Origin of the sequence: Micromonospora sp. U56 (assembly GCF_018070095.1) — a bacterium.
Classification (GTDB): Bacteria; Actinomycetota; Actinomycetes; order Mycobacteriales; family Micromonosporaceae; genus Micromonospora; species Micromonospora purpureochromogenes.
Genome location: NZ_JAGPYL010000004.1, coordinates 56439 through 111893, shown reverse-complemented (window position 1 = coordinate 111893; position 55455 = coordinate 56439). Strand labels below are relative to the sequence as shown.

Sequence of the window (55455 nt, the reverse complement as noted above, 5' to 3'; positions counted from 1 at the left end):
AGCCCACCCCGCGCAGGGTGTGGATCAGCCGGGGCTGGGTGTTGTCCACCTTGCGGCGCAGGTACGAGATGTAGGACTCGACGATGTTGTCGTCGCCCCGGAAGTCGTAGTTCCAGACGTGGTCGAGGATCTGCGCCTTGCTGAGCACCCGGTTGGCATTGAGCATCAGGTAGCGCAGCAGCTTGAACTCGGTCGGCGAGAGCTGCACCCGCTGGCCGGCCCGGTGCACCTCGTGGGTCTCCTCGTCCAGCTCCAGGTCGGCGAAGGTGAGCCGGGAGGGGGCGTGGTCGCCGGTGGCCGTACGCCGCAGCACTGCGCGGATCCGGGCGGTCAGCTCCTCCAGGCTGAACGGCTTGGTGACGTAGTCGTCGCCGCCCAGGGTGAGCCCACGGATCTTGTCGTCGGTGGCGTCCCGCGCCGTCAGGAACACCACCGGGGTACGGGTGCCGCCCTCGCGGAGCATCCGGATGACCTCGAAGCCGTCCAGGTCGGGCAGCATCACGTCGAGGACCACGAGGTCGGGACGGTGGTCCTTCGCGGTGCTCAACGCCGCGCTGCCGCTGGTGGCGGTGGCCACGTCGAAGCCGGCGAAGCGCAGGCTGGCGGAGAGCAGTTCGAGGATGTTGGGATCGTCCTCGACGACGAGCAGTCGCGCCTCGGTCTGGGTAGCGGCCATGCCCGCCATCATCCGCGACGCGGCTGCGCCGGCGCTGGACGCTTCCTGAAAAGACCCTGTGAGCCGCGTCAGCGCAGCAGCCGGCGGAGCCCGTCGAGCGCCCCGTCGAGGACCCGGATCGCCGTACGCAACTGGTTGTCGGAAAGTCGGTGCGCCCGGACCAGCCCGCCGACCTCCATGGTGAAGGCGGCCAGCCGCTGGTCGAACTCCGTCAGCAGCGGTGAGGCGGCGGGGGCGGGAGCCGCCGGCGGCACCGGCCGGTCCCAGCGGGCCTGCCGGGTCTGCCGGGCCGCCTCGCGCAGCTCGCGCTTGAGGTCCCGGACCGAGCCGCGAACCTCGGTCTGAATCTCCCCGGCGAGGGTGGAGAGGTCCTGCACCGAGGCGGTGATGTCGGCCTCCAGGGTGGCCAGTTCGCCGGCGCGCTGCCGCAGCTCCGCCCGGCCGGCCTCGGTGATCTCGTAGACCTTTCGGCCGCCGGCCGCGGTGTGGGTGACCAGCCCCTCCACCTCCAGCCGTTGCAGACGGGGATAGATCGTGCCGGCGCTCGGGGCGTACAGGCCGAGGAAGCGGTCCTCCAGCAGCCGAATCAGCTCGTAGCCGTGCTTCGGGCCGTCGTCGAGCAGCTTGAGCAGGTAGAGCCGGAGCCGCCCGTGACTGAACACGGCGGTCACGGCAGCTCCTCCTGGTCGTCGTCCACCGGACGGGCGAGCAGCTCGATGCTGCCCGACGTCGCGGAGGCCCAGAGCTTACCCTCGCCCGCCCCGAGGACTCCCTCGCTGTCGCGCACCGCGGCCAGCCCCCGGCTGGCCAGCACCTGGGGGAAGCCGCTGGTGATACGGCCGGAGGCGGTGTGCAGCCGGACGGCGAGGTCGCTGTCCTCCCGGACCCGGACGGTGATCCTGCCGGAGATGGTGCTGAGCCGGATCTCGCTGCGCCGGGGATTGTCGAAGTCGCAGGTGATCGCACCGGAGACGGTGTGCGCGCGGACCTGGCCCGGCGCGCTGTCGGCCACGATGACCTCGCCGGAGACGGTCTCCAGGGTGACCTCGCCGGCCACCCCGAGCGCCTCCACCGGACCGGAGACGATCTTCGCGGCGGTGGCGCCGCGCAGCCCCATCAGGGTGATCTGGCCGGAGGTCACGTCGGCCCGGGTCCGCCCGCGCAGCCCGGAGGCGACCAGCGAGCCGTCGATCAGGTTGAGGGTGGCCGCCACGTGGGCGGGGACCGCGACGGAGACGTCGACCCGGGGCCAGCGGGCCAGTGGGCCGACCCACCGGAACACCTGCGACCAGCGGAACTTCCGCTCCTGGACGACGCTGAGCCGGCCGTCGCGGTGCTCGACGTGGATCGGCCGACCCTCGCCGCTGGCCTGGGTGATGTCGACCCGGGCCGGGCCGTCGGTGGCGACCACGTTGAGCCGACCGCTGATCAGCCGCACGTCGAGTTCGGTGACCGGGTCGTCCAGGGTGAAGCGTCGCGGCTGCTCGACCGTCCAGCTGGTCATGGCGTCCTCCCCTCGATGCGCACGGCCGGCGGCCCACGCCTGGGAGGAGCGTAACGCGATACATCGCGATAGGACAAGACACGTCGCGAGTCGGGTACGCGTCAGGCCGCCAGGCCCAGCTCCCTTCCGGCCCTCAATGCACCGAGGCGACTTCAGGCTGGCCCGCCAAACGCGGCTCTGCGGTGGGCCGCCCACTCGCCGGTCCCGGCCGCGAGGACGTGCACCCATCCCTCAGTGCTCTGCTGGGACTTGGTTGACCACTTCGAGGCGTTCCTCGACGCGAACTCGTCCAAGGACTCGCGGCCAGTCGCAGTCCATGCGGGGAACTGCGCTAGCCACTCCTCTGCCTGCTCAGGGGTGTGACCGCTGCCGATGAGCCACTGGACGAGCAACGCGAGTTCGACCCACGGGGCTGCCTTGGTCGCGTACGCCCAGTCAGCGATTCGCAGGCCACGTGTGGTGGCGATCAGGTTGGCCGGATTGAAATCGGAGTGGATGAGCGTGCCGCCGTCCATCGCCGGATGCGCGAATCCGAGCCGGGCGTCAGGGGTGAACCACAGTCCGGCCGGCGCGGTTGTCTCCTGGAGTTCCTTGAGCGCCACGGCGAGCAGATCGAGGTCCGGGCTGCCGGGCGACAGTTCGGGGTGGGGGCCGTCAAGATGCTCGGCCCCCACCACCAACCAGCCGTCGCACTCGAAGTGCCACAGGATTGCCGGCGGGTACCAGTCGATGGCCTGGGTCGCCGTCAGCTCGTAGCGCAGTGACCGAACGCTCAGCCCTCCAGAGGCCGCCTTGATGAAGACCCTTCCGGCTGGCCCGGTGATGGTCGAGGCGATCTCCGCATGGTTGCCACTCGGAGCCGCGACGGCGTCGAAGGCTCCGCCGACCCGTTGGGCGATCTTCGCCGTGACGGTCTCGGGCAGCGCGGTCCAGTCACTTCGCATCGGGTCTCTTCTCTGCTACCTGCCTGGCTGAGGCGGGTTCGGCGGGCAGCAGGACTCGGCCTCGCCACCCCAGAATTCCATGTCGACCCGGTGCCCGGTCTCGTGCAACGCGGCGAGCGTGTAGGTGATGGCGGTACCATCCTGCATGGCCTCGGTCAGGACCGGACGATGGTGCACGTAGTGACCCGCGATCTTCTCGCAGACGGCGGTGTAGGGCTCGCTGATCTGGAGAGCGGCGTGCCAGACGGCGTCGACCGGCCGGGTCGGAACGACCCGGTAGGACCCGCCGGACGGCAGACGCATCCCGAAGTCGGGCTCGTCCTGCGAGTCGGCGTACGCCTTCAGGAAGACGAGGAACTGCCCGACCGCACGCTCGGCGTAGGTCTGGGTCACCTCCTGCTGCGCGGCGAAGTAGCGGGCGATCTTGTCGAACAGTTCGGTGGAGACGAGGGTTCGGGGGTCGGCGGCGATCGTGGCCGGCTTGTCGGCAGTGATAGTCAAGGCTCCTCCTTGGTCCTTGTGCGTTGCGTCCGTGCCTGTCCTGGCTTGAAGCGATCTTGGTGTGCGGAAGGCTCTCGGCACGGTCGGCACGGAGGCCCCCTCGCCCTTGACCGGCGGCGACTCATTTCGCCCCGCTGACCACAGCTCGGCGGAACGGCCCCCAAGCGACGAAGCGGTCGAACAGCTCGCGCGGGCTCGGCCCGTCGTGCGGGTTCAGGTGGTAGAGGTCTTGCATCGCCTCGTACATCAGGCCGGCGAGATAGATCGACAGGGTCGGGAGCTTGCGCTCGTACTCCGCCTTCAGCAGGAGTCGGGACTGGGCGCACGGCCAGGGCTGACCGCACGACCGGCAGAACCAGTGGGGTCGCATCGGGGTGTGCGGCGGCGTGGTCTGCGTGCGGTAGCTGGGCCGGTCCGGGTGCGGGCCGAGGCGGGGTGTCGGGAGCTGAGCAGAGATCACCATCTCCCCCCGTTCGCGCGCCACGCCTGCGCCGGAGTCAGCCGGCCGACGCGGCCGACGTCCAAAGTCGAGTACGCCCTCGTCGGCTCGCACATCCAGGCGAGCGGGTTGTCGCCGGGTCTGTGCGCTGGCTGCTCGGTCCTGCGGTTGAACCACGGCGACACCTCAACCTCCTCGGGTAGCTGGGAAGGGCCGCTCCACCACGGGGAAGCAGAGCGGCCCGGGCACGGAGTCCGCCCGAGCCCCGTCCGGCGACGAGCAGGTCCGCATTGGTGACAGTCTGGTTAGGACGCCACTACTGTCGATACCTGCTCGCAGCATCTGTGCAGGCCAGCGGGCCAGTTGAGCAGCCGCGAGCAACGCGCCGACGAGACTGAGTAGAGGTTGGGGAATCGATGGGGATCGCTACGGACTATGTGCTGGAGGAGCTGCGCCTGTTCCGAGCCGGGCTCGGGCTCAGCCAGGACGACTTCGGCAAGGCCATCGGGTACTCAGGCTCACACGTCAGCTCTGTCGACACCGGCGGTCGCCCGCCCACGAAGGAGTACATGCGGGCAATCGACGAGAGGTACAGGACCGGCGGCCGGTTCGTGCGGATGCTGGAGAGGCTGGCCCAGCTGGACGCGGAGCCGACCTGGCTGCGGGAGTGGATCGAGTTCGAGCGCGCGGCGACCACGCTGCGGTGGTTCGAGCTGGCCTATGTCCCTGGCCTGCTCCAGACCGAGCGGTACGCCCGATCCACGCTGGCCGGCGGCCGATTCGCGGCCGAGGACGTCGACCGGATCGTGGCCTCCCGGCTGGAGCGGCAGTCCATCCTTCAGCGCCCGCGACCGCCCCAGCTCGTCGCTGTCCTGGACGAGGCGGTGCTTCGCCGGCCGGTGCTCGGTCAGCCGGGACTCATGGCCGAGCAGTGCGAGTACCTGGCCCACGTCGCGGCCGACGAGCATATTCAGGTGCACGTCGTGCCAATGGATGCTGGCATGTATCTGGGGCTGGCCGGTCAGTTCATCATCGCCGAACTGCCGGACGGCGCACGGGTAGCGCACGCGGACAACCAGCTCAGTGCACAGATCGTCGATGCGCCTGCGGATGTCGCTACGCTGGCAAAGACGTGGGAGGTTGTGCGGAACGAAGCCCTCCCCCGCCGGCAGTCAATCGAGCTGATCAAGGAAGTGGCGAAGTCATGGACGTGATGACCCCGCAGTGGCGGAAGTCGACGAAGTCCGGCGGCAACGGCGGGTCCTGCGTCGAAATTGCCGACAACATGCCGGGGGCCGTGCTGGTGCGCGACACCAAGGACCGGGAGGGCGGCACCCTCAACTTCGACCCGCAGTCGTGGCAGTCCTTTGTTGACCTGGCGAAGCAGATCGGCCCCGTCGGCTGATCTGCCTTGAACGTAGAGAAGGCCCCCAGCGCGAAGCTGGGGGTCTTCTTTGTTACCTGACGAGGCACGCTCCGGTGCAGTACTGCTCGTCGATGCCGTCGCTCACCAGCGACGCCTTGGCCGTACGGTGATCGCCTGACCGTGATCCGCTCGTACGGTGCCTGCGGCCGGCTGCCCAGCGGACACGAGGCAGTGCCTCCTCAGCTGCGGCTGCCACCTCCGACCAGCGGAACCTCCGCTCCTGGACGGCGGTGAGCCGCCCGTCGCGGTGCTCCACGTGGATCGGCCGACCCTCGCCGCCGGGAGTCGGTCGCGAGTCGGGTGAGCTTCAGGCCGCCAGGTCCAGCTCCGTTGCGCCTGTCGAGGCACCGAGCTCGGCCGGCGGGGAGACAGCCGTCCACCCGGCAGCCGCCGCCCGGGTCGAATCTGCCGCCTGGAGGAGGCCCGGGCCGGTCGGCGCGGTCACCGGACGAGGCGCGGCAGGCGGGGCCGGCACCAGGTGGACCGCCGACTCGGCGGCCCGGGCCAGCGCCCGCCGGTCCGCGTCCCGGGCCGGATGCAGGGCCGCGGCGACCCGGACGGTGACCACCAGGTCGCGGGCGGCGAGCACCCGGCGTACCGACCGCCAGAGGGTGTCGTCGCCGAGGAAGGCGGCCGCCGTGGTGGCCTCGCCGGTCGCGGCGCAGCCGTAGCCGACGCGCAGCGGCACCACCGGCGCCCCGGCGTCGATCGCCGCCTGGAAAACGGCCGGCCGGAACCCCCGCCCCGGCCGGCAGTCGCCGGCGGTCAGGGTGCCGCACCAGGTCGTACCCTCCGGGAAGACCGCGACCGGGTCACCGGCCCGCAGCGTCCCGGCGATCCGGGCGACGGTCGCCGGCAGTTCGCGGGGCCGGGCCCGGTCGACGAAGAGCGCGCCGCCCGCGCGGGCCAGCACCCCGACCAGCGGCCAGGCCCGCACCTCCCGCTTGGCCAGCATCCGGGCCGGCGCGACGGCCAGCACCGCCAGCACGTCGAGCCAGGAGACGTGGTTGGCGACCAGCAGCGCGCGCCGCCGCGGCGGCCGGCCCCGCACCTCCAGCCGCACCCCGAGGGCGCGCGCCGTCGCCCGCGCCCAGCCGCGCAGCGCGGTCGCACGCGACGCCGCCGGCAACACCGGCAGCAGCCCGGCCAGGCCCGCCCCCACCAGCAGCATCCCGAGTACGCCCAGCAGCCGGGCCACCCGCCGGGCGGCGGGCACGGCGGGCACCTGCCCCGGCACCGGCAGGCAGTCCGGACCGCAGCCGGAGGTGGGCCGCCACAGCTCGGCGCTCACTCCTGCGCCCCGCCCAGGAAGTGCCGCAGGTAGCGCGGGTTCATCCGGTCCAGGGAGAAGAGCACGTAGAAGTCGGCCACCCCGAAGTCCGGGTCGTACGCCGGCTCCCCGGCGACCCAGGCGCCCAGCCGGAGGTAGCCGCGCAGCAGCGGTGGGATCAGCGCCTGCCCGGCGGCGCCGCCCTCGGCGGTGTCCAGCGCGACCGCCCCCGGCTCGGCGAACCAGGGCCGCAGCGGACGGACCCGCAGCAGCGGCGGGGCCAGGTGCCGGGCGCGGGCCCGGGCCCACACCTCGGCGGCGGCCCGGCCCCCGTCGCCCACCGGCACCGAGGCGCAGCCACCCAGCCAATGGGAGCCGCGCAGGTGCAGGTAGCGGGTGATGCCCGCCCACATCAGGTTGATCACGGCACCCGAGCGGTGGTCGGGGTGGACGCAGGAACGGCCGGCCTCCACCAGGACGTCGCGCAGCGGGTCCAGGGAGGTCAGGTCGAACTCGCTCGCGGCGTACCGGCGGTCGGTGCGTCCCGGCGGCAGCAGCCGGTACGTGCCGACCACCGCGTCGGTGCGCTCCTCGCGCACGATCAGGTGGTCGCAGTGGGTGTCGAGGTCGTCGACGTCCAGCCCGGCCCCGCCCGGGCGCAGCGTCGCGCCCAGCTCGGTGGCGAAGACCTCGTGGCGCAGGCGTTGCGCGGCCGCGACCTGGGTGGGGTCGTCGGCGATCAGCAGGGTGTATCCGCTGGTCGTCAGGGGTGCGCCAGCGGCGTGCAGAACGGCCATGGGACCTGTGTAGGTGTCCGGGGTTGCCGGCCGCCCCGGCGAAGGATGTCGATCCGGTGAACGGCCGTCGGCGGTCCGCCCCGAACCGCCGACGCCGGGCTCCCGGACCTTCCGCCGGGCCGGCGTGGCAGGCTGCCCGGGCGGACCCGGCGGCGGCGCCGGGCACGACGGAGGTGCGTCGATGATCATCGAGTCCCGGTTCAACGGGCCGCCCGGATCGGGCAACGGCGGGTGGAGCGCCGGGGTCTTCGCCGAGGCGTACGGGGGCGACCGGCCGGTCGAGGTGACGCTGCGCCGCCCGCCCCCGCTGGAGACCCCGCTTACGCTGGCCGACGGCGACGTCCTCGACCCGGACGGGCAGCTCGTCGCCCAGGTCCGCCCGACCGACGACCCGCCCGCGGCGGTCGCCCCGGTCGACCCGGCGACGGCGGCGGCCGCCTCGGCCGCGTACCCCGGCCTGCGGGACCACCCCTTCCCCGGCTGCTACGTCTGCGGCCCGGACCGCCCGGACGGGCTGCGGATCTTCCCGGGACGGCTGCCGGACGGCCGGACCGCCGCGCCGTTCCACGCGCCCGACCGGGTGGTGCCCGCCACGGTCTGGGCGGCGCTGGACTGCCCGGGCGGCTGGGCCGTCATCGCCCCGGGCCGGCCGTACGTCCTCGGCCGGGTCGCCGCGGTCGTCGACGCGCTGCCCGGGCCCGGCGACGAGTGCGTGGTGACCGGCGAGCTGGTCGGCGGCGAGGGGCGCAAGGCGGTCGTGCGCACCAGCCTGTACGCCCCGACCGGCGCGCTGCTCGGCCGGGCCCGGGCCACCTGGATCGCGCTGCCCCCGGAACCCGCCTCTCGTCCCTGAGGACGACCGCCTCCTGCGTGAGGTGGAGCCCGGACTACGGACCGCGCCCGATTGACCGGGTTGCGCGCCCTTGCCAGGCTGTGCCCCGGCGCTCTCCGCAACGGCGCCGCACACCGCGGCGCGTGACGCGCCGCCGCACGGGAGGAGCACGATGTCCGACGGGCAGTGGAGCCCCAGCACCGGGACCGGCCAGATCGTGGTGTCCGGACTGACGAAGCACTACAAGAACGTCCGGGCGGTGGACAACCTGTCCTTCACCGTCGAACCGGGGCGGGTGACCGGCTTCCTCGGCCCGAACGGCGCCGGCAAGACCACCACGCTGCGCATGCTGCTGAACCTGGTCACGCCGACCAGCGGCGACGCCACCGTGGACGGGGTCCGCTACGCCGACCTGACCGACCCGCTGCGGCACGTGGGCGCGGTGCTGGAGGCGTCCAGCGCGCACAAGGGCCGGACCGGCCTGAACCACCTCCGGGTGATCTGCGCCGCGGCCGGGCTGCCCCGGCAGCGCGCCGACGAGGCGCTGGCCCTGGTCGGGCTGACCCCGGCCGCCCGGCGCAAGTTCAAGGGCTACTCGCTGGGTATGAAGCAGCGGCTCGGCATCGCCGCCGCGATGCTCGGTGACCCGCGGGTACTGATCCTGGACGAGCCGGCCAACGGGTTGGACCCGGAGGGCATCCGGTGGATGCGCGGGTTCCTCAAGAGCCTGGCCCAGGAGGGCCGCACGGTGCTGGTCTCCAGCCACCTGCTCTCCGAGATGCAGCTGCTCGCCGACGACGTGGTGATCATCGCCGCCGGCCAGCTGGTCCGGCAGGGGCCGGTCGAGCAGGTGATCGGCTCGATGGCCCAGGGCGTGCGGGTGCGGGTGCGCACCCCGCAGGCCGACGAGCTCGTCGCCGCGCTGAAGGCGCAGTCGGCCACCGTCACCCCGGACGAGCACGGCGTCCTGCTGGTGGACGGGGCGGACGCCCCGACCGTCGGCCGGGTCGCTCTGGCCGCCGGGGTGGAACTGCACGAACTCACCACGGAACGACCCGATCTGGAACGGGTCTTCCTGGAGCTGACGGCCGGGAAGGCGGGCATCCGATGAACCTGGTCCGAGCCGAGCTGCTCAAGATCCGTACGACCAACACGTGGTGGCTGTTCGGCCTCGGCGCGCTGGTCACCCTGGCCCTGGCGTTCCTGGTCAACGCGCTCAACGCGAACCTCACCCTGAGCGGCCCGCAGGACGTGGAGGGCCTGCCGGAGGAGCAGGCCGCACAGGTCCTGGCCTCGGCCGACGAGGTCTACCAGGCGGCGAACCTGTTCACTTCGGGGCAGTACTTCGGGCTGCTCTTCGTGCTGCTGCTCGGCATCATCGTGGTGACGAACGAGTTCTACCACCAGACCGCGACGACCACCTTCCTCACCACCCCGCACCGGACGGTGGTGGTCACCGCCAAGCTGGTCGCGGCGGCGCTGATCGGCGCGCTCTTCTGGCTGGTCACCACCGTGCTGACCGTGCCGGCGACGCTGATCTTCTTCGCGGCCAAGGGGTGGGACGCGCACCTGGGCGACTGGGACATCACCCGCGCGATCCTGCTCAACCTGCTGGCGTACGTGCTCTGGGGCGTCTTCGGCGTCGGCTTCGGCGTGCTGATCCGCAGCCAGATCGGGGCGACCATCACCGCCGTGGTGCTCTACCTGGTCGGCACGACGGCGGCGAACCTGGTCTTCTTCCTGCTCCAGCAGTGGCTGGAGCAGGACTGGATCAGCAAGCTGGCGGTGATCGTGCCGTCCACCGCGTCCTCGCTGATGATCAGCGGCACCGAACTGCCGGGCAACCCGCCGCAGTGGGTGGGCGCGGTGGTCCTGATCGCGTACGCCGTGGTGACCTCGGCGGCCGGCAGCCTCATCATGCGGCGCCGCGACATCGCCTGAGTCGGACCCGGGCGACGGCCCCGGTCGGTGGCGGTGACGTCACCGACCGGGGCCGTCGCGTCTATCAGGAGTCGGCGCGACACGCAGGGTTTGGCGAACTTCTGGCATCTTCTGTGAAACGGGCCACCCGTCGGAGGCGGAAATGCCTGTGGCATTCGTACGGCGTAGCCTGGGAGCCGTCTCCCGTGCGCCGGTAACCGGGCACGGGTGCCGACCGCGTGACATACAAACCCGCGTGAAAGAGGCGATTACCGGCCGTGTCGACCCAGCAGACTTCGCAGGAGAACCCACTGGCGGGTTTCGGCCCGAACGAGTGGATCGTCGAGGAGATGTACCAGCGCTACCTCGCCGACCCGTCGAGCGTCGACTCGGCCTGGCACGACTTCTTCGCCGACTACCGGCCGGCCCCGGGCGCCGCCACGCCGCGCCCGGCCGAGGAGAAGGCCCCGGTCAAGGCCGCCCCCGCCGAGCCGGCCGGCCAGCCGGAGGCCGCCGCGACCGTGGCGCAGCCGGCCGCCCCTGCCAAGCCGGCCCCCGCCGCCAAGGCCCCCGCCAAGCCGGCGCCGGCCAAGGCCGCCCCGGCCAAGCCGGCCGCCAAGGCGCCGGCCGTGAGCGGTGCGGGCACCACCCCGCTGCGCGGCGTGGCCGCCAAGATCGTGCAGAACATGGACGCCTCGCTGGCGGTGCCGACCGCGACCAGCGTGCGCGCCGTCCCGGCCAAGCTGCTGGTCGACAACCGCATCGTGATCAACAACCACCTCGCCCGCGGGCGCGGTGGCAAGGTCAGCTTCACCCACCTGATCGGGTACGCGCTGGTCCGGGCGCTGGTCGAGCACCCCGAGATGAACAACTCCTTCGCCGAGGTCGACGGCAAGCCGGCGATGGTCCGCCCGGAGCACGTCAACCTGGGCATCGCCATCGACCTGGCCAAGCCGGACGGCTCCCGCAACCTGGTGGTGCCGTCCATCAAGGCCTGCGAGCAGATGGACTTCCGGCAGTTCTGGCAGGCGTACGAGGACGTGGTCCGGCGCGCCCGCCGCAACGAGCTGACCATGGAGGACTACGCCGGCACCACCATCTCGCTGACCAACCCGGGCGGCATCGGCACGGTGCACTCGATCCCCCGCCTGATGCAGGGGCAGAGCGCCATCATCGGCGTCGGCGCGATGGAGTACCCGGCGCCGTACCAGGGCATGAGCGAGACCACCCTGGCCGAGCTGGCGGTCAGCAAGATCATCACGCTGACCAGCACCTACGACCACCGGATCATCCAGGGCGCGCAGTCCGGCGAGTTCCTCAAGGTGATGCACGAGCTGCTGCTCGGCGAGCGCGGCTTCTACGACCAGATCTTCACCTCGCTGCGCATCCCGTACGAGCCGGTGCGCTGGATGCGGGACGTCGCGGTCGACTCCGAGGGCCAGATCAACAAGACCGCGCGGGTGCACGAGCTGATCCACGCGTACCGGGTGCGCGGCCACCTGATGGCCGACACCGACCCGCTGGAGTTCAAGATCCGGAGGCACCCGGACCTCGACGTCCTCCAGCACGGGCTGACCCTGTGGGACCTCGACCGGGTCTTCCCGGTCAACGGCTTCGCCGGCCGGCAGCGGATGAAGCTGCGGGAGATCCTCGGCGTGCTGCGGGACTCGTACTGCCGCCGGGTCGGCATCGAGTACATGCACATCCAGGACCCGGAGGAGCGCCGCTGGATCCAGGAGCGGATCGAGCGTAAGTACGAGAAGCCGCCGGCCGACGAGCAGAAGCACGTGCTCAACCGGCTCAACGCCGCCGAGGCCTTCGAGACCTTCCTGCAGACCAAGTACGTCGGGCAGAAGCGCTTCTCGCTGGAGGGCGGCGAGTCGCTGATCCCGCTGCTGGGCGAGATCCTGGAGTCGTCGGCCGAGGGCGGGCTGGACGAGGTCGTCATCGGCATGGCCCACCGCGGCCGGCTGAACGTGCTGGCCAACATCGTCGGCAAGCCGTACGAGAAGATCTTCTCCGAGTTCGAGGGCCACCTGGACCCGCGCTCGACCCAGGGCTCCGGCGACGTGAAGTACCACCTGGGCCAGAACGGCAAGTTCACCACCCCGGACGGCGACCACGCGGTCAAGGTCTCGGTGGTGGCGAACCCGTCGCACCTGGAGGCCGTGGACCCGGTGCTGGAGGGCATCGTCCGGGCCAAGCAGGACCGGATCGACCTCAAGCTGGAGGGCTACACCGTGCTGCCGCTGGCGGTGCACGGTGACGCCGCCTTCGCCGGCCAGGGCGTGGTCGCCGAGACGCTCAACCTCTCCCAGCTGCGCGGCTACCGCACCGGCGGCACCGTGCACGTGGTGGTCAACAACCAGGTCGGCTTCACCACCGCCCCGGAGTACAGCCGCTCCAGCCTCTACAGCACCGACGTGGCCCGGATGATCCAGGCGCCGATCTTCCACGTCAACGGCGACGACCCCGAGGCCGTGGTCCGGGTCGCCCGGCTGGCCTTCGAGTACCGGCAGGCGTTCAACAAGGACGTCGTGATCGACATGGTCTGCTACCGCCGGCGCGGGCACAACGAGGGCGACGACCCCTCGATGTCCAACCCGGAGATGTACAAGATCATCGACTCGAAGCGCTCGGTCCGCAAGCTCTACACCGAGGAGCTGATCGGGCGGGGTGACATCACCGTGGAGGACGCGGAGGAGCTGCTGCGCGACTACCAGGGGCAGCTGGAGCGGGTCTTCAAGGCCACCCGCGACGCCGCGACCACCCCGCGCAAGCTCAGCCGACCGCGCCGCGAGGAGGAGCCGGAGCCGCAGGTGGAGACCGCCACCGACGCCGCCGTGGTCAAGGCGATCGGCGAGGCGCACGTCAACCTCCCCGAGGGCTTCACCCCGCACAAGCGGATCCAGCAGCTGCTCGACCGGCGGGCCAAGATGTCCGTCGAGGGCAACATCGACTGGGGCTACGGCGAGATCATCGCGCTCGGCGCGCTGCTGCACGACGGGGTCACCGTCCGGCTCGCCGGGCAGGACTCCCGCCGCGGCACCTTCGTCCAGCGGCACGCCTCGGTGGTGGACGCCAAGACCGGCGACGACTACCTGCCGCTGAAGTCGCTCACCGGCGACGGCGAGCGGTCCCGGTTCTTCGTGCACGACTCGCTGCTGTCCGAGTACGCCGCGATGGGCTTCGAGTACGGCTACTCGGTGGAGAACGTCAACGCGCTGGTCTGCTGGGAGGCCCAGTTCGGTGACTTCGTCAACGGCGCCCAGTCGGTGATCGACGAGTTCATCTCCTCCGGCGAGGTGAAGTGGGGCCAGCGCTCCGCGGTCACCCTGCTGCTGCCGCACGGCCACGAGGGCCAGGGCCCGGACCACACGTCGGGTCGCCCGGAGCGGTTCCTCCAGCTCTGCGCGGAGGACAACATGCGGGTGTCCATCCCGACCACCCCGGCGAACTACTTCCACCTGCTGCGTCGCCAGGCCCTGTCGCCGAAGCGCAAGCCGCTGGTGGTGTTCACGCCGAAGTCGCTGCTGCGGCACAAGCTCTGCGTCTCCTCGGTGGAGGACTTCACCACCGGCACCTTCCAGCCGGTGCTGGCCGACACCGCCGCCCCGGCGCCGGAGCAGGTGAAGCGGGTGCTGCTCTGCTCGGGCAAGGTCTACTACGACCTGTTCCAGGCCCGGGCCGAGCGCGGCGTCACCGACACCGTGATCCTCCGGATGGAGCAGCTCTACCCGCTGCCGATCGAGGAGATCCGGGCCGCGCTGGCGCAGTACCCGAACGCCGAGGACTTCGCCTGGGTGCAGGAGGAGCCGGCCAACCAGGGTGCCTGGTCGTTCGTCGCGCTCAACCTGCTGGAGCACCTGGCCGACGTCCGGCTGCGGCGGATCTCCCGCCCGGCCGCGGCGGCCCCGTCGGTCGGCTCGGCCAAGATGCACGAGGTCGAGCAGACCGCGCTGATCGAGGCGGCCCTCCCCCGCCCGTGACCTGACCGCACCGCCGAGACCCGGGGCAGCGCCGTCCGTCGACGGCCCTGCCCCGGTTCCGTCGGCACCCTCCCGACAAGGACGTACGGATGTACTTCACCGATCGTGGCATCGAGGAACTCGTCGAGCGCCGGGCCGACGAGCAGGTCAGCATCGAGTGGCTCGCCGAGCGCCTGCGCGACTTCGTCGACCTGAACCCCGAGTTCGAGACCCCCATCGAACGCTTCGCCACCTACCTGGCCCGTCTCGACGACGAGGACGACGAGTAAACCCGGGACCACCGGTCCAACCCGGGACCCCGTCCGGCCCGGGTGGGTGGGACGGAGGTCCCGGGCGCGGGAGCGCGTGATCTCCTAGGGTGGGGGGCGTGGCCCGCAGCGTCTACCTGACCAGCGTGGGGTCCGGCGGGGGGAAGTCGACCATCGCCCTCGGCCTCGCGGAACTCCTCTCCCGACAGGTCGAGCGGATCGGCGCGTTCCGGCCGCTGGTCGCCGACACCGGCGCCGACCCGATCCTCGCCCTGCTGATCGACCGCTACCGGGTGGACCTGCCGCAGCATGAGCTGACCGGCGCCACCTACGCCGAGGCGAGCACGCTGGTCGCCGACGGCCGCCGGGAGGAACTGATCTCCCGGATCGTCGAGCGCTACCGCAGCGTCGAGCAACGCTGCCCGGCGGTGGTCGTGGTGGGCAGCGACTTCGCCGACGGTGGCGACGGCGCGGGCCCCCGCGAGCTGGCCTTCAACGCCCGGCTGGCCACCGAGTTCGGCAGCGTGGTGGTGCCGGTGATCGACGGCTTCGGGCAGGAGCCGGAGGCGATCGCGGCCGCGGCGCGTGGGGCGTACCACGATCTGGAGGACCTGGGCGCGACGGTGCTGGCGGTGATCGCCAACCGGGTGCCCGGGCCGATGACCCTGCCGGAGCTGCCCGTCCCCGCGTACGCCATCCCGGAGGTGCCGACCGTGTCGGCGCCGACGGTGGCCGAGGTGGCGGCGGCGCTCGGCGCCACGCTGCTGGCCGGGGACGACGCCGCGCTCGACCGTGACGTGCTCGACTACGTGGTCGGCGCCGCGCACGTGCCCACCCTGCTCGACCACCTCACCGAGGGGGCGCTGGTGATCACCCCGGGCGACCGGGCGGACCTGCTGGTCGCGGCCAGCGCCGCGCACGTCGCCGGGCAGGTCTCGGTGGCCGGGCTGGTGCTCACCCTTGGCGAGCAGCCCGATCCCCGGGCGATGCGGCTGGTCGAGGGGCTCAACACCGGGCTGGCGGTGCTCTCGGTACGCAGCGACAGCTACGACACGGTGGCCGCGTCCAGCCGGATCGAGGGGCGCCCGAGCCCGGCCAACCCGCGCAAGGTGGAGGCGGCGCTCGGCGCGTTCGAGGGCAACGTGGACACCGTCGACCTGGCCCGCCGGCTGCGGGTCAGCCGGTCCGAGCGGGTCACCCCGCTGATGTTCGAGTACGACCTGATCGACCGGGCCCGGGCCACCCGCCGCCGGCTGGTGCTGCCCGAGGGGGCCGAGGAGCGGATCCTGCGGGCGGCGGAGGTGCTGCTCCGGCGGGGCGTGGCCGACCTGACCCTGCTCGGCCGCCCGGACGACATCACCCGCCGTACCCGGGAGCTGGGCATCGACGTCACCGGCGCCGACGTCGTCGACCCGGTCACCAGCGCGTGGCGCGACGAGTTCGCCGTCGAGTACGCGCGGCTGCGCGCCCACCGCGGCGTCACGGTCGAGCTGGCGCACGACATCGTGGCCCGGCCCAACTACTTCGGCACGATGATGGTGGTCACCGGGCACGCCGACGGCATGGTCTCCGGGGCCACTCACACCACGGCGGCGACCATCCGCCCGGCGTTCGAGATCATCCGGACGGTGCCCGGGGTCTCGGTGGCCTCCAGCGTCTTCTTCATGCTGCTCGCCGACCGGGTGCTGGTCTACGGCGACTGCGCGGTCAACCCCGACCCGGACGCCGCCCAGCTCGCCGACATCGCCATGTCGTCGGCCGACACCGCCGCCCGGTTCGGCATCGAGCCCCGGGTGGCGATGCTGTCGTACTCCACCGGCGACTCGGGGGCCGGGGCGGACGTGGAGAAGGTCGCGGCGGCCACCAAGCTGGTCCGCGAGCGCCGCCCGGACCTGCTGGTGGAGGGCCCGATCCAGTACGACGCGGCGATCGATCCGCAGGTCGCGGCGACGAAGCTGCCGCAGAGCACGGTGGCCGGCCGGGCGACGGTCTTCATCTTCCCGGACCTGAACACCGGCAACAACACGTACAAGGCGGTGCAGCGCTCGGCGGGCGCGGTCGCGGTCGGCCCGGTGATGCAGGGCCTGCGCCGGCCGGTCAACGACCTGTCCCGGGGCGCGACGGTCGCCGACATCGTCAACACCGTGGCGATCACCGCCATCCAGGCCGCCGCGGAGGCGTCATGATCGACCGGGTGCTCGTCCTCAACTGCGGTTCCTCGTCGGTGAAGTACCGGCTCTACGACGGTGAGACGGTCCGCGACTCCGGCACCGTGGAGCGGGTCGGCGAGCCGGGGGGCGGGCCGGCAGACCACGTCACCGCCGTCCGGCAGATCCTGGACCGGCTCGACCTGGAGGGGCTGGGCGCGGTCGGGCACCGGGTGGTGCACGGCGGCCGGCGGTTCAGCGAACCGGTGCTGATCGACGACGCGGTCCTCACCGCGATCCGGGAGCTGGTGCCGCTCGCGCCGCTGCACAACCCGGCCAACCTGGCCGGCATCGAGGTGGCCCGGGAGGCGCTGCCCGACGTGCCGCAGGTCGCCGTCTTCGACACCGCCTTCCACCATTCGCTGCCCGAGGCCGCCGCCACCTACGCCATCGACCGGGACGTCGCCGAGCGCTACGGCGTCCGCCGGTACGGCTTCCACGGCACCTCGCACGCGTACGTCTCGCGGCGCACGGCCGAGCTGCTCGGCCGGCCGTACGAGGGCCTGCACACGATCACCCTGCACCTGGGCAACGGGGCCAGCGCCTGCGCGGTCTCCGGCGGGCGCAGCGTGGCCACCTCGATGGGCATGTCCCCGCTGGAGGGCCTGGTGATGGGCACCCGCAGCGGTGACCTGGACCCGACGGTCATCTTCCACCTGCGCCGGGAGGGCGGGCTGGGGCTGGACGAGATCGACGACCTGCTCAACCACCGCAGCGGGCTGCTCGGCCTGACCGGCGCGAACGACATGCGCGAGGTGCTCCACCGGCGGGCCGCCGGGGACCCGGCCGCCGCGCTGGCCTTCGACGTTTACTGCCGCCGGATCACCGGGTACGTCGGGGCGTACTACGCGCTGCTCGGCCGGGTCGACGCGGTCACCTTCACCGCCGGCGTGGGTGAGCACTCCGCCGAGGTCCGGGCCGCGGCGCTGGCCGGGCTGGACCGGCTGGGCATCGCCGTGGACCCGGCGCGCAACGCCGGCGCCGGCGACCGGGTGATCTCACCCGACGGCGTCGAGGTCAGCGTCTGCGTGATCGGCACCGACGAGGAGCGGGAGATCGCCCGGGAGGCCCGCGTGGTGGCGGCGACCGCCGGCTGAGCGGAACCGGGTCGGCGGCGGCTCAGCCCAGGGCCAGCCAGCCGGCGACGGCGACCAGCAGCACCGCGACCGCGGCCGCGCCGGCGATCAGCGGCAGGCGGGACGCCACCTCGACGGGCGCGGTGGGCTCCGACTGGGCGAAGGCGCGGAACTGCTCCGTGTTGCCGCTGGGGTCAACGTACTCGTCAGACATGCCGGAGACCCTAGCGAAACCGCGCACCCCGCACGGTCCCGCCGAACCCAGGGTGACGCTTGCGGTCCGAGCGGTGGACGGGAACCGGCCGGGCGGCGGGCGGCACCCGGTCCGGACGGTGGGGTCGGGGTGGGCCGCCGGCCCCCTACCGTGAAGGGATGGAGGTGCCGCGGCCGGTCGTCGCGTTGATCACGGCGCTGCTGGCGGGCTGCGCACCGGCCACCGCCGCGGTCGGTGGGCCGCCGCCGGCCGGGCACGCCCCGGACCGGCTCCACCCGGTCGCGGTACGCACCCTCACGATCGACCCGACCGGGCCCCGGCCGCTGCCGGTGACGCTCTGGTACCCGACCGAGGACGGGCGGGTCGCCCCGGGACGGTTCCCGGTGGTGGTCTACAGCCACGGCCTGTGGAGCCTGCCCGAGCTGCACGCCGGGCTCACCACCCGGTGGGCGGCGGCGGGGTTCGTGGTGGCCGCGCCGACGTACCCGCACACCAACCTGCGGGCCCGGACGTTCACCCGGTCCGACGTCAGGAACCAGCCGGCGGACGGGTGGCGGTTGGTGCGGCACCTGGTCCGGCTCGACGCGGGGCGGGCGGACCCGCTCGCCGGGCACCTGGACGTCGGCCGGGTCGCCGCCGTCGGCCACTCGGCGGGCGGCTTCACCACCGCCGGCATGTTCACCTCGGGACACTCGGCCCGGCTCCGCGCCGGAATCGTGATCGCCGGCGGCGGGCTGGCCGGCAGCTTCGCCGGGCCGGACGCTCCCCTGCTCTTCGTGCACGGCACCGCCGACCCGGTGGTGCCGCTGAGCGTCGGTCGGGCCGCGTACGGCCGGGCCGGGCCGCCGGCGGCCTTCCTGAGCGTGCTCGGGCAGGGGCACGGCGAGTACCTGACCCCGGGCCGACCCGGCTTCGACCAGGTGCTCGCCACCACCACGGACTTCCTCCGCTGGACGCTCTACGACGACCGGGAGGCCGTCCGACGCCTGCCGGCCGACGCCCTGCGGCCCGGCGTCACCGCCCTCGACGACCGCCTGCTCCCTGAGCGCGGGCGCCCGGCGGTCCGGCACCGGCGGTCCGCCGCAGGTCACACTGCGTCCAACAGTGGCCGGACACCCCGGTGACCGGGGCACAATCGGATTCATGTCCCGTCGCCCCACCCCGGTCCTGTTCGCCACCGCACTGCTCTCCGTCGGCCTCGCCGGCTGCTCGGCGGCTCCCGCCCCGACCGCCCGGCCGGCCGCCCCGCCGGAGCCGCCGAAGGCCACCACCGCGGCGCCGCGGGTACCCGCCGGCACCGCGCCGGCGCAGACCTTCGCCGTCGGCGTACGCCAGGTGAAGCTGAACCGGGACGGTGACCGCCCGCTGCCGGTGACCCTCTGGTACCCGGCCCGGGGCACAACCGGTGGCGGGCCGGAGCGGGGGGCGGACGTGGCGGACGGGCGGTTCCCGGTGGTGATGTTCAGCCACGGCCTGAACGGCCGGCCGGACGACTACGCGGAGCTGCTCACCCGGTGGGCGGCGGCCGGGTTCGTGGTGGCCGCGCCGACCTTCCCGCACACCAGCCGGGGCGCCGGCGGCAACGTGCTCGACGTGCTCAACCAGCCCGCCGACGTTTCGTACGCCCTGGACAAGGTGCTCGCGCTGGACGCGAAGGCCGGCGACCCGCTGCGGGGCCGGCTGGCCACGGACCGGGTGGCCGCGGCCGGGCACTCGGCCGGCGGGGTGACCACCATCGGCCTCTTCACCGCCGGCCGGGACGAGCGCCTCGACGCCGGGGTGGTCTTCGCCGGGACCGCGCTCGGGGTCGGCACCGCCTTCGCCGGGGCCGCCGCGCCGCAGCTCTTCGTGCACGGCGAGGCCGACGAGGTGGTCGACTACGCCGCCGGCAAGGCGGTGTACGACGCGGTCCCCTGGCCGAAGGCGATGCTGAGCCTGCCGAAGGGCGACCACGGCCGGGCCCTGCTCAGCGACGGCGCGGCGCTGCGGGTGGTCTCCGACACCACGCTGGAGTTCCTCCGCTGGACCCTCTACGGCGACGCGGCGGCCCGGGACCGCCTTCCCGCCGACGCCGCCCGCGGCAACCTCGCCACCCTCGACGACCACCTCTGACCGCCCGCCGCCGGCCGGCGCACCCACAGAGAAGGCGCACCCGCAGCGAAGGCGCACCTACAGAGAAAGAGTGGCCATCCGACGCGGAATGGCCACCCCGTGCTCATTGGGTCGTAGCAATCGATCTTGTTGGTCGTTGGTCCTCTTGGTGGGTGTCTGCTGAGGGGTGGGTGCGTGTGGCTGGTCGTCGGCCGTTGACGGAGGTGGATCGGGAGGAGATCACTCGGGGGATCGCTGAGGGGTTGTCGGGTCAGCAGATCGCGGTGCTGATCGGGCGGGATCCCAGTGTGGTGTCGCGGGAGATTTGTCGGGGTGGTGGGCGGGGGTTTTATCGGGCGTGGCGCTCGCAGCGGCAGGCGCAGCGGGCACGGCGCCGACCGAAGCCGCGCAAGCTCGACGGTGATGACCGGTTGCGGAAGCAGGTGGTGGCCTTGTTGCGGGAAGGGTGGTCGCCGGACCAGATCGCTGGTCGACTACGGCTGGACTTTCCCGGGGACGGGGCGATGCGGGTGTCGCACGAGGCGATCTACACGTGGATCTACGCGTTACCAGTCGGGGAGCTGGCCCGACTGCACGTGCGTCTGCGCAGCGGCCGTAAACGGCGTCGCCCGGTGCGCTCGGCTGCGTCACGGGCTCCGAAGATCCCCGATCCAACGTTCATCGACCAGCGGCCCGCCCAGGCCGAGGACCGACGGATGCCCGGCCACTGGGAAGGCGACCTGATCATCGGCAAGAACGGTGCCAGTGCCACCGCCTCATTGGTGGAACGCACCTCCCGGTTCCTGATCCTGGTGCCACTGGCTCACCGGGACAGCTCTACCGTGACCAGCGCCGCCGCTACCCGCATCGCCGGCCTACCCGACACCCTGCGCCGCACCCTGACCTGGGACTGCGGCACCGAGATGGCCGAGCACGCCGCTTTGGCAGCCGCCGCTGACATCGACGTCTACTTCGCCCACCCCCACAGCCCCTGGGAACGCGGCACCAACGAAAGCACGAACCGGTGGATCCGCGAATACCTACCCCGCGGCACCGTCATCCCCAACGACACCCAACAACTCACCGCCATCGCCGACCGGCTCAACAACCGACCCCGACGCATCCTCGGCTACAAGAAACCCAAAGAAGTCTTCGCCGAACTCCTGATCAGCCCAATTGCTTCCACCGGCTGAGCTTGAGCACTCTTTCTCGGAAAGTGCCGGGATCTGGGGGGGTCAGGCGGTGTGGTCGATGACGACCTTGCCGAAGACGTCGCCGGAGTGCAGGCGGGCGAAAGCGTCCTCGACCTTGCTGAACGGCACCACGCTGTCCACCACCGGGCGCACCTCGTGCTCGGCGCAGAAGGCCAGCAGGTCGGTCAGCTCGTCCGGGGTGCCCATGGAGGTGCCGAGGATCTCCAGCTGCATGGCGAAGACCCGCCGCAGGTTGATCTTCGGCTCGTGCCCGGCGGTCGCCCCGGAGACCACGATCCGGGCCAGCGGGGCGGCGGACTTCAGCGAGTGGTCGAAGGTGGCCGCGCCGACCGTCTCGATCACCACGTCGACCCGCTCCGGCAGGCGTGCGCCGGGTTCCAGCGCGGTCGCCCCGAGGGCGGCGATCCGCTCCCGCTTACCGGCGTCCCGGCTGGTCGCGTACACCCGCTTGCCGTGCCCCACGGCGAGCGCGACGGCCGCGGTGGCCACGCCGCCGCCCGCGCCCTGGACCAGCACCGACTCGGCGTCGTCGATCCGGCCCTTGGTGGTCAGCATCCGCCACGCGGTCAGCCAGGCCGTCGGCAGGCAGGCCGCGTCGGTCGCCGACAGGCCCGTCGGCAGCGGGATCAGGTTCACCCGGGGTACGGCCACCCGCTCGGCGAGGGTGCCGGCGAAGTGCTCGGAGAGGATGGAGACGCCACGCGGGTCGCCGGGGGTGGGCACCACCGGGTAGATGACCACCTCGTTGCCGTGCGGGTCGGTGCCGACCGCGTCGCAGCCCAGGATCATCGGCAGCTGGTCGGGGGCCAGGCCCACCCCGCGCAGGGACCACAGGTCGTGATGGTTGAGCGAGCTGGCCCGCACCTGCACGGTCACCCAGTCTTCCTCCGGGTGGGTCGGCTCGGGACGCTCGCCGACGGTCAACGCGGCGAGCGGATTGTCGGTGTCGAAGCTCGAGGCATAGGCGGCACGCATGGTCGGCACCGTAACAAGGAGAACCACCGCCGACACAGGACCTGCCCCACACCCCCGCCCTCCCGGTCACCCACCCCCCGCACATTCAGAGAAAGAGTGGCCTCCTGACGCCGGGAGGCCGCTCTTTCTCTGAAACTGCGTGTCCCGGTGGGCGGAGCGCGGTCAGGCGCGGGTGACGCCGTCGCGCCGGGCCGCCTCGGCGACCGCCGCCGCCACCGCGGGAGCCACCCGGGGGTCGAGCGGGGAGGGCACGATCGCGTCGGCGGTGAGCGACTCGGCCACCACCCCGGCGATGGCGTCCGCCGCGGCCACCTTCATCCCGTCGGTGATCCGGGTGGCCCGGGCGTCCAGCGCACCCCGGAACACGCCGGGGAACGCCAGCACGTTGTTGATCTGGTTGGGGTAGTCGCTGCGGCCGGTCGCCACGACGGCGACGTGCCGGGCGGCCACCTCGGGGTGCACCTCGGGGGTGGGATTGGCCAGCGCGAAGACGATGCCGCCGGGCGCCATGCCGGCGATCGCCGCCTCGGGGATCTGCCCGCCGGAGACGCCGACCAGGACGTCCGCGCCGCGCAGCGCCTCGGTGATGTCACCCTCGCGGCCCTCGGCGTTGGTGGACTCCGCCAGCTCGGCCTTGGTGCCGGTCAGCCCGTCGCGGTGCCGGCCGATGATGCCCTTGGAGTCGCAGACCACCACCTGGTCGGGGTTCACGCCGCCGGCGACCAGCATCTTCGTCACCGCCACCCCGGCCGCGCCGGCGCCGCTGACCGCCACCCGCAGGTCGCCGAGCTTGCGGTTGAGCAGCGCCGCCGCGTTGCGCAGCGCGGCCAGCACGACGATCGCGGTGCCGTGCTGGTCGTCGTGGAAGACCGGGATGGCCAGCGCCTCGTCCAGCCGGCGCTCCACCTCGAAGCAGCGGGGGGCGCTGATGTCCTCCAGGTTGATCCCGCCGAAGGAGGGGGCGAGCGCCGTCACCGTCGCCACGATCTCGTCCACGTCCTGGGTGTCCAGACAGATCGGTACCGCGTCCACGCCGGCGAACTGCTTGAACAGCACCGCCTTGCCCTCCATCACCGGCAGCGCGGCGCGCGGGCCGATGTTGCCGAGGCCGAGTACGGCCGAGCCGTCGGTGACGACTGCGACGGTGTGCGACACCCACGTGTAGTCGTCGGCCAGGGCCGGGTCGGCGGCGATCGCCTCGCAGACCCGGGCGACGCCCGGGGTGTAGGCGAGGGAGAGGTCCTCCCGGCTGGTCAGCGGGACCGTCGAGGTGACGGCCATCTTGCCGCCGACGTGCAACCGGAAGACGGGATCAGCGGGATCCACGGTGGACGCAGACATGGTGACTCCAGGATCTGTCGAGCAGACGGAGCGGCCGGCGCGGGCGCGAGGTGAGGCGCCTGGTGGCGGCACGCGGTGCGGGGGGTCACCCGGGCACTTTCCGAGCATAGTCACGCCAGGGGCGCGCCGATGTGAGCAGGGTCATAACGGGTCGCGTGGCAGCCGACCAGGGCGGGGCCAGTAGCGGCACACCACCCGCCCGAGCACGTCGGCCACCCCGTACGCCCGGGAGTCGTCGGTGACGAATTCGTTGTCGCCGCGTACCCACCAGCCGCCGTCCTGCCGACGGACCGCGCGCTTGACCACCAGCAGCTCGGGCCGGGTCCGGAAGACCGCGACCACGACGTCGCCCGGCCGGACCGACCGGCCGCCCCGACGGACCAGTACGGCGTCGCCGTGCCGCAGCGTCGGCGCCATGGACGGACCGGTCACGCCGACGGCCGTGAGCCACCGGCGCAGCCGCGCCGCCGCGCCCGCCCCCTCGACCGTCACCAGGTTTCCCCTCCACCCCTGCCGGGGACGCCCCCAGGAGTAATGTCGGCTTGGATCATCGCAAACATCCCGTGGAGGACCCAGATGCGACTTCCCCGCATCCTTACGCCCCGTCTGACCGCCAGCGCCCACTGCGACCTGCCGTGCGGCGTCTACGACCCGGCACAGGCCCGGATCGAGGCCGAGTCGGTCAAAATGATCTGCGAGAAGTACCAGGCGAACACCGACCCGGAGTACCGCACCCGGGCCATCATCATCAAGGAGCAGCGCGCAGAGCTGGTGAAGCACCACCTCTGGGTGCTGTGGACCGACTACTTCAAGCCGGCCCACTTCGAGAAGTACCCGCACCTGCACCAGCTCTTCAACGAGGCCACCAAGATGGCCGGCGCGGCCGGCGCCAAGGGCGCGACCGACCCGAGCAAGGCCGACGAGCTGCTGCAGAAGATCGACGAGATCTCGAAGATCTTCTGGGAGACCAAGAAGGCGTGACCCTGGCCTCCCCGGCACCGACGATCCGGCCGGCGCGTCCCGAGGACGTGCCGGCCGTCGTCGCGATGGTGCACGAACTCGCCGACTACGAGCGCGCCGCCGACCAGTGTCGGCTGACCGAGGAACAGCTCACCGCCGCCCTGTTCGCGACTGCTCCAGGTCGCGGCGCGGCGTCGGACGCGCCGAGCTGGAGTAGTCGTAGCCCCGCGCCGGCGTTGTTCGGGCACGTCGCGGTGGACGACCGGGACGAGCCGGTCGGGTTCGCGCTCTGGTTCCTCAACTTCTCCACCTGGGCCGGCGTGCACGGCGTCTACCTGGAGGACCTGTACGTCCGCCCCGAGCACCGGGGCACCGGCGCCGGCCGGCTGCTGCTCGCCGCGCTCGCCGCGATCTGCGTGGAGCGGGGCTACGAGCGGCTGGAGTGGTGGATGATCAACTGGAATCCGGCGGCCCGCTTCTACGCCTCCATCGGCGCGGTGCAGCTCGACGAGTGGGTGCCGTACCGGCTCAGCGGGCCGGCGCTGCACGGGCTCGCCGCCCAGTCGTCCTCGGCCCCCGCCCGGCCGGACGCCTGAGGGGGTAGAGTCCCCGACCGGGGGGATGAGGCGTGACTCAACTGACCGGCCAGTCGACGACCGACGACGACGTCGTGCACCTCACGGTGCCCGCCGACGGCGGCTACCTCGGCGTGCTGCGCACCGCCACGGCGGGGCTCGCGGCCCGCCTCCAGTTCGCCCTCGACGAGATCGAGGACCTGCGCATCGCCGTCGACGAGGCCTGCGCCATGCTGCTCGCCATCGCCACCCGCGACGCCGAGCTGGAGTGCCGCTTCTCGGTCACCGAGGACGCACTCACCGTCGAGGTGACCGTGCCGACCGTGCGGGGCGCCACGCTGCCGTCGGAGTCCTCGTTCGCCTGGAAGGTGCTCACCGCGCTGACCACCGCCGCTTTCGCGGACGTGGCCGACGGCCGGGCCACCATCTCGCTGCTGACCCGCCGCTCCTCCGGCTACTGAGCCGCGGCGCGGCGCCGGCCACCCGCCGGGCGGCCCGCAGCGGTCACCGGAAGCCCAGGGCGCGCGTCGTGGGCGGGCTGACCAGCAGCGCGCAGACACCGACCCCGAGGACCATCAGCGGTACGCCGAGCCACCCCAGGCCGCCGGAGATCATGAACCAGCCGACCGGCAGCAGCATCAGCTGGAGCACCATCGCCGGCGCGCGGGCACCGGCCCGGCGACGGGCCAGCGCCGCGCCGAGCGCCCAGAGGGCGGCGGCGCCGGCGAACGCGAACCCGGTCACGAAGAGTGCCGACACCAGATCGGTCTTGGTGGCGGTCAGGTCGGCCCAGATCAGCCAGGCGGCCAGCAGCGCCAGCGCGACCGCCTCGCCGCGCAGCAGCCGTACCGCCCAGCGCAGCGTGTCGGGCACCGGGCCGGAGTCGATGGTCACGCGCGCCACGATACCCGTGACGGATCGGGGTACAGTGCCGCCCATGCGGGCCGTCCTGGTGGTCAATCCGAAGGCCACCACCACCAGCGAGCGCAGCCGGGACGTCCTGGTCCGGGCCCTGCGCAGCGAAGTAGACCTGTCGGTGCGGTACACCCGGCGACGGGGTCACGCCATGGACATCGCCCGGGAGGCGGTCGCCGAAGGGGTCGACGTCGTCGTCACGCTGGGTGGCGACGGGACGGTCAACGAGGTGGTGAACGGCCTGATGAAGGCCGCGCCGCCGGCCAGCCGCCCCGGCGGTACGCCCGCCGAGCGACTGCCCGCACTGGCCACCGTGCCGGGTGGTTCGACCAACGTCTTCGCGCGCGCCCTGGGGCTGCCCCGGGAGTGGCCGGAGGGCACCAGCATGATCCTCGAAGGACTGCGGCTGGGCCGCTCCCGCACGATCGGGCTGGGCCGGGCCGACGACCGCTACTTCACCTTCTGCGCCGGCTTCGGAGTGGACGCGTCGGTGATCCACCGGGTGGAACAGGCCCGCAAACGGGGTCGCGTCTCCACCCCGGCGCTCTACTTCCGCTCCACGCTCAGCCAGTACTTCCTCGACTCCGACCGGCGGCACCCGGCGATCACCCTGGAGCGCCCCGGTGAGGCGGCCGAGGCCGAGCTGGCGACGGTGATAATCCAGAACTGCGCCCCGTGGACGTACCTGGGCGACCGGGAGATCAACCCGAATCCGGAGGCCTCGTTCGACCTGGGGCTCGACGTGATGGCGCTGCGTCAGCTCCGGGTGGCCAGCACCACACGCACAGTGACGCAGTTCCTGTCCCGGCAACCCGATCCGCGCGGCAAGCAGGTGCTCCGGCTGCACGATGTGCCCGAGTTCACACTGATCAGCGCTCGCCCGCAGGCGTTCCAGCTGGACGGCGACTACCTTGGCGAACGGGAGAAAGTCAGATTCACATCCGTTCCCGACGCACTGAGAGTAATCTGCTAGGTCTCGGGTAACGCCCTAGGTTGACGGTCGTTACACCGCACGACCGCGGTGGCCGCCACAACGAGGGGTTGGTGCCGGAAATGTCAGCAATGTCACGCGCACTGTACTATATTGATCCTCGACTGTGGTACGCCGGGTAACCAGGGACGCCTCAAATCCGGACAAAAGGGTCGTGAGCTTGCTCACCGTGCGGAGTTTTTCCTCGCGGCACCCTTGACATCGACAGCGTTCGTGAAAGTATTCACAAGCGAACTTGAGTTACCGGGACATTGCCTGGATATGCTCGGCAGGTTGAGCTGTTCCAGCAGGTCCAGGGACTGCACAAGCCTGCTCACGCACTGCCGAATAGTCGGACGCGAACCGTCACGACCGGCACTGCGGACGCATATAAGAAAAGCACCAGCGTTATCTGCCACCCATCCAGAATGAGGAGTGTTGCCGCCATGGACTGGCGCCACGATGCCGTCTGCCGCGACGAGGACCCGGAGCTGTTCTTCCCGATCGGGACGTCCGGTCCGGCCCTCCTGCAGGTGGAGCAGGCCAAGGCCGTCTGCCGGCGCTGCCCGGTGACCGACCACTGCCTGCAGTGGGCGCTGGAGTCCGGTCAGGACGCCGGCGTCTGGGGCGGGATGAGCGAAGAGGAGCGCCGCGCGGTGAAGCGCCGCGGCGGCATCCGGGTGCTGCGCGCTCACTCCGCCTGACCGATCACACAGCCGTACGCCCCGGCCGGGTTCCACCGGCCGGGGCGTTCTGCTGTCCGGGCGCCGCACGGCACTGCCCCTACCCGGACGGCGTCCGGTCCGATCATCGACGGGCCGGTGAACCCGATCACCACCGCTGCACCGCATCGACCCGCCGCAGCACCAGCTCGGCCAGCTCGGGCGCATCGGTCAGCGGCCCGCTGACCGCCACCGCGCCGGCCCGGCCGGCCGCCGTCACCACCCCGTCGTGGAAGAGCCCCGGCGCCAGGAAGTACGCCGCCACGGCCACCCGCCGGGCGCCGGCGGCGCGCAGCCGGGCCACCGCCACGTCGGTCGTCGGCGGCGCCGCCGAGGCGTACGAGACGGTGCAGGGGACCTCCAGTTCGGCGGCGAGCGCCGCGGCGACCCGACCCACCGAGCCGCGCGCCCGGGCGTCCCGGGTGCCCGCCGCCGCCAGCACCAGAGCGTCGAAGCCGTCCGGCTCCGCCTCCGCCAACCGCCGCCGCAGCCCGGCCAGCAGCCGGGCGTCGACCGTGCCGTCGGCGGGGCCGAGCACGTCGGTGACGCGTACCGCCAGCTCCGGCGCCGTGTCGCGGGCCGCCACCACCGCCGCCGGGATGTCCACCCGCCGGTGGTAGGCGGCGGTGAGCAGCAGCGGCACCAGCACCGCCCGGGTGTGCCCCGCCACGGCCAGCCCGCGCAGCACCGCCGTCGGGTCCGGTGCGGTGTGGTCCAGCCAGCTCGGCAGGACGGCCGTGCCGGGCCGGACCGCCTCGACCGCCCGGGCCAGCGCCCGGGTCGCCTCCGCCGCCCGGGGATCCCGGCTGCCGTGCGCCACCAGCACCACCGGCGGGCGGCCGCCGCCCGGCGCCGGGCCGGGCCGGATCCCCCGCGCCGGCCCCGTACGGTCGTCGACCGGCACGGCCGGTCCGCCGGCCCCCGGCGCGGTCTCCCCCGCGCCGGGAACCGGCCCGGTCAGACGTGCAGGCCGCACTCGGTCTTCTCGAACATGGCCCAGCGGCCGGCCCGCGGGTCCTCGCCCGCCTTGGTGCGGCGGGTGCACGGCCAGCAGCCGATCGAGCCGTAGCCGCGGCTGAACAACTCGTTGACCGGGATGTCGTACCGGGAGATGTAGGAGTCCACGTCGGCCTGGGTCCAGGCCGCGATCGGGTTGACCTTCACCTTGCCGCGCCGGGCGTCGAAGGTCACCACCGGCGTGTTCGCCCGGGTGGGCGACTCGTCCCGACGCAGCCCGGCGGCCCAGGCGTCGTACCCGGCCAGGGCCCGCTCCAACGGCTCCACCTTGCGCAGCTGGCAGCAGTCGTCGGGCGAGCGGTTGAACAGCCGGGGGCCGTACTCGCCGTCCTGCTGACCCACAGTGAGCCGGGGGCGGATCGAGCGGACGTTGACCGGCAGCCGGCGGGCCACCTCGTCGCGCACCTTCAGCGTCTCCGGGAAGTGCAGCCCGGTGTCGAGGAAGACCACGTCCACCCCGGGGGCGACCCGGGACACCAGGTGCGCCAGCACCCCGTCAGCCATCGAGCTGGTCACGCAGAACCGGTCGCCGAAGGTCTCGGCGGCCCATCGGGCGATCTCCAGCGCCGGGGCGCCCTCCAGCTCCCGGCCGGCCCGCTCGGCCAGCGCGCGCAGCTCCTCCGGGTCACGCCGGGCCGGTTCGGCCGGCTTCGGGCCGCCGACGCCGACCAGGCCCAGGTTCGCGGCGGACACCAGGTTCATCGGGCCACCACCTTGGCGAGCAGGCCGGTGAACCGCACCGTGAAGACGCGGGCGCAGGCGTGGCACTCCCAGGCGCCGTGCCCGGCCCCGTTCGGCCGCAGGTCCTCCTCGCCGCAGTACGGGCAGTACAGCGGCGCGGAACGGGTCTCGCTACTCATCGAAGCTCCTCCTCGTCGACCCTGATCACCCAGTTGGCGAACGTCTCGCCCTCGCTCCGGCCGGCCAGGTAGCGGCGGGCCAGTCGTTCCACGTACTCCGGAAGCTCCTCGGCGGTGGTCTTCAAGCCGCGCAGCTTGCGCCCGAAGCCGGCGGTCTGCCCCTGGGCCATGCCCAGCCCGCCGCCGAGGTGCACCTGGAAGCCCTCCACCTGCCGGCCGTCCGGGCCGACCACCAGCTGCCCCTTGAGGCCGATGTCGGCGACCTGGGTGCGGGCGCAGGCGTTCGGGCAGCCGTTGAGGTGGATGGAGATGTCGGCGTCGAAGTCGCGCAGCCGCTCCTCCAGCCGGGCCACCAGTTCCTCGCCGCGTCGCTTGGTCTCGACGATGGCCAGCTTGCAGAACTCGATGCCGGTGCAGGCCATGGTGCCGCGCCGCCAGGCCGACGGCCGGGCCTCCAGGCCGATCCCGCGCAGCGCGTCGACCAGGGACTCCGTCCGCTCCGGCGGCACGTCGAGCACCAGCAGCTTCTGGTACGGGGTGAGCCGCACCCGGTCGCTGCCGTGCGCCTCGACCGCGTCGGCCAGCTGGGCGAGCTGACTGCCGGAGACCCGCCCGACCACCGGGGCGGCCCCGACGAAGTTGCGGCCGTCGCGCTGGCGGTACACGCCGATGTGGTCGACCGGCTTGTCGGGCAGCTCCGGGGCCGGGCCGTCGAGCAGGGTCCGGCCCAGGTACTCCTTCTCCAGCACCTCGCGGAACTTCTCCACACCCCAGTCCGCGACCAGGAACTTCAGCCGGGCCCGGTTGCGCAGCCGGCGGTACCCGTAGTCGCGGAAGATGCCGACCACGCCGGCCCACACGTCCGGCACCTCGTTCAGCGGCACCCAGACGCCCAGCCGCTTGGCCAGCATCGGGTTGGTGGAGAGGCCGCCGCCGACCCAGACGTCGAAGCCGGGGCCGTGCTCCGGGTGGTCGACCCCGAGGAAGGCGACGTCGTTCGCCTCGTACGGGGTGTCGACCAGCCAGGAGATCGTTGTCTTGAACTTGCGCGGCAGGTTCGAGTACGCCTTGTCGCCGACGTACCGGCGGACGATCTCGTCGATCGCCGGGGTCGGGTCGAGCACCTCGTCGCGGGCCACCCCGGCGACCGGGCTGCCGAGCACGATGCGCGGGCAGTCACCGCACGCCTCGGTGGTCTGCAGGCCGACCGACTCCAGCCGGCGCCAGATCTCCGGCATGTCCTCGACCCGGATCCAGTGGTACTGGATGTTCTGCCGGTCGGTGATGTCGGCGGTGTCCCGGGCGAAGTCGCGGGAGATGTCGGCGATCACCCGGAGCTGAGCCAGGTTGAGCTGGCCACCGTCGACCCGCACCCGGAGCATGAAGAACTCGTCCTCCAGCTCGTGCGGCTCCAGCACGGCGGTGCGCCCGCCGTCGATGCCGGCCTTGCGCTGGGTGTAGAGGCCCCACCAGCGGAACCGGCCACGCAGGTCCTGCGGGTCGATGGCGGCGAAGCCGCGGTGGGCGTAGATGTTCTCGATCCGGGCCCGGACGTTCAGCGGGTCGTCGTCCTTCTTGATCCGCTCGTTGGCGTTGAGCGGCTCGCGGTGGCCGAGCGCCCACTGCCCCTCGCCGCGCGGACGACGGGCTGCCCGGGCGGCGGGCGCCGCCGGGGTCTCCGGGCGGGCCGGGGTGCTGCTGACCGCCATCGCGGCGTCCTCCGTTGTCTGCTGTGCCTCGGTGGGATACGCGGGCGCGGCGGCCGACCCGTGGGACGGGCCGAGGACAACGGTGTCGGAACGGCCGGCGCGCAGTACGCGCCCGAGACAGATGGGTCGGGCGTCGTCAGTAGGCCGGACAGATCGCGCTGCGCACGCGGCCGTAGTCGACGTGGCGACGGGCCACGAAGCGGCGGACGACAGCGGCGGTCATGGGGCCATGCTGCCACACCCCCGGGGGGCCGGCCAACGAGCGCGTGCGCCATCCCACATCACGGGCCGCGCCCCCGCCGGCACCGCCCCCCGCGCTGCGACCGGCTCCGCCGGCCCTTCGACCTCCGCGAATGGGTTGCGGGGCAGGGCCGGCAGCTGCCCGGTGCTCCCTCACGCCCGACGCTTCCTCACGCCCGACGGTCCTTCAGGCCGGCGCTTCTTCCCGCCCGGCGCTTCTTCCCGCCCGGTGGTCCTTCAGGCCCGGTGGTCGCCACGGCCCCTGCTGGTCGACATGGCCTCCCCACTCCTCGGGCGCCCCTGGTCGGCTCAGGCCCCTGCCACCACCTGCCGTGTGCGGGCCCTTTCGAGCTGATGTCGTGAACGAATCAACGGCCGCCCGCCGGGTCCCTGCGGTCACGTCATCGCACCGGCCGAGCGGGGCCGGCCGGGGGCGGAGAAAGAGCGGCGCAGGCTGTTCGCCGCACTGGTGAATCGTCTACGACATCAGCTCGAAAGGGCCCGCACGAGGCATCCAGCCACGCTCCCCGGGGCCAGCGCCCGGCGTCCGGCCAAACTCCCCAACGCCAGCACGCGGCGTCCGGCCAAACTCCCCAACGCCAGCACGCGGCGTCCGGCCAAACTCTCCAAGGCCAGCACCCGGCGTCCGATCAAGCTGCGTGGGGCCAACGCTGGCTTCCGGCCACGCTTCCCAAGGCCAGCGCCGGGCTACCGGCAAAGCTTTCCAAGGCCAGCGCTGGGCTACCGGCAAAGCTCCCCAGGGCCAGGCCGGGCTACCGGCAAAGCTCCCCAGGGCCAGCGCCGGGCTACCGGCCACGCTTTCCAAGGCCAGCGCTGGGCTACCGGTCACGCTTCCCAGGGCCAGCACCAGGCGTCCGGTCGAGCTGCGCGGGACAGCGCTGAAGCTCTGGCCGTGTTCGTGGCGATGGGCAGCACGGCGGCCGGGGCCGCTGTGGCAGCGTGGCCCGGCACGGTGTGGGACGCTCGGCGCGTGGGCAGTATGTCCGGAAAGCGGCATGCGGTGGAGGGGTGGGCACGGCTCGTCTGGGTGCCACCCCTGCTGGCCACGCTGATCGTCGGGCTCTACGACATCGGGCACGCCCAGCCCTGGCGGGACGAGCTGGCCACCTGGAGTGCCGCCGGCCGCCCGCTGGGCGACCTGCTCCGGCTCACCGGCACCGTGGACGCCCCCACCGGGCCGTACTACCTGCTCATGCACGGCTGGGTCCGGCTCTTCGGGGACTCGGCGGCGGCGCTGCGGCTGCCCTCGGCGCTGGCCATGGCCGGGGCGGCCGGGCTCACCGCCGTACTCGGCAGGTGGCTGCTGGGGACGCGGGCCGGCCTGCTCGCCGGCCTGCTCTTCGCGGTCCTTCCCGGCACCTCCCGGTACGCCCAGGAAGCCCGCCCCTACGCGTTGGCCAGCCTCTTCGCCGTGCTGGCCACCCTGCTGCTGGTCGCGGCGCTGCGCCGGCCCGGGTGGACCCGCTGGGCCGGGTACGCGGCTGCCGTCGCCGCGCTCGGCCTGACCCACCTGCTGGCGCTCACCCTGCTGGCCGCGCACGCCGCGGTGGTGCTGGTCGCCTGGCGGCGCGGCCCCGCGGCGGCCGGCCTCAACCCACCACCCACCGACCCGGCGGGCCGAGAGCCGGCTGCCGACCTGCCCGCCCCGGCACAGGACCGGAACGGGACGGCGGACCGCCGGAACGGAACGGCGCACCACCGGGACGGGACGGCGGACGACCGGGACGGGACGGCCGATCGGGACGGGCGGGTGCCGGTGCGCTGGGTGCTCGCCGTGCTGCCGGCGCTCGCCCTGCTCACCCCGCTGCTGCTCACCGCCCGGGGGCAGCGCTCCCGTCAGCTCGACTGGGTCGAACCGGCGCGGCTGGCCGACCTGGCGGCGCTGCCCGGCGCGGTGGCGCAGAGTTCGGTGGTGGGCGGACTGCTGGTCGGCCTGGCCGCCCTCGGCGCGGTCCGGGCGGGTCGCCGGGCGCTGCTGCCCGGGCTCTGCGTGCTCCTGCCGGTGCTGCTGGTCTTCGTCGGCGCGCTGGTGGTGGCCCTCTGGGTGCCTCGCTACCTGGTCTTCACCGTGCCCTTCGCGAGCGTGCTCGCCGGCGCGGCGCTGGCCGGCCCACCGACAGCCGACCCGCCAGCAGAGCAGCGCGGGCCGGATGCGTCGGCCCGGGCCACGGCCGCCGACCCAGCGGCGTCGGCGTCGGCGTCGGCGTCGGCGTCGGCGTCGGCAGCATGGGCGTCGGTGCCGGCAGCGGTGGCGTCGGTGTCGGGGGCGCTCGCGGTGGTGGTGCTCGCCGGGCTGCTCGGCCTGCCCGACCAGGCGGCGCTGCGGCAGACGCACGGCTGGCCGCGCAGCGCGACCGTCGACTACCGGGGGGCGGCGCGGATCGTCGCGGCCGGCCAGCGGCCCGGCGACGCGGTCGTCGTCCACCCCCGGGACGGCTGGCACTTCCTTGACCTCGGGCTGGCGTACCACCTGGATGCCAGGCCACGCGACGCGCTGGTGGTCCGCGACCAGCGGCAGCGCGCGGACCTTTGGGCCACCGAGTGCGCCCGGCCGGCCGAGTGCCTGGCCGGGGTGCGGCGGGCGTGGCTGGTCGTCGCCGGCCGGCGACCCGATCCGCTGGCGGCGGTCCCCGGCGCCAAAGGCAACGCGCTGCGGGCGGGCTTCACCGTCGGTCAGGTGTGGCAGCGGCCCGGTGTCACCGTCGCTCTGCTCACCGCGCGCGGTTAGCCGCGCTCTCCCCGCGCCAGCGGCACGACCAGCACGGCCTCGGTGCCACCGGCCACGCCGGGACGCAGCTCGATGCTGCCGCGCAGCTCCCCGGTGACGAGCGCCCGGACGATCTGCAGGCCCAGCCGGCCACCGCGCTCGGCGTCGAACTCGGCCGGTAGCCCCCGTCCGTTGTCGGCGACCGAGACGTGCAGCTGCTTGCGGAACCGGTGCGCGGTGACCACCACCTGCGGCGCGGCGCCGCCCTCCGGGCCGGCGGCGCCGTCCTCGCCGGCTGGCGGGAAGCCGTGCTCGACGGCGTTGAGCAGCAGCTCGTTGAGGACCATCACCAGCGAGGTGGCGATCTCGGCGGGCAGGACGCCGAAGCTGCCCTTGCGGCGCATGCCGACGCTCACCTCGGTCGCCGCGACCTCGGTGGCCGCGCTGGCCACCCGGTCGACGATCCCGTCGAACTCGACCGCCTCGTCGCTGGACATGGAGAGCGTCTCGTGCACGAGGGCGATCGAGGCAACCCGGCGTACCGACTCCTCCAGCGCCACCCGGGCCTCCGGCATGGACACCCGGCGGGCCTGGAGGCGCAGCAGCGCGGCGACGGTCTGGAGGTTGTTCTTCACCCGGTGGTGGATCTCCCGGATGGTGGCGTCCTTGGTGATCAGCGCCCGGTCGCGGCGGCGTACCTCGGTGATGTCGCGGACCAGCACCAGGGCGCCGATCGGCACGCCGGCCGGCATCAGCGGCAGCGACCGGGTGAGCATGGTGGCGCCCCGGGCGTCGATCTCCCGCCGGGGCGGGGCCTCGCCGCGCAGCGCGGCGAGCACGCCGTTGGCCGCGTCGGTCCCCTCCAGCGGGTCGCTGGCCAGCCGCCGGTGCAGCTTGGCCAGGTCCTCCCCCACCAGATGGGAGGCGTAGCCCAGCCGCCGGTACGCCGACTGCGCGTTCGGGCTGGCGTAGGTGACCTTGCCGTTTGCGTCCAGCCGGACCAGGCCGTCGCCGACCCGGGGCGCCGAGGTGGTCTCGCCCGGGTGCCGGGGCGGCGGGAAGGTGCCGTCGGCGGTCATCTGGGCCAGGTCGTCGGCAGTGGTGAGGTAGTTCAGCTCCAGCTGGCTGGGCGTACGGGCGGTGGACAGGTTGGTGTCCCGGCCCACCACGGCGACCACCTCACCGCACTCACCGTCGGCGGCGCGCAGCCGGACCGGGATCGCCTCGTGCCGGGCGGGCACGTCGCCGTACCAGACCGGGTCGCCCTCCCGCCAGATCCGGCCCTGCCGGTAGGCGACCTCCAGGTGCGCCACCTCCGGCCCGCCGACGATCCGCCCCACCTGGTCGTCGAGGTACGCGGTGGGGGCGGTCGTCGGGCGGACCTGGGCGACGCAGAGGAACGTCCCGTCGCCGTCCACCGGCACCCACAGCAGCAGATCGGCGAAGGAGAGGTCGGACAGCAGCTGCCAGTCCCCCGCGATCCGGTGCAGGTGGTCGATGTCGGCCGGCCGGAGCTGGGTGTGCTCCTCGGCGAGGTCGCGCAGCGTGGACACGAGACACAGCGTGCCACGCCGGGCCTCACCTCGTCGCGGTGACCTTCTTCAGCCCGCGCGGGGCGTCCGGGTCCTCGCCCCGGGCCAGCGCCAGCGACAGCGCCAGCCGTTGCAGGGGCAGGATGTCCAGCAGCGGGGCGTACCGCTCGTCGACCTCGGGCACGGCCATCCGGGTGGCCCCCTCGACCTCGGCGGAGCCGACCACCACCACGTCGGCGCGGCGCTCGCCGAGGCGGGGCAACACCTCCTCCATCGACCGGCCGCCGGGACCCGAGCCGACCACGGCCAGCACCGGCACGTCCGGGTCGGTCATCGCCAGCGGGCCGTGCAGCAGGTCGGCGCCGGAGAAGGCGAGCGCGGGCAGGTAGGAGGTCTCCATCAGCTTCAGCGCGGCCTCCCGGGCGGTCGGGTACGCGTACCCCCGTCCGGTGGTGACGAGCTGGCCGGCGAAGCGGTAGCGGGGCGCGAGCTGGGCCGGGGTGGGGTCGGTCAGGGTGCGCTCGGCCAGCCCGGGCAGGGCGTCCAGCGCGGCCCGCTCGTCGGCGGGGAGCATCCCGTCGCCGGCCCGGACGCCTTCGACCAGCATCAGCAGGGCCAGCAGCTCGGCGGTGTACGTCTTGGTCGCGGCGACCGCCCGCTCGTGCCCGGCGGCGATGTCGACGGAGAGCTCGGCGGTCTCGGCCAGCGGCGAGCCGGGGGCGTTGGTGACCGCCAGGGTGAGCGCCCCGGCGTCGCGGGCGGCGCGCAGCACCTCGGTGAGGTCGGGCGACCCGCCGCTCTGGCTGACCCCGACGACCAGGGCGTCGGAGAGGTCGGGGCGGGCCCCGTAGAGGGTGACCACGCTCGGCGAGGCCAGCCCGGCCGGCAGGCCGAGCCGGATCTCGGTCAGGTACGCCCCGTAGAGCGCGGCGTGGTCGGAGGTGCCCCGGGCGGTGAAGACCACGTGCCGGGGCCGCCGCTGCGCGATCACCGCCGCGACGCGGGCGATCGCCCCGGCGTGCTCGGCGGTGAGCAACCGGGCGTAACCGGCCGGCTGCTCGTCGATGTCGGCGGCCATGCCGGCCCCTGGACGCGTCACGGAAGCTCCTCCCACTGCGCGATTGCCGCGCGTTTCATGCTCAGTCTTGCACTATTGTTCGCGCCTGAGCAATCGTACGAGCAGGAATGCGCAGTGGATCACCAGATCGGCGCGTCATCCCCTAGGCTTGCCCAGCCCTGGAACTGCGAGCGAGAGGCCGACGTGTCGGAGGGACCTGACGAACCCGTGCTGTCCGCCGCGGAGGAGCTCGCGCTGGCCCGGCTGGCGCTCGACGAGGGCGACCTGCCGCACGCCGCCGGTCACCTCGCCGCCGCCATCGTCCAGGCCCCGACCCTGCCCGAGGTGCACGAGACGCTGGCCCGCATCGCCGCGGCCTCCGGCAACGACCTGGAGCTCTTCCCGCTCGGCCAGCGGGTCTTCGTCGGCGCGGTGGTGGCCCGGGCCCACCTGCTCGCCGCCGCCGGGCGCCCGGCCGAGGGGCTCGACCTGCTGGTCGCCGCCACCGGGCACGCGCCGGGCGTCGACTGGGCCGGCGTGCCCTGGGTGAGCGCCCCCGAGCTGGCGCGACGGCTCGACCCGGAACGCGCCGCCCGGATTCTGATGCAGGTCTGCGCCGCCGTGCCCGACCCGGTGCCCCGGGCCGGCCGGCCGCCGCTGCTGCCGTACCTCACCCTCGCCCGCAACGCGGTGGCCGCGCATCCGCGCCACGCGCTGCTGCTGGGCGCGGCGTCCGCGCTGGCCCGGCGCCTCGGCGAGGTCCCTCTCGCCGTCACCTGGGCCAGCCGGGGGGTACGCGCCGAGCCGACCAAACTCGGCGAGGTGTGGCTCGGGTACGCGTACCGCAGCGCGGGCCGGACGCGGGACGCCCTGGCCGCCCTGGAACGGGCCGTCGACCACGATCCCGACGACCTCGCCGTGTACGCGGACATCGCCGGCACCCTGGCCGACACCGGCCGGCTGGACGCGGCGCTGGAGTGGATCGACCGGGCGCTGGCCCGCGACCCCACGTTCGACTGTGCCGTGCACACCGCGCACCGGCTGCGCTACCTGCGCGACGGGGACGTGGCGCACCTGGTCGCCCTCGCCGACTTCGTCCGGGACCATCCCGACGACAGCCACGAGCACGGCGACCTGGCCGAGTGCTGCCGGGGCCGGCCCTGGCTCGGGCAGGTCACCCCGGCGGCCGGCGCGATGGTCGACGCGCTCCGCCGCGCCCTGGCCGCCGACGGGACGCCCGGCCCCTCGGTACGGCTGGCCGCCGTCGAGCCGCCGAGCGCGATGCGTACCGTGGCGGCGGCCGTGCCGGGCCTGGACGTCGAGGTCACCGGCGTGGCCGACCCGGACCCGCGGGAGCCCCGCCGGGCCACCACCTGCCAGCTCTGGCGCTACGACGGCAGCACCGCCGCGCCCACCCTGCCGGCTCCCTCCGCCGACGCGGCGGACCGGGTCCGCCACCTGGCGCATCCCGCCTGGCCCCACCCGCCGGCCGCGTACGACGCCGCGGTGGGGCTGGCCACCCTGGAGCTGGGCGACCTGCTGGGGCTGCTGGTGCATCCGCCCGAGGCGCCCGCGACCGCGCTGGGGCGGGTGCTGACCGGGCAGGACCCGTCGCTCTGGGTGCGGTGCGTGCAGGTCTGGGCCTGCCTCGGCCTGCTGCACCACCGCACCGACGAGCCGTGGGCGGAGTCGACCCGGCGCCGGGTGCTGGTCGAGCTGGTCTGGGGTGTGGAGGACTGGATCACCGAGGCGGCACTGTTCGCCCTGGTCACCGCCGCCTGGGTCGACCCCGCGGTACGCCCCGACGTGGCCCGGGTCGTCGCCGAGCGGCTCGCGGACGCGGCGGAGGTGGCCCGGGACCGGCCGGTGCCGATCGCCACCTCGCTGGCCCACCTGGCGCTGGCCACCCCGGCCCTGGACGAGGCGACCACCGCGCTGGCCGACCGGATCGTCGCCGCCGCGACGGCGCCACCGCCCCGCCGTCCGGGCCTGCTCGCCCGCCTCCGCGCCCGCCTCGCCCGCGCCGTCCGCCGCCCCTGACCCCGCCCGACCAGGCGCCCCCCGCTCGCGGTTGGCCGACCGGGGTCGGGAAAGCGGCGCGGCCGCGCCGTACCCTCGGGGAGGGGACGACGCGGCCGCGACGGAGCCGGGTCAGGCCACCGGGGCCTTGCCGAGGGCGGTCTCGGCCTGCTCCTCGGGGGTCGCCCCGGCCGGGGCGTCGTTGGACGACCGCAGCGGGACCTCCTTGATGAACCAGGCGAGCACCGGCACCACGACGGTGAAGAGCACCGCCCAGAGGAACACGTGGGAGATCGCGCCGGAGAGGCCGCCGAGCACCAGCTCACGCGCCTGGGCCGGCAGCTCCTTGAGCTTCGCCAGGTCCATTCCCTGTCCCTCGCCGGTGCCGCCGCTGAACGCGCTGCCGGCGGCGGAGTCGGCGAGCCGGTTGGCGAAGATGGCGCCGAAGAGCGAGATGCCGAACGAGCCGCCGATGGAGCGGAAGAAGGTGGCCGCGCCGCTGGCCGCGCCGAGGTCCTTCTGCTCGACGCTGTTCTGCGCGATCAGCATCGAGGTCTGCATCAGGAAGCCCATGCCGACGCCGAGCACGACCATGTAGAGCGAGGACTCGGCCTTGCCGGTGCCCACGTCGAGGCGGCTGAGCAGGAGCATGCCGGCGGTCATCACCACGCCGCCGACGATCGGGAACATCCGGTACCGGCCGGTTTTGGTGATCGCCCGGCCGACCACCAGCGAGACCACCAGCATGCCGAACATCAGCGGGAGCAGCAGCAGGCCGCTGTTGGTGGCCGAGGCGCCCTGCACGGTCTGCTGGTAGAGCGGCAGGAAGTTCATCGCGCCGAACATCGCGAAGCCGAGCAGGAAGCCGATCACCGAGATCAGCGCGAAGTTGCGGTTGGCGAAGAGCCCGAGCGGCAGGATGGGCTCGGGAACCCGGCGCTCGACGAGGCCGAAGGCGGCCAGCGTCACCACGGCGAGCACCGCCAGGCCGAGGATCTGCGGGGAGACCCAGTCGTACTCGTTGCCACCCCAGGTGGTGAGCAGGACGATCGCGGTGATGCCGATCGAGAGCAGGGCGGCGCCCAGCCAGTCGATCTTGTGCTCGGTCCGGTACTTCGGCAGGTGCATGGTGGTGGCCAGCACCAGCAGCGCGACCCCGCCCAGCGGCAGGTTGACGTAGAACGCCCAGCGCCAGGAGAGGTTGTCGGTGATGAACCCGCCGACCAGCGGGCCGGCCACCATGGCGATGGCCATGATGCCGGCGATCATGCCCTGGTAGCGGCCGCGCTCGCGGGGCGGCACCAGGTCACCGATGATCGCCATCACGCCAACCATCAGGCCGCCCGCGCCCAGGCCCTGCACCGCGCGGAACGCGATCAGCTCGACCATGCCGTCGCCGGGGCCGCCGAGCATGTCCGAGCCGGCCATCCCGCAGAGCGCCGAGCCGACCAGGAAGACGACCACCGAGGTCAGGAAGACCGCCTTGCGCCCGTACAGGTCGCCGAGCTTGCCCCAGATCGGGGTGGAGACCGTCGTGCCCAGGACGTACGCGGTGACGACCCAGGTGAAGTGGTCGACGCCGCCGAACTCGCCGACGATCCGCGGCAGCGCGGTGCTGACGATCATGTTGTCGAGCATCGCGAGCATCATCGCGATCATCAGGCCGAACAGCACGACCCTGACGTTGGGTCTCGCCGCCGTCTGGCTTGCCTGACTCATGGGTAAGCTCCCCCGGAGAAGTGTCACACTTACTTGCCGCCCGGCTAGTTACCTTACTAGCCGCACGGTAAGTTGGACAGCGAGAGACCGTCAAGCGAGTTGGGTGGTGCAGGTGAGGGAGAGCACAGGCGGCACGCGTGAGCGTATCCAGGCCGTCGCGCTGGAGCTCTTCACCGAGCAGGGGTACGAGCGGACCTCGCTGCGCGAGATCGCCGAGCGGCTCAACGTCACCAAGGCGGCGCTGTACTACCACTTCAAGAGCAAGGACGAGATCGTCAACAGCCTGGTCGAGGACCGCGTGCGGCGGATCGACGAGCTGATCGCCTGGGCCCGGTCGCAGCCGCCCACCCGGGCCACCCGGCGGGCGCTGGTGAACAGGTACGCCGACATGATGTTCGCCAGCGAGCAGCCCTCGGTGATGCGGTTCTTCGAGCAGAACCAGACCGTGCTGAAGAGCCTCTCGGCCGGCATGCAGATGCGTGAGCGGATGCTGGGCCTCGCCGACCAGCTGTGCCAGGGCGACAAGTCACCCGCCGCGCAGCTGCGCGCGACCCTGACCCTCTTCGCGGTGCACAGCAGCTGGTTCGCGGTGCGCACCCCGCACATCACCGACCAGGAGCGCAAGAAGATCGCGCTGGAGGTCGCCGACGAGCTGCTCGCCGGGATCGGGGAGCCGGAGCCGGACGCGGCTCAGGGCTGACCGGTTAGCTCCAGCCGCAGGCCCAGCAGGTCCACCCCGGGCACCGGCGACCAGTCCTTCTCGCGCAGCCGGACGAAGCCCATCCGCTCGTAGAGCCGGTGCGCCGGCGCGGCGAACCCACCGCGTACGCAGATCACCACCGCCGTGCAGCCCAGCGCGGCGGCCCGGTCGACGCAGGCCCGGGCCAGCGCCGCCCCGGCACCCCGACCCTGGGCCGCCGGGTCCACGGCGAGCATCCGGAACTCCGCCTCGCCCGGACCGGAGAGCTCCGCGTACGGGCTGCCGGGCAGCACGAAGGTCACCGAGCCGAGCACCTCGCCGGTCGCCTCGTCCACGGCCACCAGCACCTCGCCGTGGGTCGCCCGGTGCGTCACGTCGGCGAGCACCTCGGCGTACCCGTGCTCGCCCTTGAGCTGCCCGTCCGCCTCGTACGCGGCCACCGTCAGCCGGGCGATCGCGGCGAAGTCGGCCGAGGTCGCCGGGCGGACCAGCGGGCCGGTCAATCGATCACCGCGATCAGGTCACCGTCCTGCACGACGTCGCCCTCGTTGACGGCGAGCTGCTTGACCACGCCGTCGGACTCGGCGACGACGGGAATCTCCATCTTCATCGACTCCAGGATCACGAGCGTGTCCCCCTCGGACACGGTGTCCCCGGCCGACGCGACGACCTTCCAGACGTTGGCCACCATCTCGGCACGGATCTCCTCGGCCATCTTCCGGCCCTCCCTCTCGCGATTGCCTGCCGACGTATCCAATCATGCGGCGGCACGCGATGGGCGGGGAGCGGGCGGCGCCACGTCCACGACCGGAAACGCCGCGCGCTCGCCCCGCCCCGGCGGACGATGGCGGGTACCGGCCGCACTAGCATCAGCGGGTCGGACCCTGGCGCCGGGAGGACCGGTGCGCGCACCGGCCGAGGGTCGCCGCAGCAGGGATCCGCCCATCACGAGGAGGTCAGCATGGCGAAGAAGTCCCGTAGGAAGAAGGCCCGTAGGAAGAACGCCGCGAACCACGGCAAGCGCCCCAACTCCTGATCTCGCACGGCGGGACCCCGCCGTCGCGGTCAGCACCGCCGGCCCGAGGGCCGGACAGACCGGTGGCCCGGGTCGGATCGACCCGGGCCACCGTCGTGTTCCGCGTACGTTCAGTCGGCCAGTTCGCGCGACTCGGTCGTCTCGAAGACCACCAGCTCGGTCAGGCGGATCCGCAGCCGCTCGCGCAGCTGGTCGGGGGCGATCTCGTTGCCGCAGCAGCGGGCGACGAGCGCCTTCACCTCCTGCTCGATGCCGAACTCGCGCAGGCAGTGCCCGCACTCGTCGAGGTGGTGGCGGATCAGCGTGCGCCGTTCCTCCGCGCACTCCAGGTCCAGGTAGAGGTAGACCTCCGCGAGTACCTCACGGCAGTCCGTCTCGTGCGGCTTTCCACAGCTCACGTCACACCTCCCGGCCGGCAGCGGCGGTCGAGCCCTTCGAGGACTGCGCGGCGCTGAAACCACGCTCCGCGGCGTAGCGCTCGAGCAGCTTCCGCAGATTACGTCGACCGCGGTGCAGCCGGGACATCACGGTGCCGATCGGCGTGCCCATGATGTCGGCGACCTCCTTGTAGGAGAACCCCTCGACGTCGGTCAGGTAGACCGCCAGGCGGAACTCCTCCGGCAGCTGCTGGAGGGCCTCCTTGACGTCGCTGTCCGGCAGCCGGTCCAGCGCCTCGGTCTCGGCCGACCGCAGACCGCTGGAGGTGTGCGACTCGGCCTCGGCGAGCTGCCAGTCGGTGATCTCCTCGGTGGGCGCCTGGATGGGCTGGCGCTGCCGCTTGCGGTAGGTGTTGATGTAGGTGTTGGTCAGGATCCGGTAGAGCCAGGCCTTCAGGTTCGTGCCCTGCTCGAACTGGTGGAAGGCGGCGTACGCCTTCAGGTAGGTCTCCTGGACCAGGTCCTCGGCATCCGCGGGGTTGCGTGTCATCCGCAACCCGGCAGCGTAGAGCTGGTCGACGAAGGGCATCGCGTCCCGCTCGAAGCGGGCCCTGCGCTCGTCCGTCTTTTCGGTGGTCAACCGCACATCCCCTCGCGTCGGATGCTTCCCCGCCGAGGATACGCGTACCGACCTGCCGGCAGATTCGGTTCCGCCGGGTGTGCCCGCTCTCACCACCGCCGTGCCGCCCACCGTCGCGGGCCAGTCCGGTCCGCCCAGCAGCTGCCGGAGCTGCCGCGCTTCCCGTTCGTCCCGTTCCCGGCTCCGTGTCTCGGTCGGCACCGGTCACCCCCCTCGCCAGATGTGTCGCTCCGGTGGTGGTAACGCCCGGTCGGGGTCCGGACATTCCGCCAGCCGCCCCCGTTCCTGGTCCCGGCCTCGGCGGAGACCGACGCTGGGACCAGGAAGGGCCTGGGAGGACGGTGCCGTTCGCCCGGATCGGGCGGCCGGCACCATCCGATGCAACGACCCTGCGCCGCGCCGGTCACGCTCGCCGGGGGAGTCGCTGGGCAGCTGCGACGCCGGCCGTTCCGTCCTCGTCGCCGGCCGTGGCCCGGGGAGAAGACACCGTCATCAGCCTGATACCTCAGAGGCATCTTGAGACCTCTGAGGTATCCCGCTCGTGGTCGCATCCGCCCCAGGCGGTTCACCGACAGTGACGGGCGGCGGCCGGCCACCCGCCGTGGCTCAGGGCAGCGCCCAGCCCCGCTCGCGGAGCCAGGCGAGCACTGCCGTGGCCACGGCGGCCGGGTCCTTGCGCAGGTCGTGACGCTCACCGGGGCGGACGACCACGCGGACCGAGGCGTCGGCCTCGGGCACGCCGAAGGGATCGCGGTCGCCGTTGACCACCAGGGTGGGCAGCCCGGTCAGCAGCTCGGCCGCGCGGGACCGCTCCGGCCGGCCCGGCGGGTGCAGCGGGAAGGCCAGCGCGACCACCCCGGCCGCACCCACGGCCGCCGCCGTACGACAGGCCACCCGGGCACCGCTGGACCGCCCGCCGACCAGCAGCGGCACATCCGGGTGCCGGGTACGCAGCCCGGCGACCACCGCCGTCCACGCCTCGTCGAGGTGCCCGGCCGGTGCCGGCGCCCGCCGCCCGGCCACCCGGTACGGCTGGGTCACCCGCGCCACCGCCACCCCCGCGCCGACGGCCGCGTCCCGGACCGCGAGCAGGTCGGGGGCGTCCACGTCGCCGCCCGCCCCGTGCCCGAGCACGAGCAGGGCGACCGGCGGGCCGGCCGGCAGGTCGGCCTCGACCCGGGCCAGGCCCCGTGGAGTGTCGATCTCGTCGCGGTGCGGCACCGGCCCATTCTGCGCCGCCGGGCCGCCGGACACGGCGACCAGGCCGGCCGGGACGCCCGACGGTGGGCGTTCCCGGCGGCTCAGTCGACGAGCGGTGCCGTGGCGGGCGGGTGCCGGCTCAGCTCAGCGGCACCAGCGTGAGCAGGCGGTCGCGCACCGGCGGGCCGGCGTCGTCCGCGGCGTCCGGATCCGGTTGCACCTCGCTGCGCCAGGCGACCAGCATGGCCCGCCGCTCGCGCGGCGTGGTGCCACCCCAGACACCGTGGCAGTCGCCGACCTCCAGCGCCCAGGCCAGGCACGAGCCCTGCACGTCGCAACTGCGGCAGAGCGCGACGGCGGCGTCGGCCGGCTCGTTGGGCGCCGGAAAGAATGTTTCCGGATCGACGCTCTGGCAGGTTCCTCTGGTCCGCCAGGCCTCGTCCTGGCGGCGTTCGCGCAACGCCCGCAACAGTCGCGGATCTCGTCGTGCGGCGGCCACCTCGTGCGGTCGGGGCATACGCGCCCGGGTCATCACACCCACCTCCCCCGTGGGACCGGCAAGATCGACGGGCGTCGTTCGCACCGCGCGAAGACGCTCCCAGTGCCGGCGCTGTGTTCTATCGCACCCGTGGACACGGAGACAAGGGGCTGTGCACAAAGATGACTGAAGATCCGAGCGAAATTTCGCCCGGAACTCTGGCAATTCGTACGCGACAATGTCGCGAATCGCGTTCAGAAAAGCGTCATTTCCCCCTCGACGCGCTCCTCGGGCAGCGGCACCCGCTCGATCAACCCCGGGCCGTCGTTGCGCACGTCGCCCACCGCCGGACCCACCGGCCGGATCTCCAGACCGGCGAGCCAGTCGACCGGCGGCGGGGCGAGCAGCGTGGCCGGGTCGTCGGCCGGCCCGAGCCAGGCCGCCCAGCGGTCGGCGGGCAGCAGCAGCGGCATCCGGTCGTGCACCTCGGCCAGCTCCCCCACCGCGGCGGTGGTGAGCACGCTGAACGTCAGCAGCGACTCCCAGCGTGACCAGATGCCGGCGAACGCCAGCACCGAGCCGTCCCGGGGGGTCATGTAGTAGGGCTGCTTGCCGCCGGCGGGGCGGCGCACCCACTCGTACCAGCCGTCGGCGGGGACCAGGCAGCGCCGGCGGGCGAACAATTCGGCGTACGCGCGACTGGTGGCGACCGTCTCGACCCGGGCGTTGATCATGCGGGCGGCGCCGGCCGCCGAGCGCGACCAGTGCGGCACCAGGCCCCAGCGCCCCGCCGACAGCATCCGACCGGCCTCGGCGTCCATCCGCACGACCGGCACCGGATCGGTCGGCGCGACGTTGTGGTCGGGCGCGAGCCGGCCGTCGGTGTCGTCGTACGACTCGAACAGCGCGCTCAGGTCACCGGCGCTCCGGGTCGTGGCGTACCTCCCGCACATGGCGCACACGCTAACGCCCCGCCGGCTTCCCGGCTGTCCCGCCAACCGGGAGCAGGACCGACGGCCGGCTCCACGGGCCGGCGAGCTTGGCAGAATGTAACCGTGGGGAATCCGACCGCGACCCGGCCGCAGCAGCCGTGGACCGCACCGACCGCCAGTGATCCGGTTGCCGCGACGCTGCGCCTGCCCGGCTCCAAGTCGATGACCGCCCGGGCGCTGGTGCTCAGCGCCCTGGCCAGCGGTCCGTCGACCCTGCACGGGCCGCTGCGCGCGCGGGACACCGAGCTGATGGCCGGCGGGCTGCGGGCGATGGGCGCGCACATGTCGATCTCCGACGACGAGCGCTGGCTGGTCCGGCCGCACCGGCTGGTCGGTCCGGCCCACGTCGACGTCGGGCTGGCCGGCACGGTGATGCGCTTCGCGCCGCCGGTCGCCGGCCTGGCCGAGGGGCGGGTCACCTTCGACGGCGACCCGCAGGCCCGGGTCCGCCCGCTCGGTCCGCTGATCGGCGCGCTGCGCTCGCTCGGCGTACGCGTCGAGGCCCCGGCCGTCGGCAGCCTGCCGCTGACGGTGCAGGGCACCGGCCGGGTCGCCGGCGGCGAGGTGGTGATCGACGCCTCCGCCTCCAGCCAGCTCGTCTCCGGCCTGCTGCTCGCCGGCGCGCGCTTCGACCGGGGCGTGGTGGTGCGCCACCAGGGCCCGCCCGTCCCCTCCGCGCCGCACCTGCGGATGACCGTGCAGATGCTGCGGGCGGCCGGCGCCGCGGTCGACGACAGCGTCCCGGACGTCTGGGTGGTCGAGCCCGGCCCGCTGGCCGGGCGCGGCTGGGAGATCGAGCCGGACCTCTCCGGCGCGGTCCCGTTCTTCGCCGCCGCGCTGGTCACCGGCGGTGAGGTGACGTTGCAGGGCTGGCCGCGCAGCAGCGCGCAGCCGGTCGAGCAGCTCCGCTCGCTGCTGCACCGGATGGGCGGCGAGGTGACCCTCGGCACCGCCGGCCTGACCGTGCGCGGCACCGGCACGGTGCACGGCCTGGCGGCCGACCTCTCCGACGTCAGCGAGCTGACCCCGGCGCTGACCGCGCTGGCCATGCTGGCCGACTCCCCGTCCCGGTTCACCGGCATCGCGCACATCCGCGGCCACGAGACCGACCGGATCGCCGCCCTCGCCCGCGAGTTCACCTCGCTCGGCGCCGACCTGACCGAGTCCTCCGACGGGCTGGAGATCCGGCCCCGCCCGCTGCGCGGCGGCACCTTCCGCACCTACGCCGACCACCGGATGGCGCACGCCGCCGCGGTGGCCGGGCTGGCCGTCCCCGGCATCGAGGTGGACGATGTGGCGTGTACCTCCAAGACCATGCCCGAGTTCCCGGCACTATGGTCGGCAATGGTGACCGGTAAGAGCTGAGGCGTAGAGGGGGCGGTCCTGGCGACCAGACGGCGGGAGTACGACGAGGACGACGTACGGGTCCGGCCCGGAAAGTCCTCGCGTCCACGCACCCGCACCCGGCCCTTGCACGCCGACGCGGTCGACGGCCTCGTGATCGCCGTCGACCGGGGCCGCTACACCTGCGTGCTGGCCGGCGCCGACGCCGACGACACGGTGACCGCGATGCGGGCCCGGGAGCTGGGGCGCAAGTCGGTGGTGGTCGGCGACCGGGTGGGCCTGGTCGGGGACACCTCCGGGGCGGCCGGCGCGCTGGCCCGGATCGTCCGGATCGCCGAGCGGCGCTCGGTGCTGCGGCGGACCGCCGAGGACGACGCGACCACCGCCGAGGGGCGGCTGGAACGGGTCGTGGTCGCCAACGCCGACCAGTTGGTGATCGTCAGCGCGCTGGCCGACCCGCCGCCGCGCACCGGCTTCATCGACCGCTGCCTGGTGGCCGCGTACGACGCCGGCATCGAGCCGCTGCTCTGCCTGACCAAGGCCGACCTGGCCGGGCCCGAGCAGGTGCTCGGCTACTACACCGAGCTGGAACTGCCGTACGTGCTCGTCCGCCCGGACTCCGACCTCGACGCGCTGCGGGCGCTGCTCTCCGGCCGGGTCTCGGTCATGGTCGGGCACTCCGGTGTGGGCAAGTCGACGCTGGTCAACCGCCTGGTGCCGGAGGCCGCCCGGGCCGTCGGCGTGGTCAGCGCGATCGGCCGGGGCCGGCACACCTCCACCAGCGCCGTGGCGCTGCGGCTGCCGCCCGCGCCGGGCGTCGACGGCGACCCCGGCTGGATCATCGACACCCCCGGGGTACGCAGCTTCGGGCTCGCCCACGTCTCGGCGGAGAGCCTGCTGCACGGCTTCGCCGACCTGGTCGAGGCGACGGTGGACTGCCCGCCGAACTGCCCGCACACCGCCGACGCGGCCGACTGCGCGCTGGACGCCGGGGTGGCAGCCGGCAAGGCCGACCCGCGCCGGCTGGCGTCGTACCGTCGGCTGTTGTCCTCCCGGTCCGGCGAGGGTGACCCGCGCGGCGAGGCCGACCAGCGGAATCCAGGCGACCCGCTTGCCGGGTCCTGACCCGGCCGTGGCTACGGTTCCTGCCATGACCGGGTACGCCGACGACATCGCCCTCGCCCACCAGCTCGCGGACGCCGCCGACGCCATCTCCACGGCCCGCTTCCGCGCGCTCGACCTGCGGGTCGAGGCCAAGCCGGACCTCACCCCGGTCTCCGACGCGGACACCGCCGTGGAGCGGGAGATCCGCGCGCTGCTGGCCGGCCGCCGCCCCGGCGACGGCCTGCTCGGCGAGGAGTACGGCGAGCAGCCCGCCGCCGGGCCGGGGGGTCGGCGCTGGGTGGTCGACCCGATCGACGGCACCAAGAACTTCGTCCGGGGCGTGCCGGTCTGGGCCACCCTGATCGCGCTGCTGGAGGGGGACCGTCCCGTGGTCGGGCTGGTCTCCGCCCCGGCGTTGGGCCGCCGCTGGTGGGGCGCGCTCGGCGAGGGCGCGTACGCCGGGCCGGACGCCGCCTCCGGCACGCCGATCCGGGTCTCCGCCGTCGGCGACCTGGCCGACGCGAGCTTCTGCTACTCCTCGCTGAGCGGCTGGGAGGAGGCGGGTCGGCTGGACGCGATGCTCCAGCTCATGCGGGACACCTGGCGCAGCCGCGCGTACGGCGACTTCTACGGTTACATGCTGCTGGCCGAGGGTGCACTGGACGTCATGGTGGAGCCCGAGTTGTCGCTCTGGGACGTCGCCGCGCTGGTGCCGGTGGTGACCGAGGCCGGGGGCGTGTTCACCGATCTGTCCGGCCGTGGAGTCCCTGCTGGGGATGGTTCCGGGGAGCACAGCGCGGTGGCCAGCAACGGCCTGCTGCACGCCGACATCCTCGCCCGGCTGGGTCGGCCAACCGCGCGCTGACCCCCGGGCACCCTCTATCCTCGCCAGGTGGTGTCCTCCGGTTGGTGCTTCCTCGCGGCCATGATCGTCGCGTACGGCTTCGCCAACATGTTGCAGTCGGTCGCCGCCGCCCGGACGACCGTGCACCACACCTTCGATCCGGGGCTGCTGCTGAAGCTGGCCGTGCACCGCACCTACCTGGTCGGTCTGCTCTGCCAGGTGATCGGGTTCGTGCTGGCCTTCCTGGCCCGCCGGGACTTGCCGCTGTTCCTGGTGCAGGCCAGCGTGGCCGCCGGGCTGGGGGTCACCGCCGTGCTGGGCGTGGTGGTGCTCAAGTGGCGGCTGCCGAAGGCGGAGGTGGCCCTGCTGGTGCTGCTCTTCGGCGGGATCACCGCGCTGGTGCTCTCCGCCCAGCCGGCGCCGTCGAAGTCCCTCGGCACCGCCGGCCTGGTCGCCCTCACCGTGGCGCTGGGCGGCATCGGGGTGCTCGGCTTCTTCGCCGTCCGCCTGCACGGGCCGCCCGGGTCGGTGGCGCTCGGCTCGCTGGCCGGGATGGCGTTCTCCGCCGCCGCGGTGGCCGCCCGCCCGCTGGCGTCCGCGCCGACGGCCGAGGCGTTCGTCCAGGACCCGCTGCTCTACCTGCTGATCGCGCACTCCCTGGTCGGGCAGCTGCTGCTCGGGCTGGCGATGCAACGCGGCTCCACCACGGCCGCCGTCGCCGCGATGGACGCCGCCGGGGCGGTGCCCGCCGCGATCGTCGGCCTGCTGCTGCTCAACGACCGGATCTGGCCGGGCCGGGAGTGGCTGGCCGCGGTCGGCTTCCTGGTCACCCTCGCCGCGGTCATCGGGCTCACCCGGTACGCCGAACCGCAGCACCACCATGCCGTCGTCCAGCGACGGGAACGGATCGCGGTCGGCGCCGGCCCACCACCGCGGTGACCGGCGGTCAGGCCTCGACCGGCTTGCGCCGGAGCACCACCCGCTCGTAGAGCCGCTCCAGGGCGCTGGCGGTGCGCTCCCAGGTGTAGCTGCACCGCACCCGGTCCACCGCCGCGTGCCCGTACGCGAACCGCCCGGCGTTGTCGGCCAGCAGCCGGCGCAGCGTCACGCCCAGCGTGCGGACGTCGCCCGGGGGCACCAGCCGCCCGGTGACCTCGTCGACCACGGCGTCGGCGATGCCGCCCATCGCGTACCCGACCACCGGTACGCCGCAGGCCATCGCCTCCAGCGACACCCGGCCGGCGGAGGAGTAGTGCGGGGTGCAGGCGACCACGTCGGCCGAGCGGTACCAGGTGGCCATCTGGTCGTGCGGTACCGCCCCGACCAGCTTCACCTGGTCGGCGACCCCGGTCCGCTCGGCCAGCTCGCGCAGCCGGCGGGCCTCGGCGTGGGTGGCCAGCTCCTCGGGCGGCGGGCCGCCGGCGATGACCAGCTCGGCGTCGCCCACCAGGCGCATCGCCCGGATCAGGTCCTCCTGGCCGTGGCCGGGCGACAGCCCGCCGACGGAGAGGATGCGGGCCCGCTGGTCGCGGGGGGCCGCCTCGCCGTCGGGGTGGAACCGCTCGATGTCCACCCCGGCGGGGACCATCGCCACCGACGTGCGTTGCAGGCCCATCCGGGTCAGTTCGTCCACCTCGTCGTTGCACTGGGCGACCGCGATGTCCACCGCGCGGGTCAGCGCCCGCTCCAGCGGGATCCGCTCCCCCGGGCCGTCGTACTGCTGGCCGAGGTGGCGCAGCTGCTCGACGCCGAGGGAGTGGAAGGTCTGCACGACCGGGATGTCCGTCTCGCGTACCGCGTGGGCGGCGGCGAGGCCGCCGATCCAGTAGTGCCCGTGCACCACCTCGGGGGTCCACTCCGCGGCCCAGCGGTCGGCCAGCCACCGGCCGAACTCCGACACGTACGGCACCAGCTCGGCGGTGGGCGTGATCCGGGCCGGCCCGACGGGCACCCGTTCGAGGCGGTAGCCGTCCACCTCCACGACCTCCGGCAGGGCGGGGTCGTCGCGGCGCTCGTAGACCCGTACGTCGTGGCCGCGCCCGGCCAGCTCGGCGGCGACCCGGGCGATGTGCTCGCGGGTGCCGACGGCGGGGGCGTCCGCATGCCGGGCCGAGCCGGCGTGCGCGCAGACGAGGCCGACGCGCATGGTCACCTCCATGCGATTCGTGAGGGATGGTCCTCCGGTCAGAGGGTCCCATTAACCCGGCCCCGGCGAGCCGAAACCTGGCAGATCGGGAGCAGTCGGAACGCTGTCGGCCGACCGTTGCGGGCACCCCGCCAGCGAGCCGCCGGCAGGCCCCCGCCGCGGGACTTTCCGCAGGTCCCACCCGCTTTCGCGGCGGGTCTGGCGGGGTGAGCGAAGGCCGGCACCCGGCCTTCCGGGGTGATCGGTTTAGGCCATCGTCCAGCCGGGTGTCCGGAAGGCCCGACATGCCGGCATCGCCGCCCGGGGCGGGACCGCCCGGCCGCGGGCTCCCGCCGACCACGGGGCGGCCGCCCCAGCCCCGGCCCCCGGCTCGCGCCGGCCGCCCTGGCGGCCGCCCGGCCCGGTGCCGATCCGCGCCCACCCGGCCGCATGACCCACTCTGGTCGGGGTACCGACGAGGAATGCCGCTAACCCGCAGTCTCTCGGACGCCGTCGTGGTGGTCACCGGCGCCTCGAGCGGCATCGGTACCGCCACGGCCTACGCGCTGGCCCGCCGGGGCGCGGACATCGTCCTCGCCGCCCGCAGCGAGCCCGCTCTGGAGGACGTCGCCCGGCACTGCCGGGAATTGGGCGGGCGGGCGCTGGCGGTGCCCACCGACGTGACCGACCCGGTGGCGGTCGAGGAACTGGCCGCCCGCGCGGCGGCCGAGTACGGCCGGATCGACGGCTGGGTGAACAACGCGGCGGTCAGCGCGGTCGGGCTCTTCGACGAGATCCCGGTGTCGGAGTTCCGCCGGGTGCTGGAGGTCAACCTGCTGGGCGCCGCGTACGGCATCCGCGCCGCGCTGCCCTGGTTGAGCCTCTCCGGCGGCGGCGTCGTGGTCAACAACGCCTCGGTGCTGGCCGAGGTGGCGATGCCCTACCAGTCGGCGTACAACGCCACCAAGCACGGCATCCGCGGGCTGGCCGACACGGTCCGGCAGGAGCTGCGGGTCACCGGCCGGGGCAACATCTCGATCTGCACCGTACTGCCGGCCACCATCGACACTCCGTTCTTCCGGCACGCCGGCAACCACACCGGGCGCGAGCTGGTCCCGCCGCCGCCGGTGTACCCGCCCGAGATGGTGGCCGAGACCATCGTCCGGCTGCTGCGCCGCCCGCGCCGGGAGGCGTACGCGGGCGGCGCGGCCCGGCTGATCGGCCTGCAGTGGCGGCTCGCGCCGGCGCTGGCCGAGCGGGTCCTCGGCTGGTACGCCCACCGCACGCAGTTCGGGCCATCCGGCGCGGCGGACAGCACCGGCAACGTTTTCCGCGCTGACGCCGAGGCGCAGCGCGAGGGCGGCTGGCACGGCCGACGCCGGCAGGTGGTCCGGGTGACCGCCGCGTTCGGGCTGGCCGCCGCCGGGACCGCGGTCGGCACGATGGCCGCGATGACCCGCCGCTCCCGGGCGGAGCGGCGATGACCGGCACGGAGCGGCCGGGTGCGCGCCCGGCCGCCGGCATGCACAATGGGACGATCATGCCGACGGACGCGCGATGCCTGGTGGAGGCGGACGAGTCGTCCGCGACCGTGCGGCTCAGCGGCGTGCTGGAGTCCACCACCGCCGACCGGGTCCGCGACGCCCTGCTGGCGCGACTGAGCGACCGGCCCGGCCCGATCGTGGTCGACGTGGCCCGGCTCCGCTCCACCGACGGCAGCGCCGCGCGTCTGCTGGCCGAGGTCCGCCGCGCAATTGCCGACTGGCCCGCCGCCGACCTGCTGGTGCTCGACCCGGCCGGCACGGTCACCGGCGCCGACGCGACCGGGCTGCCGGTGTACGCGACCGCCGACGAGGCGACCGCCGCGCTGGCCCGTACCCCGATGGCGGCGCTGCTCGCCGCGGAGCTCGCGCCCACGGCGGGGGCCGCCCGGCAGGCCCGGGCGATGATCGCCGACGGGTGCGCCCGCTGGGGTGTGCCGCAGCTGATCGAGCCGGCGTCCATCGCGGTGACCGAGATGGTCAACAACGTGGTGGCCCACGCGCGGACGCCGATGACGGTCCGCCTCGCGCCGCGCGACAGCTCGTTGCACGTCGCGGTCCGCGACCACTCCCCCCGACAGCCCGCGTACGCCGGCCTGGCTCCGCTCACCTCGACCGGCGGCCGTGGCCTGCTGCTGATCGACACGGTGGCCCGACGCTGGGGCAGCACCCCGGTGCCGAACGGCAAGGTGGTCTGGTGCGTGCTCCACGCCGAGGACGAAGCCGCTCGCCAGGGCTGACTTCTCCCCTTTCGTCCCGATTGCGGGGTCCGGCTCCGGTTACCCGGGGCATGGCAGTGGGTAGTGATCAGTCATGCGCGACGACGAGTACCCGACCCCCCTCTCCGACCCTGAGGCGGAGGGTCTGCCGCAGACCGCCGACGACGACTCCACCGCCAACGACGACGTCCTCACCGGCCGTGAGGCCGACGGCCCGGAGCCGGCCCAGTTGCCCGGCGACCGCACACCGGTCGCGGTCGACAGCTTCGGCACCACCGCCGAGGAGCAGCTCGAGGGGGAGTCGCTGGACTACAAGCTGCAGCGGGAGCAGTACGAGCGCCCCGCCGACGACCCGCTGGCCGGCCCGGTCGATCCGGACATCGCCGCCGAGGCGGACAGCGACGAGGCCGCCGCCGAGGCGCAGCTGGACGCCGACGTGATGAATCCCGGTCCCACCTCGGACCCGCACTCCCCGGTCTCCATCTACGACCACGGCAAGCTGGGCACCATCGCCGACTCGCAGGTGGGCCGGCTGGTCGAACCGGACGAGGGGGCGCACACCGACCAGGAGACCGACTCGGTCGCCTACGACGCGGGCTCGGCCGGCGGCGGGGCCACCGCCGAGGAGCTGGCGATCCACGAGACCCGGCCGCCGGAGTCGCACTGACGGCCTCTCAGTCGTCGAGCCCGCGCTCGATCGCGTAGCGGGTCAGTTCGACCCGGTTGTGCAGCTGGAGCTTGCCCAGCGTGTTCTGGACGTGGTTCTGCACGGTGCGGTGCGAGAGCCCCAGCCGCTCGGCGATCTGCCGGTACGACAGCCCCTTGGCGACCAGACGCAGCACCTCGGTCTCCCGCTCGGTGAGCCGGGGTGCGCCGTCGTCCCGGCCCGACCGGGCCCCGCCGTCGGTGGCGCCGGCCAGCCGGCGGTACTCGCCGAGGACCAGTCCCGCCAGGCCGGGCGTGAAGACCGGCTCCCCGGCGGCGGTGCGGCGCACCGCGTCCAGGAACTCGGCCGGCGCGGCGGACTTCACCAGGTAGCCGGTGGCGCCGGCCTTCACCGCGTCCAGGACGCTCTGCTGCTCGCCGCTGGCCGACAGCATCAGCACCCGCACCTCGGGCAGCACGGCCCGCAGGCCCCGGATCACCTCGACTCCGGAGATATCGGGCAGTTGGAGGTCGAGCACCACCACGTCGGGCCGAGCCGCGGCGGCCACCCGGACCGCCTGCCGCCCCTCACCACTGGTCGCCACCACCCGGTGGCCGGCCTCGGTGAGGTCGCGGGCCACCCCCTCCCGCCACATCGGGTGGTCGTCGACCACCATCACGCGTACCCCGGTCACCCGTCCTCCCTCGGTACCACCAGCTCCACCTCGGTGCCCTCCCCCGGCGCGGAGACGATCCGCACCTCGCCGCCGAGGTCGGCGATCCGGCCCCGGATCGACTGGCTCATGCCCAACCGCCCCTGCCGGGCCGCCTCGACCAGCCGGCCCTCTCCGATGCCCGGGCCGGCGTCGCGCACCGACACCGTCACCGTCTCGCCCTCGTCCTCGACCAGCACCCAGGCGCGCCCGTCGGCGTGCCGCCGCACGTTGTCCAGCGCCGCCGCGGTGGCGGCGGCCAGTTCCCGGGCCACCGGGGCGGGCAGCGGGACCGGGGTGGCCGGGGCGG

55 protein-coding genes and 2 pseudogenes (2 of these 57 running past the window's edge) are annotated in these 55455 nt (G+C 73.5%); 27 read left to right on the top strand and 30 right to left on the bottom strand.

The annotated features are described in order from the left end of the window. The 6 genes from KBX37_RS03745 to KBX37_RS03720 all read right to left on the bottom strand — a co-directional run. Positions 1-676 carry the 5' portion of a response regulator transcription factor gene (locus KBX37_RS03745; protein WP_210774505.1) on the bottom strand. Its footprint begins 26 nt before the window's first position, so 676 of the gene's 702 nt are visible here — the first part of the coding sequence; the start codon lies at positions 674-676; the stop codon falls past the left edge of the window. Positions 677-744: 68 nt separating this feature from the next. After that, complete coding sequence (locus KBX37_RS03740) at positions 745-1347, bottom strand: PadR family transcriptional regulator (RefSeq protein WP_210774504.1); 603 nt, start codon at positions 1345-1347, stop codon at positions 745-747. Then, positions 1344-2180 (bottom strand): DUF4097 family beta strand repeat-containing protein, encoded by an 837-nt coding sequence (locus KBX37_RS03735; RefSeq protein ID WP_210774503.1) that lies wholly within the window; start codon positions 2178-2180, stop codon positions 1344-1346. Before KBX37_RS03735 ends, KBX37_RS03740 begins: the two co-directional genes overlap by 4 nt. Before the next feature lie 152 nt (positions 2181-2332). Then, positions 2333-3124: a phosphotransferase gene (locus KBX37_RS03730; RefSeq protein WP_210774502.1), complete on the bottom strand. Its 792-nt coding sequence runs from the start codon at positions 3122-3124 to the stop codon at positions 2333-2335. Positions 3125-3139: 15 nt separating this feature from the next. Further along, positions 3140-3625 (bottom strand): hypothetical protein, encoded by a 486-nt coding sequence (locus tag KBX37_RS03725; RefSeq protein WP_210774501.1) that lies wholly within the window; start codon positions 3623-3625, stop codon positions 3140-3142. Between the two features lie 121 nt (positions 3626-3746). Continuing rightward, positions 3747-4088 carry a hypothetical protein gene (locus tag KBX37_RS03720; protein ID WP_210774500.1) on the bottom strand — a complete coding sequence of 114 codons (342 nt, stop codon included), beginning with the start codon at positions 4086-4088 and terminating at the stop codon, positions 3747-3749. Positions 4089-4480: 392 nt separating this feature from the next. On the opposite strand from KBX37_RS03720, the gene KBX37_RS03715 reads away from it, so the two are divergent. After that, positions 4481-5278: a helix-turn-helix transcriptional regulator gene (locus KBX37_RS03715; protein WP_210774499.1), complete on the top strand. Its 798-nt coding sequence runs from the start codon at positions 4481-4483 to the stop codon at positions 5276-5278. Continuing rightward, the gene (locus KBX37_RS03710; RefSeq protein ID WP_374103651.1) at positions 5269-5469 is read left to right on the top strand and encodes a DUF397 domain-containing protein; all 201 of its coding nucleotides are present in this window, start codon (positions 5269-5271) and stop codon (positions 5467-5469) included. Before KBX37_RS03715 ends, KBX37_RS03710 begins: the two co-directional genes overlap by 10 nt. A 419-nt stretch (positions 5470-5888) precedes the next feature. Here KBX37_RS03710 and KBX37_RS03705 read toward each other — a convergent pair. Then, positions 5889-6781 (bottom strand): annotated as a pseudogene (locus KBX37_RS03705) (lysophospholipid acyltransferase family protein); the annotation flags it as partial. Further along, positions 6778-7557, bottom strand: a complete 780-nt coding sequence (locus KBX37_RS03700) for a GNAT family N-acetyltransferase (protein ID WP_210774497.1) — start codon at positions 7555-7557, stop codon at positions 6778-6780. The pseudogene KBX37_RS03705 and the gene KBX37_RS03700, both read right to left, overlap by 4 nt. A 181-nt stretch (positions 7558-7738) precedes the next feature. Between KBX37_RS03700 and KBX37_RS03695 the strand changes: the two genes are divergently transcribed. From KBX37_RS03695 to KBX37_RS03665, 7 genes are all read left to right on the top strand, one after another. Continuing rightward, positions 7739-8410: a hypothetical protein gene (locus KBX37_RS03695; protein ID WP_210774496.1), complete on the top strand. Its 672-nt coding sequence runs from the start codon at positions 7739-7741 to the stop codon at positions 8408-8410. A 151-nt stretch (positions 8411-8561) separates the two neighbouring features. After that, a complete protein-coding gene (locus KBX37_RS03690) occupies positions 8562-9500 on the top strand; it encodes an ATP-binding cassette domain-containing protein (RefSeq protein ID WP_210774495.1) in 939 nt (312 codons plus the stop codon). Beyond that, positions 9497-10330 (top strand): ABC transporter permease subunit, encoded by an 834-nt coding sequence (locus KBX37_RS03685; protein WP_210774494.1) that lies wholly within the window; start codon positions 9497-9499, stop codon positions 10328-10330. Before KBX37_RS03690 ends, KBX37_RS03685 begins: the two co-directional genes overlap by 4 nt. A gap of 257 nt (positions 10331-10587) precedes the next feature. Further along, complete coding sequence (locus KBX37_RS03680; protein WP_210774493.1) at positions 10588-14298, top strand: multifunctional oxoglutarate decarboxylase/oxoglutarate dehydrogenase thiamine pyrophosphate-binding subunit/dihydrolipoyllysine-residue succinyltransferase subunit; 3711 nt, start codon at positions 10588-10590, stop codon at positions 14296-14298. 89 nt (positions 14299-14387) lie between these two features. Next, entirely contained in the window at positions 14388-14567 is a 180-nt protein-coding gene (locus KBX37_RS03675) for a DUF6104 family protein (protein ID WP_088960493.1), read from the top strand. Positions 14568-14665: 98 nt separating this feature from the next. After that, positions 14666-16732 (top strand): phosphate acetyltransferase, encoded by a 2067-nt coding sequence (gene pta, locus KBX37_RS03670; RefSeq protein ID WP_374103650.1) that lies wholly within the window; start codon positions 14666-14668, stop codon positions 16730-16732. Beyond that, positions 16732-17850, top strand: a complete 1119-nt coding sequence (locus KBX37_RS03665) for an acetate/propionate family kinase (protein ID WP_210774525.1) — start codon at positions 16732-16734, stop codon at positions 17848-17850. Before pta ends, KBX37_RS03665 begins: the two co-directional genes overlap by 1 nt. A 22-nt stretch (positions 17851-17872) precedes the next feature. Here the strand turns inward: KBX37_RS03665 and KBX37_RS03660 are convergent, their stop codons facing one another. Next, complete coding sequence (locus tag KBX37_RS03660; protein ID WP_210774491.1) at positions 17873-18043, bottom strand: hypothetical protein; 171 nt, start codon at positions 18041-18043, stop codon at positions 17873-17875. Between the two features lie 158 nt (positions 18044-18201). Between KBX37_RS03660 and KBX37_RS03655 the strand changes: the two genes are divergently transcribed. From KBX37_RS03655 to KBX37_RS03645, 3 genes are all read left to right on the top strand, one after another. Further along, the gene (locus KBX37_RS03655; RefSeq protein WP_210774490.1) at positions 18202-19167 is read left to right on the top strand and encodes an alpha/beta hydrolase; all 966 of its coding nucleotides are present in this window, start codon (positions 18202-18204) and stop codon (positions 19165-19167) included. Between the two features lie 19 nt (positions 19168-19186). Beyond that, positions 19187-20155: a dienelactone hydrolase family protein gene (locus KBX37_RS03650; RefSeq protein WP_210774489.1), complete on the top strand. Its 969-nt coding sequence runs from the start codon at positions 19187-19189 to the stop codon at positions 20153-20155. A gap of 152 nt (positions 20156-20307) precedes the next feature. Then, positions 20308-21327, top strand: coding sequence for an IS30 family transposase (locus tag KBX37_RS03645; protein ID WP_374103648.1), 1020 nt, complete (start codon positions 20308-20310; stop codon positions 21325-21327). Positions 21328-21369: 42 nt separating this feature from the next. On the opposite strand, the gene KBX37_RS03640 is transcribed toward KBX37_RS03645, so the two are convergent. The 3 genes from KBX37_RS03640 to KBX37_RS03630 all read right to left on the bottom strand — a co-directional run bounded on the left by KBX37_RS03640 (position 21370) and on the right by KBX37_RS03630 (position 24156). After that, a complete protein-coding gene (locus tag KBX37_RS03640; protein ID WP_210774487.1) occupies positions 21370-22332 on the bottom strand; it encodes a zinc-binding dehydrogenase in 963 nt (320 codons plus the stop codon). 153 nt (positions 22333-22485) lie between these two features. Then, a complete protein-coding gene (locus KBX37_RS03635) occupies positions 22486-23664 on the bottom strand; it encodes an NADP-dependent malic enzyme (protein WP_210774486.1) in 1179 nt (392 codons plus the stop codon). A gap of 141 nt (positions 23665-23805) precedes the next feature. Further along, positions 23806-24156, bottom strand: coding sequence for a S26 family signal peptidase (locus KBX37_RS03630; RefSeq protein ID WP_307848927.1), 351 nt, complete (start codon positions 24154-24156; stop codon positions 23806-23808). An 84-nt stretch (positions 24157-24240) separates the two neighbouring features. On the opposite strand from KBX37_RS03630, the gene sodN reads away from it, so the two are divergent. The 3 genes from sodN to KBX37_RS03615 are packed head-to-tail and all read left to right on the top strand — an operon-like array spanning position 24241 to position 25660. Next, positions 24241-24645, top strand: a complete 405-nt coding sequence (gene sodN / locus KBX37_RS03625; protein WP_210774485.1) for a superoxide dismutase, Ni — start codon at positions 24241-24243, stop codon at positions 24643-24645. Further along, entirely contained in the window at positions 24642-25220 is a 579-nt protein-coding gene (locus tag KBX37_RS03620) for an N-acetyltransferase family protein (protein ID WP_374103647.1), read from the top strand. The genes sodN and KBX37_RS03620 overlap by 4 nt, the downstream gene beginning before the upstream one ends. Before the next feature lie 32 nt (positions 25221-25252). Beyond that, positions 25253-25660, top strand: a complete 408-nt coding sequence (locus tag KBX37_RS03615; RefSeq protein WP_210774484.1) for an ATP-binding protein — start codon at positions 25253-25255, stop codon at positions 25658-25660. Positions 25661-25703: 43 nt separating this feature from the next. On the opposite strand, the gene KBX37_RS03610 is transcribed toward KBX37_RS03615, so the two are convergent. After that, entirely contained in the window at positions 25704-26093 is a 390-nt protein-coding gene (locus tag KBX37_RS03610) for a hypothetical protein (protein ID WP_210774483.1), read from the bottom strand. Positions 26094-26136: 43 nt separating this feature from the next. Between KBX37_RS03610 and KBX37_RS03605 the strand changes: the two genes are divergently transcribed. After that, entirely contained in the window at positions 26137-27087 is a 951-nt protein-coding gene (locus tag KBX37_RS03605) for a diacylglycerol kinase family protein (protein WP_210774482.1), read from the top strand. Positions 27088-27530: 443 nt separating this feature from the next. Then, positions 27531-27788: a WhiB family transcriptional regulator gene (locus KBX37_RS03600; protein WP_088960482.1), complete on the top strand. Its 258-nt coding sequence runs from the start codon at positions 27531-27533 to the stop codon at positions 27786-27788. 127 nt (positions 27789-27915) lie between these two features. On the opposite strand, the gene KBX37_RS03595 is transcribed toward KBX37_RS03600, so the two are convergent. The 4 genes from KBX37_RS03595 to KBX37_RS03580 form a co-directional block, all read right to left on the bottom strand. Continuing rightward, complete coding sequence (locus tag KBX37_RS03595) at positions 27916-28674, bottom strand: CbiX/SirB N-terminal domain-containing protein (protein ID WP_307848928.1); 759 nt, start codon at positions 28672-28674, stop codon at positions 27916-27918. An 89-nt stretch (positions 28675-28763) separates the two neighbouring features. Then, the gene (locus tag KBX37_RS03590) at positions 28764-29525 is read right to left on the bottom strand and encodes a phosphoadenylyl-sulfate reductase (protein WP_088960481.1); all 762 of its coding nucleotides are present in this window, start codon (positions 29523-29525) and stop codon (positions 28764-28766) included. After that, on the bottom strand, positions 29522-29683 hold the full coding sequence (locus KBX37_RS03585; protein ID WP_210774481.1) for an IS1 family transposase: 162 nt from the start codon (positions 29681-29683) through the stop codon (positions 29522-29524). The genes KBX37_RS03590 and KBX37_RS03585 overlap by 4 nt, the downstream gene beginning before the upstream one ends. Further along, positions 29680-31392, bottom strand: a complete 1713-nt coding sequence (locus tag KBX37_RS03580) for a nitrite/sulfite reductase (RefSeq protein ID WP_210774480.1) — start codon at positions 31390-31392, stop codon at positions 29680-29682. The genes KBX37_RS03585 and KBX37_RS03580 overlap by 4 nt, the downstream gene beginning before the upstream one ends. 1231 nt (positions 31393-32623) lie before the next feature. On the opposite strand from KBX37_RS03580, the gene KBX37_RS03575 reads away from it, so the two are divergent. Next, on the top strand, positions 32624-34381 hold the full coding sequence (locus tag KBX37_RS03575; RefSeq protein WP_374103646.1) for a glycosyltransferase family 39 protein: 1758 nt from the start codon (positions 32624-32626) through the stop codon (positions 34379-34381). Here the strand turns inward: KBX37_RS03575 and KBX37_RS03570 are convergent. Beyond that, complete coding sequence (locus tag KBX37_RS03570) at positions 34378-35913, bottom strand: PAS domain-containing sensor histidine kinase (RefSeq protein WP_210774479.1); 1536 nt, start codon at positions 35911-35913, stop codon at positions 34378-34380. The genes KBX37_RS03575 and KBX37_RS03570 overlap by 4 nt on opposite strands. 25 nt (positions 35914-35938) lie before the next feature. After that, positions 35939-36970 (bottom strand): SIS domain-containing protein, encoded by a 1032-nt coding sequence (locus KBX37_RS03565; protein WP_210774520.1) that lies wholly within the window; start codon positions 36968-36970, stop codon positions 35939-35941. 183 nt (positions 36971-37153) lie between these two features. On the opposite strand from KBX37_RS03565, the gene KBX37_RS03560 reads away from it, so the two are divergent. Continuing rightward, positions 37154-38989: a tetratricopeptide repeat protein gene (locus tag KBX37_RS03560; protein WP_307848926.1), complete on the top strand. Its 1836-nt coding sequence runs from the start codon at positions 37154-37156 to the stop codon at positions 38987-38989. 111 nt (positions 38990-39100) lie between these two features. Here the strand turns inward: KBX37_RS03560 and KBX37_RS03555 are convergent, their stop codons facing one another. Further along, on the bottom strand, positions 39101-40687 hold the full coding sequence (locus KBX37_RS03555; protein WP_210774477.1) for an MDR family MFS transporter: 1587 nt from the start codon (positions 40685-40687) through the stop codon (positions 39101-39103). A gap of 112 nt (positions 40688-40799) precedes the next feature. Here KBX37_RS03555 and KBX37_RS03550 point away from each other — a divergent pair, with 112 nt between their 5' ends. Then, positions 40800-41387 (top strand): TetR/AcrR family transcriptional regulator, encoded by a 588-nt coding sequence (locus KBX37_RS03550; RefSeq protein ID WP_374103645.1) that lies wholly within the window; start codon positions 40800-40802, stop codon positions 41385-41387. Here KBX37_RS03550 and KBX37_RS03545 read toward each other — a convergent pair. From KBX37_RS03545 to KBX37_RS03515, 7 genes are all read right to left on the bottom strand, one after another. Further along, positions 41378-41890 (bottom strand): GNAT family N-acetyltransferase, encoded by a 513-nt coding sequence (locus KBX37_RS03545; RefSeq protein ID WP_210774476.1) that lies wholly within the window; start codon positions 41888-41890, stop codon positions 41378-41380. The genes KBX37_RS03550 and KBX37_RS03545 overlap by 10 nt on opposite strands. After that, entirely contained in the window at positions 41887-42102 is a 216-nt protein-coding gene (locus tag KBX37_RS03540) for a biotin/lipoyl-binding carrier protein (protein WP_088973021.1), read from the bottom strand. Before KBX37_RS03540 ends, KBX37_RS03545 begins: the two co-directional genes overlap by 4 nt. A 431-nt stretch (positions 42103-42533) precedes the next feature. Further along, positions 42534-42821: a mycothiol system anti-sigma-R factor gene (gene rsrA, locus KBX37_RS03535; RefSeq protein WP_210774475.1), complete on the bottom strand. Its 288-nt coding sequence runs from the start codon at positions 42819-42821 to the stop codon at positions 42534-42536. A 1-nt stretch (position 42822) separates the two neighbouring features. Then, the gene (locus KBX37_RS03530) at positions 42823-43641 is read right to left on the bottom strand and encodes a sigma-70 family RNA polymerase sigma factor (RefSeq protein ID WP_210774474.1); all 819 of its coding nucleotides are present in this window, start codon (positions 43639-43641) and stop codon (positions 42823-42825) included. Positions 43642-44046: 405 nt separating this feature from the next. After that, positions 44047-44661: an alpha/beta family hydrolase gene (locus KBX37_RS03525; RefSeq protein ID WP_210774473.1), complete on the bottom strand. Its 615-nt coding sequence runs from the start codon at positions 44659-44661 to the stop codon at positions 44047-44049. A gap of 118 nt (positions 44662-44779) precedes the next feature. Beyond that, a complete protein-coding gene (locus KBX37_RS03520; protein WP_088979381.1) occupies positions 44780-45172 on the bottom strand; it encodes a WhiB family transcriptional regulator in 393 nt (130 codons plus the stop codon). A gap of 200 nt (positions 45173-45372) precedes the next feature. Beyond that, the gene (locus KBX37_RS03515) at positions 45373-46071 is read right to left on the bottom strand and encodes an SOS response-associated peptidase (RefSeq protein ID WP_210774472.1); all 699 of its coding nucleotides are present in this window, start codon (positions 46069-46071) and stop codon (positions 45373-45375) included. A 102-nt stretch (positions 46072-46173) separates the two neighbouring features. Between KBX37_RS03515 and aroA the strand changes: the two genes are divergently transcribed. From aroA to KBX37_RS03495, 4 genes and pseudogenes are all read left to right on the top strand, one after another. Continuing rightward, positions 46174-47475 carry a 3-phosphoshikimate 1-carboxyvinyltransferase gene (gene aroA / locus KBX37_RS03510; RefSeq protein ID WP_210774471.1) on the top strand — a complete coding sequence of 434 codons (1302 nt, stop codon included), beginning with the start codon at positions 46174-46176 and terminating at the stop codon, positions 47473-47475. Positions 47476-47679: 204 nt separating this feature from the next. Further along, positions 47680-48579: a ribosome small subunit-dependent GTPase A gene (gene rsgA, locus KBX37_RS03505; protein WP_247656979.1), complete on the top strand. Its 900-nt coding sequence runs from the start codon at positions 47680-47682 to the stop codon at positions 48577-48579. A gap of 25 nt (positions 48580-48604) precedes the next feature. Continuing rightward, positions 48605-49423, top strand: a complete 819-nt coding sequence (gene hisN / locus KBX37_RS03500) for a histidinol-phosphatase (RefSeq protein WP_210774469.1) — start codon at positions 48605-48607, stop codon at positions 49421-49423. Between the two features lie 60 nt (positions 49424-49483). Further along, a pseudogene (locus KBX37_RS03495) lies at positions 49484-50391 on the top strand (hypothetical protein). Here KBX37_RS03495 and KBX37_RS03490 read toward each other — a convergent pair. After that, positions 50349-51548 carry a glycosyltransferase gene (locus KBX37_RS03490; protein WP_210774467.1) on the bottom strand — a complete coding sequence of 400 codons (1200 nt, stop codon included), beginning with the start codon at positions 51546-51548 and terminating at the stop codon, positions 50349-50351. The pseudogene KBX37_RS03495 and the gene KBX37_RS03490 overlap by 43 nt on opposite strands. 461 nt (positions 51549-52009) lie before the next feature. Between KBX37_RS03490 and KBX37_RS03485 the strand changes: the two genes are divergently transcribed. The 3 genes from KBX37_RS03485 to KBX37_RS03475 all read left to right on the top strand — a co-directional run bounded on the left by KBX37_RS03485 (position 52010) and on the right by KBX37_RS03475 (position 54454). After that, positions 52010-53011, top strand: coding sequence for an SDR family oxidoreductase (locus KBX37_RS03485; protein ID WP_088960465.1), 1002 nt, complete (start codon positions 52010-52012; stop codon positions 53009-53011). Beyond that, the gene (locus KBX37_RS03480; RefSeq protein WP_210774466.1) at positions 53008-53808 is read left to right on the top strand and encodes an ATP-binding protein; all 801 of its coding nucleotides are present in this window, start codon (positions 53008-53010) and stop codon (positions 53806-53808) included. Before KBX37_RS03485 ends, KBX37_RS03480 begins: the two co-directional genes overlap by 4 nt. Positions 53809-53881: 73 nt before the next feature. After that, positions 53882-54454 carry a DUF5709 domain-containing protein gene (locus tag KBX37_RS03475; RefSeq protein ID WP_210774465.1) on the top strand — a complete coding sequence of 191 codons (573 nt, stop codon included), beginning with the start codon at positions 53882-53884 and terminating at the stop codon, positions 54452-54454. A gap of 7 nt (positions 54455-54461) precedes the next feature. Here the strand turns inward: KBX37_RS03475 and KBX37_RS03470 are convergent, their stop codons facing one another. Next, positions 54462-55109, bottom strand: coding sequence for a response regulator transcription factor (locus KBX37_RS03470; protein ID WP_210774518.1), 648 nt, complete (start codon positions 55107-55109; stop codon positions 54462-54464). 14 nt (positions 55110-55123) lie between these two features. Continuing rightward, a protein-coding gene (gene macS / locus KBX37_RS03465; protein WP_210774464.1) for a MacS family sensor histidine kinase crosses the window boundary here: on the bottom strand, positions 55124-55455 show its end. It continues 799 nt past the right edge of the window; only the last 332 of its 1131 coding nucleotides appear in the window; the start codon falls outside the window, past its right edge; the stop codon is at positions 55124-55126.

Excerpts from the sequence above, each read along its gene's own strand:
- KBX37_RS03565 (WP_210774520.1), bottom strand. The coding sequence starts at position 36,970 with ATGGCCGCCGACATCGACGAGCAGCCGGCCGGTTACGCCCGGTTGCTC.
- KBX37_RS03655 (WP_210774490.1), top strand. The coding sequence starts at position 18,202 with ATGGAGGTGCCGCGGCCGGTCGTCGCGTTGATCACGGCGCTGCTGGCG.
- KBX37_RS03490 (WP_210774467.1), bottom strand. The coding sequence starts at position 51,548 with ATGCGCGTCGGCCTCGTCTGCGCGCACGCCGGCTCGGCCCGGCATGCG.
- sodN (WP_210774485.1), top strand. The coding sequence starts at position 24,241 with ATGCGACTTCCCCGCATCCTTACGCCCCGTCTGACCGCCAGCGCCCAC.
- KBX37_RS03710 (WP_374103651.1), top strand. The coding sequence starts at position 5,269 with ATGGACGTGATGACCCCGCAGTGGCGGAAGTCGACGAAGTCCGGCGGC.
- KBX37_RS03685 (WP_210774494.1), top strand. The coding sequence starts at position 9,497 with ATGAACCTGGTCCGAGCCGAGCTGCTCAAGATCCGTACGACCAACACG.
- KBX37_RS03475 (WP_210774465.1), top strand. The coding sequence starts at position 53,882 with ATGCGCGACGACGAGTACCCGACCCCCCTCTCCGACCCTGAGGCGGAG.
- rsgA (WP_247656979.1), top strand. The coding sequence starts at position 47,680 with ATGCGGGCCCGGGAGCTGGGGCGCAAGTCGGTGGTGGTCGGCGACCGG.
- KBX37_RS03715 (WP_210774499.1), top strand. The coding sequence starts at position 4,481 with ATGGGGATCGCTACGGACTATGTGCTGGAGGAGCTGCGCCTGTTCCGA.
- KBX37_RS03700 (WP_210774497.1), bottom strand. The coding sequence starts at position 7,557 with ATGGCCGTTCTGCACGCCGCTGGCGCACCCCTGACGACCAGCGGATAC.
- KBX37_RS03720 (WP_210774500.1), bottom strand. The coding sequence starts at position 4,088 with ATGGTGATCTCTGCTCAGCTCCCGACACCCCGCCTCGGCCCGCACCCG.
- KBX37_RS03470 (WP_210774518.1), bottom strand. The coding sequence starts at position 55,109 with ATGGTGGTCGACGACCACCCGATGTGGCGGGAGGGGGTGGCCCGCGAC.
- KBX37_RS03600 (WP_088960482.1), top strand. The coding sequence starts at position 27,531 with ATGGACTGGCGCCACGATGCCGTCTGCCGCGACGAGGACCCGGAGCTG.
- hisN (WP_210774469.1), top strand. The coding sequence starts at position 48,605 with ATGACCGGGTACGCCGACGACATCGCCCTCGCCCACCAGCTCGCGGAC.
- KBX37_RS03690 (WP_210774495.1), top strand. The coding sequence starts at position 8,562 with ATGTCCGACGGGCAGTGGAGCCCCAGCACCGGGACCGGCCAGATCGTG.
- KBX37_RS03650 (WP_210774489.1), top strand. The coding sequence starts at position 19,187 with ATGTCCCGTCGCCCCACCCCGGTCCTGTTCGCCACCGCACTGCTCTCC.
- KBX37_RS03520 (WP_088979381.1), bottom strand. The coding sequence starts at position 45,172 with ATGACCCGGGCGCGTATGCCCCGACCGCACGAGGTGGCCGCCGCACGA.
- KBX37_RS03695 (WP_210774496.1), top strand. The coding sequence starts at position 7,739 with ATGATCATCGAGTCCCGGTTCAACGGGCCGCCCGGATCGGGCAACGGC.
- KBX37_RS03605 (WP_210774482.1), top strand. The coding sequence starts at position 26,137 with ATGCGGGCCGTCCTGGTGGTCAATCCGAAGGCCACCACCACCAGCGAG.
- KBX37_RS03660 (WP_210774491.1), bottom strand. The coding sequence starts at position 18,043 with ATGTCTGACGAGTACGTTGACCCCAGCGGCAACACGGAGCAGTTCCGC.
- KBX37_RS03480 (WP_210774466.1), top strand. The coding sequence starts at position 53,008 with ATGACCGGCACGGAGCGGCCGGGTGCGCGCCCGGCCGCCGGCATGCAC.
- KBX37_RS03485 (WP_088960465.1), top strand. The coding sequence starts at position 52,010 with ATGCCGCTAACCCGCAGTCTCTCGGACGCCGTCGTGGTGGTCACCGGC.
- KBX37_RS03675 (WP_088960493.1), top strand. The coding sequence starts at position 14,388 with ATGTACTTCACCGATCGTGGCATCGAGGAACTCGTCGAGCGCCGGGCC.
- KBX37_RS03730 (WP_210774502.1), bottom strand. The coding sequence starts at position 3,124 with ATGCGAAGTGACTGGACCGCGCTGCCCGAGACCGTCACGGCGAAGATC.
- KBX37_RS03590 (WP_088960481.1), bottom strand. The coding sequence starts at position 29,525 with ATGAACCTGGTGTCCGCCGCGAACCTGGGCCTGGTCGGCGTCGGCGGC.
- KBX37_RS03580 (WP_210774480.1), bottom strand. The coding sequence starts at position 31,392 with ATGGCGGTCAGCAGCACCCCGGCCCGCCCGGAGACCCCGGCGGCGCCC.
- KBX37_RS03515 (WP_210774472.1), bottom strand. The coding sequence starts at position 46,071 with ATGTGCGGGAGGTACGCCACGACCCGGAGCGCCGGTGACCTGAGCGCG.
- KBX37_RS03585 (WP_210774481.1), bottom strand. The coding sequence starts at position 29,683 with ATGAGTAGCGAGACCCGTTCCGCGCCGCTGTACTGCCCGTACTGCGGC.
- KBX37_RS03555 (WP_210774477.1), bottom strand. The coding sequence starts at position 40,687 with ATGAGTCAGGCAAGCCAGACGGCGGCGAGACCCAACGTCAGGGTCGTG.
- KBX37_RS03735 (WP_210774503.1), bottom strand. The coding sequence starts at position 2,180 with ATGACCAGCTGGACGGTCGAGCAGCCGCGACGCTTCACCCTGGACGAC.
- KBX37_RS03635 (WP_210774486.1), bottom strand. The coding sequence starts at position 23,664 with ATGTCTGCGTCCACCGTGGATCCCGCTGATCCCGTCTTCCGGTTGCAC.
- KBX37_RS03540 (WP_088973021.1), bottom strand. The coding sequence starts at position 42,102 with ATGGCCGAGGAGATCCGTGCCGAGATGGTGGCCAACGTCTGGAAGGTC.